The following is a 54,465-nucleotide window of genomic DNA, read 5'->3' on the forward strand; positions in this document are numbered from 1 at the left end:
GACTTCAGGACTGATCATGGTGACGTTGATGGTGGCCCGGCAGGTGTCGGTGGGCCGGGTGGGTGCGGTGGTCGGCCGCAATCTGGGTGCGCTGCGCAGTGGGGCGTCGTACTGGCTGGTGCTGGTGTCGGGGTTCTTCGAGCCGCTGCTGTACCTGTTGTCGATCGGTGTCGGCGTGGGCGCGCTGGTGGGCCGGATTCCGCTGGGTGACGGGCGGGTGGTGTCGTACGCGGTGTTCGTGGCTCCTGCGATGCTGGCGGCCTCGGCGATGAACGGCGCGCTGGCGGAGACGACGTTCAACTTCTTCTTCAAGATGAAGTATGCGAAGACGTTCGAGGCGATCTTGGCGACGCCGGTGCGGCCGATCGAGGTGGCGCTGGGTGAGCTGACGTGGGCGATGGTGCGCAGCTCGTTCTACACGGCGGCGTTCTTGCTGGTGATGGCCGTGATGGGGTTGGCCGAGCCGTGGTGGGCGCTGGCGGCGTTTCCGGCGACGATGCTGGTGGGGGTGGCGTTCGGGGCGGCGGGGATGGCGGTGTCGACGTTTCTGCGGGGGTGGCAGGACTTCGACCTGATGACGGCCGCGCAGTTCTCGTTGTTCCTGTTTTCGGGGACGTTCGCGCCGGTGGGGGGTTATCCGCCGGTGCTGGCGGTGGTGGTGCAGGTGACGCCGCTGTATCACGCGGTCGAGCTGGTGCGTGGTCTGGCGCTCGGCCGCGTGGAGTGGGCGCTGGCGGGGCATGCGCTGTATCTGGCGGCGTTGGCGGCGTTGGGGTTGTGGGTGGCGTCGCGGCGGATTCAGCGGGTGTTGTGCTCGTAGACGGCGGTTACCGAGGTGGTCGGGAGGGGTCCGTAGAGGTGGGGGAAGGCCTCGTGGGCCCCTTCGGGTGTCTCGTAGCGGATGTCGAGGCCGGTGGGGTCGATCTCGAGGAGGACGAGGGGGTCGGTGACGTCGGCGTAGAAGGCCTGTGTGACGGTGTCGGCTTGGCGGCGGTCGGCGCTGCAGTGGATGAAGCCTTCCTGTTCGAGGGTGCGGCCGCGGGTGGAGATGCGGTATTCGCCGCTTTCCTGGGCGGCGTTCCAGTCGGCGGCGTAGGCGATGTGCAGGATGGTCATGTGCGGGCCTCTGTGGTGGAGTGCGGGATGGTGATCTGAGGGCCACGGTAGTGGGGTCACGGATCGTGCGGAGCTCGAGGGGCTGAGTCTGGTGCGCGTGGCACTCCGGGCTGTTCGCGCGGGGAGTACCGGGTCGCGGGCGGGCTCCCAGGATGGTTGCGGGCGAGACCCCCAGCGTGGGCAATCGCGCGGGCTTCCAGGGTGGTCGCGGGCGATGCCCCCGAGCGTGGAGTGCGGGCTTCGGAAGCGGGCGGTTGTGTCAGGTGAGGGCTTCCAGGGCGAGGTCGACGTCGTTCTCGCTGGTGTAGAGGTGGAAGGAGACGCGGAGTTTGCCCGCGCGTACGGCGGCGCGTACGCCCGCGCGTTCGAGCCGCTCCCCCGTCGCGTCGCCGGTTGCGAGGGAGGCGGTGTCCAGGGAGACGATGGCGCTGTCGCCGGGCGGTAGTCCCGCTCCGGCGCGGAAGCGGTTGGCCAGGGCGAGGTTGTGGTCGCGGATGTCGGCGAGGTCGAGCTGGTTGAGCAGGTCGAGGGCGGGCGCGGCGGCGACGTAGGAGAACCAGGCCGGGGACAGGTCGAAGGCGCGGGCGCCGGGCTGGTGGGTGAGCGGCATGCCGTACATGCTGGTGCCGGAGTACCAGTTGGCGGCGGTGGGCCGCATGCGGGCGCGCAGGCGGGGTGACAGGTAGCCGAAGGCGGCGCCGCGCGGGCACATCAGCCATTTGTAGGCGGCGCAGACCAGGCCGTCGAGGCCGTCGGTGGTGACGGGTAGCCAGCCGCAGGCCTGGCTGGCGTCGGCGATGACGAGGGTGTCGTGGGCGCGGGCGGCCTCGACGATGTCGGCGAGGGGGGCGAGGTCGCCGGTGGCGGACTGGACGAGGCTGAAGGCGACGGCGGTGGTGTGCGGGGTGATGGCCTCGGCGAGGCGGTCGGGTGGTGCGGTGTCGACGTGGGCGGCCACGGCCCAGGGATAGACGTTGCTGGTGAATTCGATGTCGGGCACCAGGACGCGGGAGCCTGGCGGCAGGGCGGTGGCGATCTGGGAGACGATCTGGGAGGCGGTGGAGCTGATGGTGATGTCGTCGGCGGGGGCGCCGATGAGGGTGGCGAAGGCGGCGCGGGAGCGGGTGACGGTCTCGTCCCATGGTTGCCAGTCGGTGCTGCCGTGCCGCCATTGGGTGAGTGCGGTGTGGAGGTCGTCGAGGGCGGGGCGGGGCGGCAGGCCGTAGCTGGCGGTGTTGAGCCAGCCTGGTGCCGGTTCCCAGAGTTTCCTGGCGGCGTCGAGGTGCATGGGGGCAGCTTAGGCAGGCGGGTAAAAGGTGTCGCTCGGGTGGGGTGGGGGTTTCTACACTGCGTGCGTGCTGAAGCCTTCTTTTCCGATAGTGACCGACCGGCTGCTCCTTCGTCCCTTCACCGCCGATGACCTCGAGGCGGTGCACGCCTTCGAGCGGCTGCCGGAGGTGGCCAGGTTCCTGTACTGGGAGCCGCGCGATCTGGAGGCCTCCCGCGCCTTTCTCGACAAGCGCATGGCGCGGGTGGCGTTGCAGGAGGAGGGTGACGTGCTCGACATGGCGGTCACGCTGCGGGAGAGCGGGCAGCTGATCGGGCAGGTGTTGCTGATCTGGACCAGCCGTCAGCACCAGCAGGGTGAGATCGGTTACGTGCTGCATCCCTACTTCCATGGCAGGGGGTATGCGCCGGAGGCGGCGGTGGAGATGCTGCGGCTGGGTTTCGAGGAGCTGGGTCTGCATCGGATCGTGGGCCGCTTGGACGGTCGTAACGCCGCTTCGGCTCGGGTGCTGGAGAAGCTCGGGATGCGCAAGGAGGCACATCTGGTGGAGAACGAGCGGGTCAAGGGCGAGTGGTGCGATGAGGTGATCTACGCGATGCTGTCGCGTGAGTGGGTCAGTAGGCGGCGGTGAATCTGGTGCGGCGGTGGCGGGGGTGTTCGGCCTCGTCGAGGAGGGCGACGGCGAGGTCTTCCATGGAGATGGCGGAGATGCCGTCGGCGTCCAGGAGGAGTTCGTCGGCGCCGAGCCGGTAGCCGCCGGTGCGGACGCCCGGCAGCAGCTGCGCGGCGGGGCTGAGGTAGGCCCAGTCGGTGTCGGTGTCGGTGCGGCAGGTCTCCAGCTGGGCGGCGCAGGCCAGGGCGATCGGGCGGTATGCGGCGGGCAGGTGGGCGGGGTCGTCCAGGACGGTGGCGCCGCCTGAGCCGGGCACGGTGAGGGTGGCGGCGCCGCCGACGACGAGCAGGCGGGTGGCGCTGGCGCGGGCGGCGGCCAGCAGGGTCTTGGTGGTGGTGACGAGGTCGTCTTCGCGTCCGAGGGCTGGGCGGGTGGCGGTGATGACGAGGTCCTGGCCGGTGCTGAGCCGGAGGGCGTCGGTGAGGTCGCTCGCGTCGCCGGCGCCGACGGTGAGCGCGGCCCCGGGGTGGGCGGGGACGAGCTGGGGTGCCCGGTAGCGGGCGGGGTCGCGGACGACGGCGGTGACGTGGTGGCCGCGCGAGAGCGCTTCGGTCACGACGCGGCTGCCGACGGCTCCTGCCGCTCCGAAGACGGTGATGCGCATGGGGTTACCTTCCTGCCGGGACGAGGGAGGTGGTCGCGGGGGTTTGGGCGGCCGGGGTGGTGGGGCGGGTGGTGAGGCGTTCGAGTGCCCACAGGGCGACGGTGCCCGCCGCGAGGGTGGCGCCGAGGATGACGACGCCGTTCCAGCCGTGGGCGACCCAGACGAGCGAGGTGAGGGCCGAGCCGATGGCGCCTCCGACGAAGTAGGAGGTCATGTAGGCGGAGTTGATCCGGTTGCGGGCTTCGGGGCGCAGGGCGTAGATGACGTTCTGGTTGCTGTTGAGGACGGCCTGCTGGGCCAGGTCGAGCACGATGACGCCGACGAGGAGCCAGACGAGGGAGCGGGCGCCGGCGGCCAGGGGCAGCCAGGAGGCGAGCATGAGCATGGTGCCCGCCGCGGTGACGGCTTGGACGTGGCCGCGGTCGGCCAGGCGTCCGGCGATGGTGGCGGTGAGCGCGCCGGCGGCGGCGACGAGGCCGAACAGGCCGATGCTGGATTCGCTCCAGCCGTACGGCTGCTGGACCAGCAGGAAGGTCAGCGCGGTCCACAGGACGCTGAAGGAGGCCAGGGCCAGGGCGCCGATGCCGGCGCGCCAGCGCAGCAGGGGCTCCTCGCGCAGGAGGGTGACGATCGAGCCGAGCAGCGCGGGGTAGCTGAGTCCGGACCTGGTGTTCAGGCGGGGCAGGAACAGGCGCAGCAGGACGGCCATGAGGATCATGAGTCCGGCGTTGACCCAGTAGACGGTGCGCCAGCCGCCGAGCTCGGACAGGGCGCCCGAGGCGGTGCGGGCCAGCAGCAGGCCGAGGACCAGTCCTGTCATGACGGTGCCGACGACCTTGCCGCGTTCGGACGGGTCGGCGAGGGTGGCCGCGAAGGGCACGATCACCTGGGCGGCCACGGAGGTCAGCGCGGTCAGCACGGTGCCTGCCAGCAGGATGGGGCCGGTGGCGGCGGTGGCCGAGATGAGCAGGAACAGCGCGGTCAGCGAGTAGAGGATGACGGCGAGGCGGCGTCGTTCGACCAGGTCGCCGAGGGGCACCAGGAGGATCAGTCCGAGGGCGTAGCCGCCTTGCGCGGCGGTGACCAGGAGCGCGGCGGTTGCGGTGGTGAGTCCGAGTTCTCTGCTGATGAGGTCGAGCAGGGGTTGGGCGAAGTAGTTTCCCGCGACGGCCAGGCCGGTGGCGGTCGACATGAGGAGCAGCAATCCTCGAGAAAGTGTCCGGTTCGTCATGGTCCAAGGGTGCTAGATGGGCGATCGATGAGTCCAACACATGTTTGTCATGCGAACGATCGTGTATCACGATTGATGCATGGAGTTGCAGCAGATGCGTTATGTGGTGGCGGTCGCCGAGACGAGTAATTTCACCCGGGCGGCCGAGCGGTGCCTGGTGGTGCAGTCGGCGCTCAGTCACCAGATCGCCCGGCTGGAGCGCGAGCTGGGCGCGAGGTTGTTCGAGCGCACGAGCAGGCGGGTGCGGCTCACTCCCGCGGGTGAGGCGTTCCTGCCCGCGGCGCGGCAGGCGCTGGAGGCGGCCGAGCGGGCGCGGGCCGAGGTGGCGGCGGCCGCGGGCGAGATCCGCGGGCGGCTGGCGCTGGGGGCGATCCCGACGGTGGCCGCGGTCGATCTGCCGCGCGCGTTGAAGGAGTTCCACGCCCGGCATCCGCAGGTGAAGGTGACGCTGCGGGTGGGCGCCAGCGAGGAGCTCATCGAGCGCGTACGGCAGGGCGCGATGGACGCCGCCTTCCTCGGCCTGCCGCTGGGGATGGCGCCGAAGGGGGTGCGCAGCCGCGAGCTGGGCAGGGGCGAGCTGGTCGCGGTGGTGCCGTCCGATCACCGGCTGGCGACGGAGCGGGGGGTGGATCTGCGCAGGCTGGCGCAGGAGGTGTTCGTCGACTTTCCCGAGGGTACGGCGGGGCGGGCGCAGTCAGACGAGGCGTTCGCCGCGGCGGGGGTGACGCGGGAGGTGGCCTTCGAGGTGACGGCCGCGGACTTCATGGCGCGGCTGATCAGGCAGGGGCTGGGCATCGCGATGCTGCCCGCGGCGTTCGTGGGCGAGGCGGCGGATCTGCGGGTCCTGCGGGTGATGGACGCGCCGGCGCGGATGGAGCACCTGATCTGGGGCCCGCACCGCCCCTCCCCCGCCGCCGCGGCCTTCCTGAACGGCCTGACCGGCGGCCAGCCGGGCTGGACGGCCGGCCCGACGGCGTCAGGGTGAGGGGGTTGCGCCGCGCAGGGCGAGGGTGAGCAGGGCGCGGGCGTCGGCGGCGGGGCGCTGTTCGACGACGTGTTCCAGCCACAGCGCCGACACGGCCGTGTAGACCAGCCGGACGGCGGGGTCGTCGGCGGGCCGGCCGAGCGCGTCGGCGACGATGGCGACGCATCCGTCGGTCCAGCGCCTGGCGATCTGCTGGAGGGCGGGGTCGCGTCCGGCGTGGACGTACAGCTCCCACAGGGCCAGCTGCCGCATCCGGTCGGCGCCCGCGACCTCGTCCAGGATGTGCTCCAGGCCGTGGGCGGCCACCCACCCGCGGGTGGCGGCCAGTTCGCTGTCGACGAGCTGGGCGAACGCCTCGGCCAGCAGGTGGTCGCGGGAGGTGAAGTAGTAGGTGGTGGCGGCCAGCGGCAGTTCGGCGCGCTGGGCGACGGCGCGGTGGGTGACGGCCGCGAAGCCGCCCTCGGTGAGCAGCTCGACCGCCGCCGTGAGGAGTGCGGCTCTGCGGCGCAGGCCGCGCGGCTGGGTGGCGGTCAATGTCCGCCCGCCAGGTTGAGCACGACGACGCCGCCGACGATGAGCAGGATGCCCGCGACCTTGACGAGGGTGAGGCTCTCGCCGAGGAACAGGGCGCCGATGAGGGCGATGGCCGCGGTGCCGACGCCGGACCAGACGGCGTAGGCGGTGCCGACGTCCATGTGGAGTTTGAGCACCTGGGCCAGCAGGGCGAAGGAGGCGATGTATCCGGCGGCCACGACGACGCTCCAGCCGAGGTGGGTGAAGCCGTTGCTGAGTTTGAGCGCCGAGGTCGCCAGGACTTCGGTCGCGATCGCGCCGAACAGCAGGAACCAGGCCATCGGTGAACCTTCCGGAAAAGTGGTACGACCGTGCCACTTTATGGGGTGTCTGTAGAAACGTGCCACCGGACCCAAGCCGGGTTGCTCTTCATTCGTGATGCGCGGTGTTGTTGCCGAGCGGTCGTGACACGCGCTGCGCTGCACCTCGACGAGTTCGTCGAGCACTGGACGATCCTGGCTGAAGAGAACGATCTGATCGCTGGGAAACGTGGGGCTGCCCGTCCGGGCTTCGTGATCTTGCTCGCGTTCTACACCCAGCATGGCCGTTTTCCCGCGCGGGCGCGGGAACTGCCTGACCAGGTGGCCGAGCACGCGGCCAGGCAGGTCAAGGTGCCTGCCTCGGAGCTGGGCTTCTTGCGCTGATCAAGTCGGTTCCGGGGAACGTGAGCCTGCGAAGGCTTTAACCCCCCTCCGAACTCGGCCTGCGCCTCCATCTCGATCTCCCTGGCCCTGGGCAGGTATGCCAGTCTGGCGGCCCGCTCCCCGGCGAAGGGCGCGTCGATGACGTCGGCCAGCGCCGGCCCCCGCCACAGTCCCAGGGCCTCGCCCAGGAGCCGGGCGGCGCCACCGTGATCTCCGGCGGCGAGCACGTGCCGGCCTTCGCCGGCGAGCCGCTCGAATCGGTGCACGTCGACGTCGTCGGGATCGACGAGCAGCCGGTATCCGGCGGGACCGGACGGCGACCGTCTCGCCGTCGGCGGACCACACCCCCAAGGCCCCCAGGACACCGAATCGCACGGCAGGCAGGATGGTCAGGAGCCGGTGACGGCGGTGCCGGGGTGCCGGACGCGTGCGCCGAACACGATGAGCTCGACGCCCGTCGCCTCCGTCAGCGCCGCCACAGCGTTGATCCCCGCCGCCCCGTGCTCGTTCTCACAGAGGGTGAGCTCGTGCGGGTGCGGGCCCCCGGAGATGCGGCGCTGCGACGTCTGGGCCCTCGGCCTGCGCTGTGCGATCACCACTCCCCCATCCTCGCTCTCCTTGGCAGCAACCCTATGCGGCATGCTCGGTGAGGAAGCGAATGCCCGTCATGAGGAAGATGACGATCAGGTCGTCATCAACGGTGTGCATGTCGTTGACGTTGTTCATGTCATGAACCGCGCACACGGCGAACCCGCCAGCGCCGTCGTCACGCAGGTGGGCACCGACCCGCTTGGGGTGCGGGAATTCGGGGTCCCACTGGTCGTCGAGAACGTGGCGACGTTGCCCCGGACGAACGCTCCGCCAGGACCATCCGGACCGATCCCTGACCAGCCAGGGATCTGTCCGACAACATCATTCCCTCGTCCTTCGTTGTCAGCAGTGCGGGCGGGTGCGTCGCCGGGCTCAGCGGCGCAGGGCGGTCTCCCGCTCCATGTGCGACAGCTTCTCGGGATTGCGCACGGCGTAGAGCCCGGTGATGAGGCCGTCGTCGATGCGCACCGCCACGACGGTGTCGATCTCACCGTCGAGCCGGACAATCAGCGCCGGGTAGCCATTGACCTGTGCCGGCTGCAGCGACGCCGCGGCGGCGATCCTACCCAGCACGTGGGCCACGCTGCCGGCCCCCACGATGGGCTCCAGCGCGGCCTGCACGACTCCGCCACCGTCACCCAGGAGGACGACGTCCGGCGCGAGGATGTCGAGCAGGCGTTGCAGATCGCCCGTTTCGACCGCCCGCTGGAACGCCTCGAGCGCGTCTCGGGTCTCGGCCGGGGAAACGACCCCGCGCGGTCGGCGCGCGGCGACGTGCGCCCGCGCCCGGTGGGCGATCTGGCGGACCGCGGCCGGGCTCTTGTCGACGGCTTCGGCGATCTCGTCGTAGGCCAGACCGAACACCTCGCGCAGCACGAACACCGCCCGCTCGGTCGGCGTGAGCGTCTCCAGCACCAGCAGCATCGCCATCGAGACGCTGTCGGCCAACTCGACGTCCTCGGCCACGTCGGGCGCGGTCAGCAGCGGCTCGGGCAACCAGGGGCCGACGTAGGACTCCTTGCGCCGGCCGAGCGTACGCAGCCGGATCAGCGCCTGCCGGGTGGTGATCCGGACCAGGTAGGCCCGCTGCTCCCGCACGGTGTCGAGATCGACGCCCACCCACCGCAGCCAGGTCTCCTGTAGCACGTCTTCGGCATCGGCGGCCGAGCCGAGCATCTCGTAGGCGACGGTGAACAGCAGGTTGCGGTGGGCGAGGAACGCCTCGGTGGCGGGGTCCGGGCGGTCGTCCTGGCTCATGTCCCCGCCGCGATCTTCGGGCGCGGTCTGCGACGTGCCGGCCAATGGGTGGCTCCTGTTCGCTCTCGACTGTGTCACCCACCAGACACCGGGCCCCGCCGTTTTGTGACACCGAGAGGCGGCCACTTGTGCTCCGGATATCACCGAGGGAGCCACCTGTTGTGGCGCACGTCACATAACCGCGCTGTCACAAGGATCAGGTCGTCGGCATCTTGTGTTCGTTCAGTACAGCACGCAACAACACGAGGGATGCATCGTGGAACCTCGCTTGAACCTCTCCGGCAGCCCGCTCGCGGCCAAGTCCATGAAGTACATCGCCTCGGCGAGCAGGGCGATCATCGATGGCTCGACGCTGCCGACCGCGACCCAGGACCTGGTGCTGCTCCGCGCCAGTCAGATCAACGGCTGCGGCTTCTGCACCGACGCCCACAGCAAAGACCTCGCACACGCCGGGGAGACCGCCACGCGCATCAACCTGGTCGCGGCCTGGCGGGAGTCCACGGTGTTCACCGACGCCGAGCGCGCCGCCCTGGAGCTGACGGAGCAGGGCACCCGCATCGCTGATGCGGCCGGTGGTGTCACGGACGAGGTCTGGGCGACTGCCGCCAAGCACTACGACGAGGAGCAGCTGGCAGCCCTGGTGTTGCTCATCGCCCTGATCAACGCCACCAACCGCCTGGGCGTCATCACTCGCCTGCCGGGCGGCGACTACCAGCCCGGCCAGTTCGGATAACGAGGATTCTCCTGCGTGGAAGGAACATCATGAGTTCAACGCTTGAAACCTTTCGCCGTGACTTCGGCGGCGACATCATCGAACCGGGCGGAGCGGAGTACGCATCGGCCAGCCGCTCGGTCCTGGCTTCGGGCAATCCGGCCTATGTCCTGCGGCCCAAGAGCGTCGCGGACGTGCAAGCGGGTGTCGGATTCGCCGCCGGCGCAGGGCTTGTGCTGTCCGTGCGAGGCGGCGGCCATGCCTTTCCCGGCTTCGGCACCAACGACGGCGGCGTCGTGATCGACCTCAGCAAGCTCGCGAACGTGGAGCTCATCGACAAGGAACGTCACCTCGTGCGGATCGGCGGCGGCGCCACCTGGGGTCAGGTCGCGGCCGCCCTGGCCCCGCATGGCCTGGCGATCTCCTCGGGCGACACCAAGAGCGTCGGTGTCGGTGGGCTGACGTTGACCGGTGGCATCGGCTGGAAGGTCAGGAAGTACGGCCTGGCCCTGGACAACGTGGTCGCCGCGGAGGTGGTCACGGCCAACGGACACCTCGTGCATGCGAGCGCGGAGGAGAACCCGGAGCTGTTCTGGGCGATTCGCGGTGGCGGCGGCAATTTCGGGATCGTGACCGCCTTCGAGTTCGCGGCACACCCGACCACAGACGTCTTCCACGGCAAGATCGCCTTCCCGGCAGCGGAGGCGGCCGGCGTGCTCCAGGGCTGGGCGGACTACCTCCGCACCGCCCCCGAAGAGCTCACATCCATCGCGACCTTCGCCAATCCCTTCGCCGGCGGACCCGAAGCGCCGGTCGAGATCCACATCACCTTCGACGGCGACGACCCGGAGCTCGCCGCGAAGGCCATCGACCCGATCCGCCGGCTCGGCACGGCGATCGACGACGATCTCGCGCTGCAACCCTATGCGGACACGCTCGTGGATGGCCTGACGCCACCACCTGGCATCCAGCTCGTCACCCGAAGCGCATTCGTCGACAAGGAATCGGTGCCGAAGGTCCTTCAGATCCTTGTCGAGGTCGGGGCATCGGAGGGATCGCCGTTCATCGCCGTTCGCAGCGTCGGCGGCGCGGTGTCCCGAGTCCCCGACGACGCCACCGCCTACGCGCATCGCCAAGCGGAGTTGATGTTCGTGACCACCACCGCGGGTCCGAAGCCGGTCGTCGAGGCCGCCCGTCCCGCTCTGGAAGCGATCTGGCGCAGACTCGCATCTCACGTCAACGGCGCCTATGCGAACTTCCTCGCTTCTGCCACCGAGGAGGATGTCGCCGCGATCTACCCCACGCAGACCTATCAGCGGCTCGCGGCGGTCAAGCGTCAGTACGACCCCGGCAATCTGTTCGCCCGCAACCACAACGTCCGGCCTCAGTAGGCCTCGCGGACAAGCACAGCCGTCTGAAAACGGAAACCCCTCTGGCAGGGCAACGGCCCCCACCCCCGGAGCGTGTGCACGCCTCGGCAGGGTGGGGGCCGTGGGCGTCCTTGCCCTGGTGGAAGCCGAACAGGCCCCGCCTGCTTCGTTCATCGTGACGAGTTCGATCAGTCCGTCCGCTGATCGAGCACGAACTCCCCCACTGCCCGTTCGGTTGCTGCTCAAGCCCCGGACGGCCGGTACCACGCAGACAAGTGGCGGCATGACCGGACCCAGCACTCCAGGGCTGGGCGGAGTCCACGCTGAGGCGACCAGTACGAGTACGGTGTCCGGGCGTGGTTGACCTGCCGACTGGAGCGCGGTCACGTGCAGGCCCGACACCGAGCTGGTCGCCACCACCGAGGAACTCTGACGCGCGCCTCCTTGGCCGTGATCATGCTCGTTCGGGGCTCATGACACGTTTCTTAGCGGCACCCCTTTATCCGGGCCGGAATCGTGGATCCGCTTGAAACCGGTGTCGAATGCGTGTTCTATGTGGGGTGTGGGTTGGGACGCGCTTTCGCTCGTGGACGTGGCCGACGAGCGCCCGGTGATCGAGCGACGCGCGCTCGTGCGGGGCGCGTTCTACGAGACGCAGGCCCGCACGATGATCGAGAAGGTCCCGGCGAGCGCGGGCATCACCGAGCGGTGGGCGGTCAGCCCCTACCGCGGGTGCGCGCACGCCTGCCGCGGGTGCGGCGCCAGGCGCGCCCACCGCGGGCTCGGTCTCGACGCCGGGCGCGACTTCGACACCCGCATCGTGGTCAAGGCCAACGCCGCGCCACGCCTGCGGGCCGAGCTGCGGCGCTGGCCGGGCGAGCCGGTCGCGATCGGCGTCGGCGGCGACTGCTACCAGGAGGCCGAGGACACCTACCACCTGATGCCGCCGCTGATCGCCGCGCTGGCCGAGGCGGGCGTGCCGTTCACCGTCTACACCAAGAGCCCGCTGGCGCTGCGCGACGCGGAGCTGCTGGCGGCCGCGGGGGCGCGGGTGGCGGTGTCGATCGCGTTCGTCGACGAGCAGATCAGGCGCGCCGTCGAGCCCGGCGCGCCGACGGCGCAGCGCCGCCTGGAGCTGGTGGCGGCCCTGGCCGAGGCGGGCGTGGAGTGCCGGGTGCTGATGGCGCCGGTGCTGCCGCTGCTGAGCGACGCCGCCGACCAGCTGGCCGCGACCGTACGGCGCATCGCCGCCGCGGGCGCCTCGGGGGTGGAGCCGGTCGTGCTGCGCCTGCCGAACGGCCCGCGGCAGTGGTATCTGGCCTGGCTGGAGCGGGCGCATCCGGCGCTGGTGGAGCGCTACGCCGAGCTGTACGACAAGGCGGGGATGCCGGCGCCCGGCTACGAGGCGCGCATCACCGGCCAGATCGCGCAGCTGGCCCAGGCGTACGGCATGCGGTGCGGGCCGGCCCCCTCCCCCGCTCGCCGCCCTCCGCAGGTTGACCAGCTCGCCCTGGTCTGAGCCCGCATCCGAGGCGTGTCGGCCCTTGAGCAGCAACCAACAGGGCACGGCCGCCTATCTGCTCTTCGAAGGGGGCGGCTATGTTGGCCATATGGCGTCTGACTTCGAGGCGCAGTTGCGAGCGGTTTCGTTGCGCGTGACCCGGCCGCGGTTGGCAGTGCTCGCCGCGCTGTACGATCACGCGCACGTCGACACCGACACGGTGATCGCCCTGGTACGGGCCAAACGATCCGGCAGTTCGGAGGAAGCAGATGAGCGACACCCAGGACAACGCCCCCTCCAGCGCACAGGGCGTGGACCAGAAGGCGGCGGCCGGCTTCCCGGTCGCGCATGACTCCGTGACCGCGCATGGCAGCGAGAGCGAGAACCCGGCAATCGACTCGCCGACTCCGAAGACCGGCGGTCGTCCGCGCACGAACCGGGACTGGTGGCCCAACCAGCTCGACCTCTCGGTGTTGCGTGCGCACTCGTCCAAGGGCAACCCACTGGCAGAGGGCTTCAGCTATGCCAAGGAGTTCGAGAAGCTCAACGTCGAGGCCCTCAAGCAGGACATCTTCGAGGTGCTCACCACCTCGCAGGACTGGTGGCCGGCCGACTTCGGCCACTACGGCGGTCTCATGATCCGGATGAGCTGGCACGCCGCGGGCACCTACCGCATCCACGACGGTCGCGGCGGGGCCGGCGATGGCGCTCAGCGTTTCGCCCCGCTCAACAGCTGGCCCGACAACGCCAACCTCGACAAGGCCCGCCGGCTGCTGTGGCCGGTCAAGCAGAAGTACGGCCAGAAGATCTCGTGGGCCGACCTGCTCGTGCTCGCCGGCAACGTCGCCCTGGAGTCGATGGGTTTCAAGACCTTCGGCTTCGGCTTCGGCCGCGAGGACGTCTGGGAGCCAGAAGAGATCTTCTGGGGTCCGGAGGACGCCTGGCTCGGTGACGAGCGCTACGCCACCGACACCGAGATGGTGCCGAACTTCGGCGCGACCGAGATGGGTCTCATCTACGTCAACCCGGAGGGTCCCCGCGGCAACGCGGACCCGGCTGCGGCGGCGCATTTCATCCGCGAGACCTTCCGACGGATGGCGATGAACGACGAGGAGACTGTCGCTCTCATCGCCGGCGGCCACACGTTCGGCAAGACCCACGGCGCCGGCATCGCGGACGGCCACGTGGGGCCGGAGCCCGAAGGCGCGCCGCTGGAGGCGCAGGGCCTGGGCTGGCTGAGCAGCTACGGCGCCGGCAAGGGCGGTGACACGATCACCAGCGGTCTCGAGGTGACGTGGAGCGACCGGCCGACGCAGTGGAGCAACCGTTTCTTGGAGATCCTCTTCGGCTACGAGTGGGAGCTCACCACGAGCCCCGGCGGCGCGAAGCAGTGGGTCGCGAAGGACGCCGAGGCGATCATCCCGGACGCCTACGACCCGTCGAAGAAGCACAAGCCGACGATGCTCACGACCGACCTGGCGCTGCGCATCGACCCGACGTACCAGAAGATCTCCCTCCACTTCCTGGAGAACCCCGACGAGTTCGCGTTGGCCTTCGCCAAGGCCTGGTACAAGCTGCTGCACCGCGACATGGGTCCGGTCAGCCGCTTCCTCGGACCGTGGGTCGCCGAGCCCCAGCTGTGGCAGGACCCAGTGCCGGCCGTCGACCACGAACTCGTGGGTGACGCCGACGTCGCTTCCCTCAAGGCGAAGGTTCTGGAGTCCGGCCTCACGACCGCTCAACTGGTCTCCACCGCCTGGGCCTCCGCCGCGAGCTTCCGGTCCACCGACAAGCGCGGCGGCGCCAACGGCGCCCGGCTCCGTCTCGAGCCGCAGCGCAGCTGGGAGGTCAACCAGCCCGAGCAACTGGCGACGGTCCTGGACACCCTCCAGAGCATCCAGCGCGAGTTCAACGAGGGCGGCGGCGCGAAGATCTCGCTCGCCGACCTGATCGTACTGGCCGGCTCGGCCGCCGTCGAGAAGGCAGCATGCGAGGCCGGCGTGGCAGTGACGGTGCCGTTCCGCCCGGGCCGCGCCGACGCCACTCAGGAGCAGACCGACGTCGAGTCCTTCCGGGTCCTCGAGCCGCGGGCCGACGGCTTCCGCAACTACGTGCGTTCCGGCGAGAAGACCCAACCGGAGGTGCTGCTCGTCGACCGTGCCTACATGCTCAACCTGACCCCGCCCGAAATGACCGTCCTTATCGGCGGCCTGCGTTCCCTCGGAGCCAACTTCGGCGGTACCCAGCACGGCGTCCTCACCGACCGGCCCGGCGTGCTCACCAACGACTTCTTCACCAACCTGCTCTCCCCGGGCGTCCGGTGGAAGGCATCGGACTCCGAGGAGCATGTGTACGAGATCCGCGACGTGGCCACCGATGAGGTGAAGTGGACCGCCACCGCGGTCGACCTCATCTTCGGCTCCAACTCCCAGCTACGAGCCCTCGCGGAGGTCTACGCCAGCCAGGACGCCCGCGACAAGTTCGTGACCGACTTCGTTGCAGCCTGGACCAAGGTCATGGAACTCGACCGGTTCGACCTCGCCTGATGCGGTGGGTGTCTGTCTCACCTGAAATGGCCTTTTCCGGGGAGCGGCGTACCGCCGGGGCGGTGCAGGCGGTCCCCCGGAGGCCGCCGACGCCGGCGATCAGCCCCAGTCGTAGGTCCGTAGCAGCGGGAAGGCCCGCCGCGACCATCGCGCGGCGGGCCTTCGTCATGTCGGGGGTCAGCCGCAGTGCACGTTGTTGAGCTCGCGGGTCACCCAGTCCGGTACCGTTCCGGCAACGTCAATACACTGGCCGGGCGCCGAGACGTACACCGGGCCGGCGTAGTACTTGAACTGCCCGGCATTGGTGTCTTCCCCGCTGCCGTCGCCTCTTGAGATCGTGACTCGCTTCCAGCTCGTGGTGTTGGCGTAAGGGCCGTAGCCGTAGGTCAGGGCGCAGTTCTTTCGGGCGCTGGAGCTGTAGTACACCTCCAGCGTGCCCGTGCGGGTCCCGTCCCCTCTGGAGATGGGGTAGACGCCGACCCGGGAGTAGCTGCTGCCGCAGGGGCCGGCGGCGCTGGCCGGAGCGGCGCCCACCACCAGCGTGGTAGAGGCAGCCAGGGCCGTGCCAGCCAGGAGGGTCGCCAGCTTACGTGTGCGCACGAATATCCTTTCGATTGCCATTGGTGTGATCATGGTTACCACTGGCTCACGGCCGCCACCCACGAGTCGTGCTCAATGTGACGGTTCGCACATTTGGGACTGGCCATCCGTTTGGCCACATCACCCGAGAATTGGCCAGATCAACGGAGATCCGACACGAGGCGGGTCAGCTCGGACGACGCTCAGGAGTCCTCGGGATGGACGCCCAGGTAGTCCTGGGCCGCGCCGCGAAGTTCGTCGGGTCGAACGATGACAGCGCGTCGTCCTGGAGGTCGACGGACGCCAGCACTACTCAACCGATGGACGGCCCGATAGCACCACGTACGCAGCCGGCATGAAGGGTGATCGAGGCCTCAAGCTCAGCGGATACGAGGTCTTCCGCTTCGGCACCGCCGAACTCGACGACCTCGCCCGGGCCCGTCCCCTGCTCCAGCAATTCTTCGCCGACCTGTCCGACAGGTTCGACGTCACCCTCTCCGCCGGCTGAGCTTGCCGTCTGGGTTGGCGCTGGGGCTGGGTCCAGGCAGTCGCCGAAAGTCCAACGGATATAGGTCTGACCGGCGCTGATGCGCCACGGACCTATGGTGGATGGAGAGCGTCATCAAGCCGCATCGGCGTTTCAGAGGAGGTCACGATGAGGGAGCACTTCGTCTGGGTGACGACGCGCCGCATCAAGCCGGGCACGTTGGAGGAGTTCGAAAGGGTATGGCGCCCGGACCCGTACCCGCAGGGTCTGCGCCACGCCTACGCGTACTGGTCCGAGGACCAACGGGAGATCACCGGGGTGTCGTTCTGGGATACGAAGGAGGCGTGCGACTCCTGGCGGACTTCCGAGGCCGAGACACATCGACGTGAAGCCATGGCCCCTTACGTCGTCGAGGAGCGGGAAGGCTTCTACCGCGGCCGCGAGCTCGCCGTCCCCGTACGGTAGTCACGGGCCGGCCGATCCCGCCCGAACGCCGCTGCCCGAGGGAGTCGGCGGCACGAGGCCCTAACCCGAGTCAAGCTGGGTGGCTCGCTACACCAGCTTCGAGGAGATGCTGGACCCGAAGGCACCGCCAACATCAAAAACGAAGATCACGAGCTTTGGAACGACAAGTCGCGTGCAACGACAACCCCGCGCAAGCCGCCTAACGCGACTTCTCGTTCGTATGCTCGTTGACCCTCGAGGAGCGCATCTGCTCGGGCGGGGTGCCGTGCCGGTAGACGGTCTCGGCGATGCCGAGGCCGGCGAAGATCTCCGTGGTGCGCTGGTTGAGCAGGTGTGCCTTGGGCAGCGCCGAGGTGGTCGGCAGCGCGCTGACGAGCAGGTGGTCGACGCCGAGCCGGGACAGCAGCATGGAGGCGGTCAGGCCGGCGCCGCCGCCGCCCACGATGAGCACGTCATGCATCGAATCTCTCCTTGAACAGCTCGCGGGCGTTGCGGTGGTTGATCGCCGCGTCGTCGGCCCAGGTGGTGAAGTACGCCACGGCGGGTTCGGGGGCGAAGGGCCAGTCGCTGCCGTAGAGGATGTGGCCCGGCCTGGCGAAGCCCTGCAGAACGGGGCTGGCCGACAGGGCGGTGTCGAAGTAGAAGCCGCGCAGGTCCCCCAGCACCTGGTTCAGGTCGCGGCCGGTCTCACCGAAGACCGTGAGCGCCAGGCGGTGGGCGGCGTAGGGAACGAATCCGCCGGCGTGGGCCAGGATGAAGCGGATGTTCGGGAGGCGCCGCGGCACGTCGTGCTTGACCAGGGTGAAGGCGGCGCGGGTGGTGTCGAGCAGGAAGTCGGCGGCGAACGGCGGGATGCCCTCCGCCACCGGTCCGGGCAGCTGGGCCGGATGGACGAACACGACCGCCGAAAGCTCGTCGAGCAGCGCCATGAGCGGGTCGAAGGCCGGATCGCCCAGGTAGCGTCCGTCGCTGTTGGCCAGCAGCATCACGCCGTCGGCCGCCAGCTCGCCGAGCGCGTACGACGCCTCGGTGACGGCGGCTTTCACGTCGGGCAGGGTCAGCGTGGCGAAGAACCCGAACCGGCCGGGGTGGTCGGTGACGAGCCGGGCGGCGTACTCGTTGGACTGCCGGGCCACGCGGGCGGCGTCGCTCCCGTCGCCCAGGTACGCGCCGGGCGTGGTCAGCGACAGGATGGCGGCGGCGATGCCCTGGCGGTCCATCAGCTCCAGCGCCTCGGCCGGGCTCCACGCCGGAAGCGGCCGCCCCCCGGGGCGTCGACGCCGTTCGCGCGCAGCCAGCGGGCGTACGGCTCGGGGACCATGTGCTGGTGCACGTCGATGCGGCCGGTGCAGTGCTCATGGATGACGTCGACAGGCTCAGTCATGTGCTTCTCCCTGGTCGAGGTAGCTGGCGCCGTAGACGCGCCCGATGGTGATCTCCAGGACGACGCGGTCCATGGCGCGCGTCCTGGCCGGTCAGGCAGGAGACGAACTTGGTGAACACCGGCGGCCCGGCCCCGGGCTCGATCTTCGACTCCTCGGCGTGATCGCGGTAGTTCACCCCGATCGTTGGAGGGTGTCCCGCCGGGAAAGGTCGCACACTTTGCGGGGAAGGCGCGGGTGACCGATGTCGCCGACCTGCGCAAGGTGACCGATGAGGACAAGCGGCTGACGCTGATCGTCAGTCTGCTGCACACGGTACGGAGCGGCGTCCGCGACGACGTGGTGACGATGTTCTGCAAGCGGATGGCTGCGATTCACAAGAAGGGCCGCGACCAGCTGGAGGCGCTACGGGAGATGCACCGCGCCGAGTCCGAACGCCTCTTGGGCGTGTTCGGTGACGTCTTGGACGGCTTTCGCGAGGCTCTCTCCCCGTCTGAACACCAGCTGTCTGGCGACGACAGCGCCACCGTGGCGACCACGCAGAGCAGTCCAGATGATGATGGCCAGGACGCGGTCGCCGAACGAGCGGGCCGTCTGGTGCTCAAAGCTCTCCAACTGGGTGGCGGAGTGGACGCGCTGGCCGCTGCGCACGAGGCGGTGTCGGCCCATCACGGCAACAACTACCTGCCGCTGCTGGACCAGTACTACCGCTCGCACCGCTCGGCCTTGTTCACCTTGGTGGACTCGATCGAGCTGGAGCCCGTCCCCGAGCAGATCACGGTGGAGCGAGACGTCCCGGACGGCGTCCCGGTGAACGTGACGTTATCGGTTGACGTGGACGCGTTCGCCTCGATGATGTGGCGGAAGATCCTCAAGGATCCCGACCGGCCGGGAATGCTGGTGCGCCGCCATCTGGAGGTGTGCGTGTTCTCCTACCTCGCGGCCGAGCTGCGATCGGGTGACATCGCCGTGGCGGGCTCGGATTCCTACGCCAACCTGCACGATCAGCTCATGTCCTGGCAGGAGTGCCAGCCACTGGTTGAGGAGTTCTGCGCCGAGGCCGGGCTGCCGACCGACCCGGCGGAGCTGACCGGCCACTACAAGAAGCTGCTGGCCGACACCGCCGCGGGGTGGACGCCGGCTACCCCGGCAACACCGACCTCGTACTGGAGGGCGGCCGACCGGTCCTTCGCCGACGCAAGGGCGCCGAGCGCAACAGCGATGCGCTCAATGGAGGAGGCCGTACATGACCGACTCCCGCAGCGCGACCTGCTGGACATCCTCACCCGCACCGCCTACCAGCTCGGCTGGCACCACCATTTTCGGGCCAGCCTCCGGCTCCGACACGAAGATCAAGGAGTCACTCGGCCGATACGTGTTGACCGTGTTCACCTACGGCACGCTGCTCGGCCCCGCCCAGGTTGCCGCGCATATGCGCGGTCAGGTCAGTGCCGCCGAACTCGCCCGGGCGGCGAACAAGCACGCCACCAGCGAGAAGATCGCCAAAGCCTCCACGATGGTGATCAACGCCTTCAACCAGCTCGACATCGCCTCAATGTGGGGCGACGGCAAGACCGTGGCCGCCGATGGCTCCCAGGTCGAAATGAGTCGCAGGCGCCGACGAGCTCGAAGCGCGTGATGCGGGGCGCCGGTCTGGCGTTCGTCTGCCCCTGCTCAGCCTTGAGTCAAGAATTTGGCAGGGTCGTCTTGTGTCGCAAGCGGCTCTCTAGCCGGGTGTGCCGCCGCGTTTGCTTCTTTCGGCGAGGCGCTGGACTTCCCCGATGTGTATGTCGCTTACCCACTCCCAGCCGGGCTTAGCCGATGGGCCGACCCGCGGGTCACTGGGAACACGGCCCTCACGCAAGGCGAGCACGTACGCCCGATCCAGCTCGATCCGCGCGTGTACCTGATCGGCTCCGCCGACTGACCCGTGGCCAGGTACGACGACATCGACGTCGCCTGCCACGCCCTCGAGCAGCCGCAGCCCGACGAAGTACTCCTCGATCGGGTCATTGGTGTCGTTCAAGTCGTCGAGCCCCGGGACCAAGACATCAGAGAGCATGTCGCCGGCGACGAGAACCCCGCGTTCCTCGATCAACAGCGCCGCATGGCCCGGGGCATGCGCCGGATGGTCAATAATCCGGACTCCAGGGCCATCCCATGGAATCTGCGCAGTTCCGGCGGGCAGGCCGGTGATGAGGCCGAACAGGTCCAGCGGTGTCTCGTCCGCGATTTCCGGCGGCAACCCCTCGGCGACGCGGGCCTTCCAGTCCGCGTTCGACCGCAGATCTCGCATATAAGCCGCGCAGCGGGCTGTACCGTAACGGGGCGCTTCGCCGAGCTCGGGGTGCCAGAGCACGTGATCCCAATCAGGATGCGTCGCGAAGCCCGCCACGACGGTCTGGCCCAACTCGCGAAGGTCGTTCGCGAGGCAGACCATTTCGTCGCCCGTTATTCCCGGGTCGATGAGCAACACGCCGGCCCGGCCCTGCACGACAACGGTGTTGTTCTGGAGTAGCTCGCTCTGGTGGACCAGCACACCCTCCGCGACCTGCGTCAGCATGGGGTTCCTTCCGCTTGTGGTTTGTAACCGCTCGTCGAGACCGTACTGCCTGCTCGTCCCCGCGACATCGTCTTCGGAGACCGCCGCCCGGCGCTCCGGCCGGTTCGCCCTACCGAACGGGGAGTGGGCGGTAGCGAACGTTGAGGGTGGTCACCTGGTCGTGGTCGTTGAGCAGTTCTAGATGGACGGGTTCGCCTCCTGGGTTGTTGAACAGCCGGACCCCGTCGCCGAGCAGTACCGGCACGATGTGGCCGGCGACGTCCTCGTCGTTCAGGGTGTTGACGTAGGCGCCGTTGGCGCACGGCGCGAGCGCGGCGGCGCATCGTCTGATCGCGGCGATCCGGGCCTCGTCCTCGTCACGACGTTTCGCATCAGATCGTTCCTTTCCCTGTCGTAAGGCCCGCAGCCCTGCTGCCGTTCACGTCGCGAGCCGACGTTGACGTGACGGAGGGCCGTTCGGATGGTTCTTGCTCTGTCGGTGTTCTCCAGCGCTCTCGGCGGATCAGGAGCAGCGCGGGCAGCATCGAGACCGCGACGAGGAGGAACGCGGTCGGGTACCCGATGAGGCCGACGACGAAGCCGACGCCGAGCGCGCCGACGGCCATCCCCACGTCGTACGCCGCGTTCCAGATCGCGCTCACCGGACCGTAGCCGGCGGTCGTCACCCGCGAGTACATGAGCGTCAGGGTCGCGTTCTGCAGCAGCCCGAAACCGAGCCCGAACGTCGTGGCGCCCACCAGCACGGTGACCGGTGAGCCGGTCAGGGCCAGCAGTGCCATGCCCGCCACCGACGCGATCACGCCGGGCGCGAGGAGGCGCACGTGGCCGTGGGTGTCGCCCAGCCGTCCGGCGATCCACTTGCTGCCGGTCGCCGCCGCCGAGTGCGCGAGCAATGCCGCCGGCGCCACCCAGGTCGCCGCTCCGCTCATGGCCAGGGGCAGGAACGTCGTCAGCGCCCCTACGGCGACGGTCGAGGCGGCGAACACGAGCGCCGGCCGGTTGAGGTCGGCGGAGCGCAGCCAGGTCAGCATCCCGCGAGGGCGGTCGGCGGCCGTCTCCTTCGCGGGCAGAAACGGGACGGTCACCAGTGCGAGTACGGGCGCGGCGGCGGTGGCGCCGAAGACCACACCGAAGCCGTACTGACCGGCGAGCCAGACGCCCGCGGGGAGCGCGATCAGGGTCGTGACGCCGGTGACCAGTCCGACGACGGCGAGGCCTTCGCCTCGGCGTTCGGCGGGGATGAGGAGCGCGGTCAGTGCCCCGCCGGCGACCACCACGATGGCGAAGCCGGCTCCCCTCAGGACGCAGGTCACGAGGAGCACCGACGGTGCCGGCGAGACCAGGAGCAGGAGCGTCGGTGGGCCGAGCAGCAGCAAGCCGACGGCGAGGGCCCACCGGTGTCCGAGGACGCGGATGATCCGCGGGCTGAGCAGTTCGACCCCCACAGTGGTGAGCAGCAGGGCGCCGGTGGCGAGCCCGCCTGTCGCCGCCGTCCCGGACTGCGCGGCGTACAGCGGCACCACGCCCAGGGGCAGGAAGAAGCCGATCGACGATGCCACCACGGAGACGAACCGCAAGGCGAGTGGCCGGGTGAGGATCCGCGGGCGGGTGGGCTCGGGCCGTCCTGTCGACCTGGTCGGCGCCGGGCACGTCACGATCGGTCCTCGTCATCCACCACGGCGTACAGGTGCTCGACCGACCCGTCCGGGAAGGTCCGGCTCGTGGTGAGCTGCAATTGCTGTCGCTCACTCTTCTCGGGCGTGAGCCGGAGCCCGTCGCCTAGGAGGATCGGCATCACGACGACGCCGAGCTCGTCGAGGGCGCCGATGTCGCGGAACGCCTGAATGGTGCGCTGCCCGCCGACCAGATGAACGTCGCCGTCGATGTCGGCTTCGCGCATCAGCCGCAGCAGCGTCGCCGGGTCGTCGGCCGCCACGACGTCGTCGGGTGTTCCGTCCGGGAGGGGCTGGCTGGTGAGGACGAACACCCGCAGGTTCGGCCACGGCCAGTGCGACGAACCGACCGCCGGCTCGAACGTGGTGCGTCCCATCATCACCGCGCCGCAGTCCGCGACGAGGTCGGGCAGGCCGTGGGAGACACCCGACTCGAAGTCGGGCGCGGTCAGGATGACGGGCAGGCCGTCCGGAGAGGCGATGAAGCCGTCGACACTCACGGCGATGTGGGTGCGGATGCGCATGAGGTCTCCGATGTCGGGTTCGGTCGATCGGCTGTCGCGCTCAGCTTGTCCGTCTCGCGGCCCGCCGACATCGGGCAGATGCCTTAGGTCTGATGAGATCACCTCTTCAGATCCGCCGCGCATGGGATCATCTGAGGGTGTCCGGTCGGCTGACGAGTCCCGTGCTGGTGGGGCGGGAACGCGAACGTGCGGCGCTGGCGGCTGCCCTCACCGCTGCCAGGTCCGGCGCGGCCGTGGTGCTGGTCGGCGGCGAGGCCGGGATGGGCAAGACCCGGCTCGTCCGCGAGTTCACCGGCGGCCTGGGCGCCTCCGCGCGCGTTCTCACCGGAGGTTGCACCGACCTCGGCGTCGACGGCTTGCCGTTCGGGCCGTTCGTCACGGCACTGCGCCGGCTGGTGCGCGAGCTCGACGCGCCACCGGTGACCGCGCTGCTGCCCTCCGGTGGCCGGCGCGGTCTGGCGCGTCTGCTGCCGGAGCTGGGCGTGGCGGATGACGAACCGGAGCCCGACCTCGGCCGCGCCCGGCTGTTCGAGGAGGTCCTGCTCCTGCTCGAGGGCGCGGCGCGACAACGGTCGCTGGTCCTCGTCCTGGAGGATCTGCACTGGGCGGACCGGTCGACCGGTGAGCTGCTGACGTTCCTCGCCACCAACCTGGGAGAGCCCGGTGTCCTCATCCTCGGCACGTACCGGCCGGACGAGATCGGCGGCACGCACCCGTTGCGACCGCTGGTCTCCCGCGTCGACAGCGTGCGCGGCATCAGCCTCGGCGGGCTGGACCGGGACGGCGTGGCCGAGCAGCTCGGCGAGCTCCTCGCGGCCCCGGCGGACGAGGCGTTCACCGAGCGGGTGTTCCTCCGCAGTGGCGGCAACCCGCTGTTCGTCGAGGCCCTCGTGACAGTCGGCGACGCGCCCGCCGCGTCGCTGTCCGACCTGCTGCTGGCCGATGTCGACCGGTTGCCCGACCTCAGCCGCCAGGTGCTGCACGCCGCCGCCGTCGCCGCTAGCCCGGTCGGTCACGCACTACTGGCGATCCTCGTCGAGATGGACGACCTCGCCTTCGAGGACGCGCTCCGGCCGCTGGTACGCCGACGGTTCCTGGACGTCGTCGAGGACGGGTACGCGTTCCGGCGCGACCTGATCCGCGAGGCGGTCTACGGCAGCCTGCTGCCGGGCGAGCGGGTGCGGCTGCACCGCGCCTGCGCCGAGGCCATCACCACCGACCCAGCCCTCGTCTCCGGCGATCGCGCGTACGCCGAGGTCGCCCTGCACTGGCACGCGTCGGGCGCACCCATCCGCGCCGCCGAGGCCGCCTGGCACGCGGCCGAGTCCGCGCGGCGGACCTACGCGTACGCCGAACAGCACCGCCTGCTCGACCGGGTGCTACGGACCTGGCAGCGCGTGCCGGACCTGGCGGACCGCCTCGGCGTGGACCGCGGCACCGTCGCCAGCCTGGCCGCCGAAGCTGCACTGAACGCCGGCGAGCTGGACACCGGCGTCGCCTCGGTGACCACCGCCCTAGCCGAACACCCCGATCCCGAGGTGGCCGCACACCTGCTCCGGACCCGCGCGGCGATGTACGACCGCAACGGGCAGGACCCGATGCCCGACCTGCACGAGGCGGTCCGGCTGCTCCCGACCGGCGCGGACACCCCGCTGCGCGGCGAGGTCCTGGCCGACCTCGCCATCGCGCAGCGGCATCACCAGCACGACGCGGAGGCGCGAACGACGGCCGAAGACGCGTTGCGGATCGGCCAGCGCACCGGCGACCGCGGCGTACAGGCTCGGGCACTCATCACGCTCGCCGCGGCCGACGCGGACCTGCCCACCGCGGTCGAGCTGTTCGAGCGGGCACGCACGGCCGCCCGGGACGCTGGCGCCGCCGACACCCAACTCGCCGTGGCCGTGACCGAATCGAACCGCCTGGAGGCCGCCGGCGAACATGGCAGAGCGGAGCAGGTCGCGCGGAGCGGAATCACCCTCGCCCGCGAGCTGGGACTGACCCGCACCCGCGGCACCCTCCTCGCCCCGAACTTGTCCGAGTCGCTGCTCTCCCTCGGCCGCTGGGACGAAGCCGAAGCGGTGTACCGAGAGGCGCTCGCCCAGTCGCCACCGCCGCTGTACCGCGCCTACCTCCAGATCATCCAGGCGACCGTCGACCTCAGACGCGGCGCACTCGACGCCGCGACCACGGCCGCGACGCAGGCGAGAGCAGTGATGCGTGAACCCAACCGGGGCGAGGAGACATGCCTCGAACCGGACCTACTGGACTGCCGACTCGCGCAGATCAGACAGGACGCCGGCGCGGTGACAGCGATCCTCGACCACGTCCTCACCGACCACGACCTCGCACGAAGCCCGCGCTACAGCTGGCCGCTGCTGACCACGGGCGCGCTCACCCTCGTCGGGCACCACGGCACCGGCGCCCTCCTCACCCGGATGAGCACGTACGCCGACACGCTCGCCGTCACCGGCCGACTCCAGCAGGCCCACCGACTCACCTTCCTCGCCGCGACCCGCCACGACGACACCGACGCATGGGCAGCGGCCATAGAGGCATGGCGCGACCTCGGACAGCCGTACCCGCTCGCCGAAGCACTGCTGCACTCCACCCGCGCCGCACTGGCGACACAGCACCGATCCACTGCGGCCGAGCTGATCACCGAAGCAGCGTCGATCGCCGAAGGCCTCGGCGCCGCCCCACTTCAACGCGAGATCCAACAACTCGCCACCCGAGCACGGATCACGACCAACCCGACCCGACCCGGCAACCCCGCAGGGCTGACCACCCGCGAGATGGAAGTGCTCGAGCTGGTGGTAGCCGGCCTGAGCAACCGAAAGATCGGCGAGCACCTGTTCATCTCCGCCAAAACCGCCGGCGTACACGTCTCCAACATCCTCGCCAAACTCACAGTCACAACTCGCCTCGAAGCCGCCGCCTGGGCCCACCGCAACCAACTCTTCAAAACCGAATAAACGCCACAGACACAGCCCTCGGATGCGCGTGACGGCGACCCAGTGCCAGCCTCAGACAGGACGGTCGTCTGGAGTTGGCCAGAGATCACTACGACCTCCTGCAGACCCTTGCCCTTCCTCGCCCGGATCGGGTCGTCAGGAAACAGGTCGAACACAGGGAACTGTGACGCGCTGCCGGTCTGCGGCTCGGAGGCCTTCGGCTGGGTCACGTTCTCGTGGGGATCCTGATGGTGTTCGGTGCGCTCGGCAAGAGGGTCCACGGTGCTCATTCCTCTCGGTAGCGCTTGAGCCGGGGCCGCCCCTGCTCGGGCAGTTCGGGTTCGATGGGCGGGCCGAGGTCGGGATCCGATGGCCGGTGAACCTCGATCAGCCGATCCACGACGCTGGCCCGTGGCCGCAGCTGGGTCCGCAGCTCGCGACGACGGGCGTTGCGGGCCGCGGTGATGTCCTTCAGGCTGATCGTGCGATGGGCCAGCTCCGGGCAGATCGCCCGGCACAGGAAGCGGCCGTCGTGGAAGATGCGGATCTCGGCCATGTCACGAGGGTCGTAGCGAATGACGACGTCTTCGCCGACATAGGCGGCCAGCACCGGGTCCAGGTAGCGCAGCGTCTGGAAGTGGATGCCGTCGGGGGTCCGATCCGTGATCGACGTGGAAGATCTCGGGGATGCCGCACACGTGCCAGTCCGGTTCGCTCTTGCGCCAGATGGCCTGGCGGAAGGCCAGCGCGGTGGTCAGCGCCGAGGGGGCGCCCAGGTTGACCGCGTACCCCGCGATCGCGCGGGAGTGATCGTCCTCGATGACGGTCAGCCAGGGCCTGGCCGGTTTGCCGGACGGGGCGATCACCCACAGGTCCAGCTGCGTGTGGTCGGCCAGCCAGATCTGGTTGGGCCGGCTCGCTTCCCGGCGATGCACCAGCTCACACCTCTCCCGATAGCCGCGTGTGCCGTCCTGGGCCAGCGTGGCCAGGGCGGGGTCCAAGGCGGAGACCACCGCGTAGGTGGTGGCGTAGCTGGGAGCCGGCCAGCCCTGCTCGACGGCCACGACGGCGGCCTGACGGTGGATGGTGGCGATGCTCGGCGGCGGGCGTTGCAGCGCCAGGCCCTCGATCAGCAGTTGCAGGTCCTGCGGCATGCGCCGTTATTCGGGCCAGTGGCCAGGCCTGGTCGGCTTCTACACCCGATACCAGGACGAGCAGACCCGGATCAGGCGACTCCGGAAGGACTGGGAGAAAGCAGCGCTCTACCTCGCTGGGCGCGAGCTTGGGTGTGAGATCCACACAAGGGAGAGAACCCACACGGGGGCAACGGAGGCCCTCCTAGAGGGTCTGCCCCTGCGGATCAAACATCCCACCTCCCCCATGGAGCCTCTTGCAGCACTGAGGGAAACCCGGCGATGGCACTCCGCGTTCCAGGCCGGAAGCCGGCAGCGGTGGAACGGGGCGCACGGGATCACGCTCCGCAGGGTACTGGCCGGGGTCCTGGCGATCGGCCGGCAGCGCCGGTCGGCGACCAGGTGAATCTTCGTGCTCCACCCGCCCCGTGAGCGGCCCAGCGCCTCCCGGCCCGTGCCCGGTTTGTGATCTACGCCGTCCCCTTTGACGGGATGTCGGCGGGCGGCTCACGACGAGCTCCGGCGGCATGCTGATGAGCGCGCGCCACAGTGGAATCCACACTCACCGTCCAGTCCTCCCCCTCGGCCTCATCGCATCCAGCGCGCAGCCCGTCCAGGATCTTCTCCCAGGTGCCATCCATCGACCAGCGGCGATGCCGGTTGTAGACGGTCTTCCAGTTCCCGTACCAGGGCGGCAGGTCACGCCAGGTGATGTTGGTCCGGACCCGGAAGAAGACCCCGTTGATGACCGTTCGGTGATCGGCCCATCGGCCGCCCTGCCGCGGGTTGACCGGCAGCAGCGGCGCCAGCCGTTCCCACTCGGCATCGGTCAGATCATGACGCTTCAGGCGATCTTCCACTGGACTGATCTACACCAAACCACCATCAAAGATCCACGGGACACGCCCTAGGCCCCGTCGCGCCAGGATGCCCCTCACAATCAGGACGCGCAACTACACAGAGTTACTTTGGGGCTGGGGACAGCTTCGGGAGTAGGACGCCAATGCAGACGAACGCGGCGTGCCCTACCCCGAGCCGGAGAGCGTCAAGACGCAGCCCGCCGACTTCGCCGACGCGTAGGAGGACGTGGCGATCCTGCCGCCACCACGCGACAGCGATCCAGCCTCCTGGCTCCCGATCATCTGAATCTACTTCGGGGCTAGGGGTCAGTTTCGGGATCAGGACGCCCATCCATCTACTTCGCCCCTGGTGCGGCGATCATTAACGGCGCCCCAAGTGCGGGCGCTGTGGCAAGTCGAGATCGACACCGCCCGCAGCTACCTGCGGGTGCTGGCCCTCGTGCATGCCGACCTGCCGCTCTGGTCAGCCTTCACGCACAAGGGGCGGCTCATCGCCGAGTTCAGGCGGAGCGATGACGGCAGCGAGCCGCTCGACATCGGCTGACCGGATCTGAGCGTCCAGGGGAAGCGGGCGGCGAGGTCTCGCACCGGAGGACGGCGAGCCAGAGCGTCCCTTCCTGCTGCTCAGCCTGCGTCTCGACCCCCCTGTCCGCAACCGGGTTCTCGCCCACCTGTCTCCAGGGCTCGCGAGGGGGCGACTTGTGCCGGATTTCAAGATGTTTCGCGCAGCGGAAGATCTTGAAATCCGGCACAACCACCCGGTTGCGGCCAGGTGCGCCGCTCCGCGGACGGCAGCCGCCGGAAGGGACGCTCCACCGCCTCGCCTCCTCAGGAGCGCGGCCTCGAGCTCTTCTTCCCGGCGACCACCGCCCATTCCAGGAGGAGCCTTCGATGATCGCCTTCGCCACCCCGAAGCTGGCCGCCGCTCTGGCCGCTCTCACCCTCGCCGCCACACCCAGTGCCTGCGCCGGCGTTCCCGCCCCCGAGTCCCAGAACTGGTGCCATCTGTCCGCCGAGCGTCCCTTCGTCCGCCTCTCGCCCCCGTCGATCACCGGAACCGCGTCCATCTCGTGCGACAAGCCGGTGGACTCCGTTCAACTGACCGTCTACCTTCAGCGACAGACCAAGCACGGCGACTACAGCATGCCTCCGGGCATGAAGCGAAGCGTCCAGACCAAGGACACCCCGACGCGCAAGATGACGGCCACCGCCACGTACCTGCAGTGCTACCCGGTCGACGACGAAGTCGTCTGGCAGACCTTCGCCACGGCGAAGGTGACGTGGCGCGGTCAGACCAAGTGGCAGAACGACCAGGCCCTCACGGCGGGCGCCATCGTCTGCCCCGGCTGAGTCGCATCGGGCGGGTCGCTCCTCGCCAGATCGTGGCAGGAGCGGCCCGCTCCCCGCTCCTGCCTGACCTCACCAGAAGAGGGGAGACATGACCGCAGACGAGCGCTTCGCCTTCACCCCCGGAGTGGTCGCGGTCGAGGCCGTCCTGGCCGCTACTCCCGCAGTGACCATCCTGCTGCCGCACCTGCACGTATATCCCGGCGGCATGCTCCTCACTCTGCAGGCGCTGGGTCGCCGCATCGCTATGACGGCCCCAGACCAGTGGAGGCTGATCACCAGCACCTTCCTAGGCCTGCCTCACGACCTGCAAGGCCAGGTCCAGGAGGAAGACCTTCTGCAGATCGGCATCCGCAGCGCCTCCTGCACCTGGTGGGAGAACGACCCGGGGCTCCTCGCTCCGCGCAGGGTCTCCGTCGACCAGACCGAGTTCGACGACCGGCTCACCGGCGCCATCACCGCGTGGATCGGGAGCCTTCCCCCGCCCCCGAACTTCGAGGTGCTCCTGCGGTGGCCGTCTGCAGGAATCGCTGACGCCGTGATCCGGATCGAATCGGCCGCGGTCGCCGAGGCAGCCCGGCGCTCACGGCTGCTATGGGATGCGACCTGAAGGAACGGGGGCAGCAGAAGAAGCCGGGCAGCACGAGCCATACCGTGATCACCTCTACCGGTTCAGCCAGGTCGGGGTCTGGCACGGGGTGGCTGGGGGCTCCGCCGCCCCCAGGCCCCGCGCGGCGGGGCGTGCCGGCCGCCTACCGAGCGCGACAACGTCCGCAGGTGCCAGGCGGCCGCCACGCCCGCACCGGTGGTGCCGCCGGTCTCCCTGGTTTCGCTGGAGCGGGCGCGAGATCGCCAGGCCGGTCAGATCGGCTCAAGATGCGGTCGAGGTGGATTCATGTGCGGGCAGCGGGTGTCCGCGGTGTGCACGTCATCGCGGTAGGAATCGCCCGTGGTGCGAGCCATGCGCCGCCAGAAGCGCTCAGCAGTGTCGTACTGCGGGGTGGTCGTCCACTCGTGGGCAGGAGCAGCGGCACGCGCGGCCAGGACAAGACGGCGGCCCAGACCGAGATTCTGGTAGCGCTCATCAACGGAGACCTTGCACACCAGCGCCTGACGGCAGACGTCACAGGCCATGTAGCCGATCTTGCCAAGTTGCTGACCCCGCCACGTCGCGGTGATCACCGCGATGTCAGCGGGCCCATCAGCGGGCCGATGAGTCAAGGTGACAGTCTGCAGCCGCCACCGCAGGAACCACCAACGAAGGTTCAGCCGCCGGGCGATCCGGCGCGGCAACCGGTGCCGGTCAAGCAGGCCCGGCCGGAAAGGCTCAGGGGCGGGGTACCAGGCGGCCTCGATCTCGTCCACCAGACGGCGCTGGACTTGCTGGTCCTGCTCGGCTCCCGCCGCCTGGACCCGGGACAAGGCGCGCTCGGCCAGCTCGGCGGTAACGAGGTAGTAGAGCACCCGCCCGGGATCTGCGCTGCCGAGCTCGTTGACACTCTGGCGGGCGGCCTCGCCGATCGCCCGCAGGCGGTCTGGGTCGGCGCGCACGTGGGTGAGGAGAAGATCAACATGTGCTTGAAGGAGCTCATCCTTGGCCTGCAACGCCTCATGTACGGCCCCCGGCTCGGCTGGGATGGCCTCCTCCAGAGGGATGTTGATCGCTGAGGACCAGGCAAACAGCAGGTCCTGCTGAGTCTGGTCGGCGGAGTCGGGGTCCGGGGCGTGCGGGATGCTGTCACGCGGATCCATGGACTGACATGTAATCCGCTCGAGCCCTGACATCAAGTCCGCTGTTGAAAACAGAGAAGAGGTCAGGGCCTTCGGGCGGACTAAAAACGTCAGCGCTTCCTGAGGCTGACGCGCCCGTTGAAACGGCTTGCCGCGTTGAGGCGGACCGGGGCCGCCCTGTCGCGATTGCTCACGATGGGTTCCCTCGGGCCCGCCGCGCCCGGCGTGTCTCCACGCGCGCCGCGACTGACCGAGTGCGTGGTCTCGGTGTCCGGGCGTCCTAACCCCAGTCGGTCTTCGCCCGGCTCCAGCACCTCCTCCAACGAGTCGGCCTCGGCCAGGACGTCGATGGCGGTCTCGCGGGCGCGAGCGGCCCACGCAGCGCCGACACCGATCCCGGTGCGGGCGCGGAAGTTCGGGGCTACGACCGCTTGTGACAGCAGGCGGAGGGTGGTCTCGCTCGGGTTGCCGAACACGGTAAGGACCATCTCAGCCAGGGTGCGGGGGGCGCCGTCGGGCCACATCTTGGCGGTGTCGCGGACCCATCCGCGGATCGACACGACGGTGGGGAGGTCTCCGCAGTCGTCGGCCGCGCTATTCCACAGCGACGCGCGGGGGTCGGATGGGAGCAGCAGCATCAGCCGGACAAGCCGTTCCACGGCGGGGGACATCTTCTGCACGCGCGTTCCTCCAGAGAGGTGAGAGGCGTAAGCATCCAGGAGAACACGAGATCGGCCAGCCCCGCGTGAGCACTGACACTCCATCCGCGCCTCACTGACATTCCGCCCGTGCTCAACAACAACTGACCAACTGATGTCGTTTCCACTGACATCTCAGGGCTCTGATTCACTCTTGGTGAAGTTACGTGGTCACCGATGTGACGGATTGGCCGAGGCGCGGGCCAGCCAGGTCAGGCCCATGGCCTGTGCCCACGCGGCCGCCATCAGAAGAAAACGCGTAGCCGACTGCCACCAGGGCAGCCCCGCTTCGTAGCCGGGCGCGTCGAAGATGCCGGCCCGCACGGGGTTGAACAAGGCCAGCGCGAGGATGGGCAGATAGGGCACGGCGATGACCCAGGCCGCTGTCAGGAGGCCGGTCCGGCCGCGGCCGCGCAGCCGGAGGAGAAGAGCGCCGATGACGATCAGCGCGACGCCCACCAGGCCCGCTCCGAGGGTGATCCACCAGGTCATCATCCACGCGTTCGCGGCCACAAAACTCATCTCATCGCTCGGCGGGACACCCCCCTCCCACTCCGGCCCCCGACGCAGCGCTTCTTCACCCATCTGGATGGCCACGTAGTTGAGTGCCGCGTACACCGGCACCAGCGCCAACCCCAGCGCCAGCATGACAAGGCCTTTCCTGACACTGATCACCACCAAAGCATCCTGTTCTCCCTTCCCGCCTGACAACCGGCGACGGCCCTGGGCCTGCCCACGGCGTCACCGAGAGTGGGCCAGAGCTGTTGAGCGACAGAAGAGTGTCAGCAGGCCGCGACATCCAGTGTCAGTAACAGAGCGTGGTCAGACCGGGTTTCTACGTCTCTGGTTGGTCCTCACTGGGGTGGGCTCCAGGGAAGGGAGGAAGCGGTCCTGCGAGGTGTTGGCGTTCCGCGCTGAGGTCGATGACGGCAACCCATTTGTGCCTGCCCCACTTCTCTAGATCGTCCGCGGAATGTGAGCTGATCGACCGGCGCACCTTCCGGACCAGGTCAGAGGCTGAGCGGGCGGTGTTCGCCTACATCGAGGGGTTCTACAATCCGCGCCGCCGTCACTCGGCCAACGGCCAACTCAGCCCCGCCGAGCACGAACGCCGACACGCGCTCAAGAACACCAAAGAAGGCGACTATGCTGCCGCGTAGCCGCAAGCCCTGATGTGTCCATCAAACCGGGGCAACTCCAGGAGGTCGTCGTACCGGGTGCCTAGCGGCTCGCCGCGCAAGACCTTCGCCCACCTGCGCAACAGTTCGGCGTGCATGCCGCCCGCCCGCCAGTCTTCGTGCCAACGTCTACGCTCGGCTAACCGGCACGCATTCGGGCCGCACTCGTGGCCGTCGGGCTCGTGCAACCTCACATCCGGGATCTGAGCACGTCGACCTCGCAGCCTGGCGAGGACGGGTCGAAGCCGTGCTCGATCAGCCAGCGAACCCCCAGCAGGCTTCGCAACGACCACCACGCGCGGATCACGTCAAGGTCGACGTCGGTGCCATAGCCGGCGATGACGTCGCCGAGGTGCTCCTCGTGTCCGAGCGTCAAGGTGGCGAGGTCGTACAGGGCGTCGCCCTGGCCCGCCTCGGACCAGTCGAGCACGCCGGTGATCTCGTCACCGTCGACGAACACGTGGGCGATCTGCAGGTCGCCGTGCGTGAACACCGGTGTCCACGGTCGGAGCGCGGCCTCGGCGACCTGGCGGTTGCGGGTGACCAGGTCGGCGGGCAGGACGCCGTTCGTCACGAGCCACTCGCACTCGCCGTCGAGATCCGCCGCCAACTCGTCGAGGCCCCGGCCGGCCCGGCCGGGCCGGGGCGGCAGCGGCGCGTCGTGCAGCTTCCGTACGGCGGCGCCCGCCGCGGCCCACGCCGCCGACGACGCGGTCGACGGCTCGCCGAGGCGGCCGAGGGCCGTGCCTGGGAGGGCGGCGAGCGCGAGCACGGGCGGCTTGCGCCATAGGATCTCCGGAGTCGGGATCGGCGCCATGGTCATCGCCCCGACCTCGACGTCGGTACGCGCCTGGTCAGCGTCGATCTTCAGGAACACATCACCGACGCGCAGGGTCGCGCACTCGTGATGGGCAACGACGACCTCGACCTCCTCCACGTCGGCATTATCGCGGGGATGGCCACCGATGTCGCCGGGTTTATCGCGGGCGACTGCGCGGTTGACTGCATCCCGCTGCCCGGCCGCCTCCGTGCACGCCGCCAACCGCTCATGGGTCGAGCGCTGCCTCGGTCCGCCGGGGCCCCGGCACGTGGATCGTGAGGTCCAAGCGGCATGTAGCGGCCCGAAGGGAAGTGGGCGGCCACACACCAAGGTGGTCACGCGCGCCGACGTGCTCGCGGCCGTCATCGACGCCTGCCCCGACGGGATCGAAGACCTGGCCGAGGCCGAGGCGCTCACCGACGAGGTCCTGCAGTACGGCCCCGCCGTGCGACTGCCCGCCTCAGGGGCCAGCCACCTGTCCAACAGCGATCGTTACACCTCCGAGGACATCCTGCAGGCCGAGCGCACCCTGCTGCAGATCACGCGCGAGCGCTACGACCAGCAGGTCGCCGTCGTCGATGCCGACGTCGCCCGGCTGGCGATCGACACCTACGAGGTCAGCCACGCCCTGACCTTCAGCGAGGAACAGCGGCGAGTGCTGGAGCGGCTGCTGAGCGCCGGGCACGGCGTCGACCGGTCATCGGCGTGGCCGGATCGGGCAAGACCACGATGATGGCGGCCGCCCGCACCGCCTGGGAAGGTCGTGGCCTGGTCGTCGCGGGCGCGGCCACCGCCGCGGTGGCCGCCACCAACCTGCACGCCGAGGCCGGCATTCCGTCAACGACCATCGCCACCTGGCTGCTGCGCATCAAGGGCGGCCGCGGTCTTTCCGGGGTCGACGTCCTGGTGGTGGATGAGGCCTCTATGGTCGACGACCGGCAGATGGCCGCGCTGCTGGCCGAGTCCGCGCGGACCGGTACCAAGATCGTGCCGATCGGTGACCCGCTGCAGCTGCGCGCCGCCGGGGTCGGCGGCGGTTTCGCCGCCATCCACCGGCAGGTCGCTGGCCTGACCCTGAAGGAGAACCGCCGCCAGCGTGATCCTCTGGAACGCAAAGCGCTGGAGCGCTGGCGCGCTGGCGGGGAAAGCGAACGGCCGCAGGACCGCCAAGAGCTGCAGCGGCAGGCGCTACGCCTGTGGGGTCAGGGCGAGCGCGTCCGGGCCGGGCAGGGCGCCGAGGACACTATGGCTCAGCTGCTGGCCGACTGGCTGACCGCGCGCGAGCCGTACCGCGCCGCGGGGACGCCCGAGGCCGTGCACGACGAGCTTGCTCAGGTCCTGGTGCTGGCCGGCACGAACGCGGCTGTCGACCGGCTCAACGCCGTGGCGCGCGAGCTGCGCCGCGAGCGCGGCGAATTGGAGGGTCCTGACCACCGCTACCGACTCCCGGGCGGCCGCACGATCGCGCTGGCGATCGGTGACCACGTCCGGGTCCGGAAGAACGACTACCGCGCCCGCCGCGGCGTCGGCGCCGTCAACGTGCTCAACGGCTACCGCGGCCACATCACCGCGATCGGCGCGGACCGGCGGGTAGAGGTCGAGTGGCGGCAAGCTGGACCCGACGGACCCACCGTGGTGCGGGAGTGGCTCACCCCCGACTACATCGCCAGCGGCGGGCTGTCCCACGGCACCGCGATGACCGTGGCGGCCGCTGAGGGACTGACCGCCGACCACGCGCTCATCTACGGCATGGGCTTGGACCCGCACACCCTGTACGCGGCGATGACCCGCGATCGAGAGCGGGCCCGCCTGTACCTGCCGCGCGAGCTGCTGGAAAGCGACTTCGACCGCGTCCGCCACGGCAAGGTCCGCAGCGAGGCCGACGCGCTGCAGCGTGCCCTGGCCGCCTACGCCGCCACCTTGGATGACGATCGCGTCGACCGGCTCCTCACCCCGGAACCGGAACCGATCGCGCAGGAGGAGCAGGACGCCCGCCAGCCGGCCCCCGCCACCGTCGAACGAGAAGACCGTGGTCGTGGCCGCGGTGATCGGCAGCGCACCGGTCGCGAGCAAGAGAAGCGGGAGGCCGCTGCGGCCTCGCTGAATGAGGCCCGCGCGGCTATCCAGCTGGCCGGCGCCCGCCTGGCCCTGTCCCGCAGCGCCTACGGCGTCGGCCTGCTCTCCGACGACGAACTCACCGAGCGCCTCAGCAGCCTCGCCGAGCAGGTCGAGGCCGCCAGCACCGCGCTTGAGGCAGCCGAGCAGGAACGGCATCGTCACGCCCGCAACGGCGGCGGCCCCACCGAACTCGCCCTGCTGGCCGAACGCGACAAGCTCGCCGCCAACCTGCGCAGAGTCGAGGCCGCTGAACGCGCGGAGCGTCGGCTGCAGCAGGCTCGCCAGCAGATTCTCGAAGGCCACGCCGAGGCCAGCCGGCTACGTCAGCGCGAGAGCGAGCTCGCCGCCGAGGTCGAGAACCTGGGCAGTCTGCTGCCCTCCCACCGCGCGCGCCGCCGCGAGCTGACGGAGGTCGAACTTCCCCAGGTGCGCGAGCGTCTCGAACAGCTCGGTGAGCGCCTGGCCCCCATCCGCGCCCAGGGACCAGCTCTGGAGCAAGCTGCCCGGGAAAGCGTCGAGCAAGCCCCGCCGCGCGTCGTGTGGTCGATGATCCGCCGTCGTCATGACGACCTGGTCGGCGATTTCGCCGCCGCCCAGCGCGGGGCCCGAAGCGTCGACGTCACCAACGCCGACAGCCGGGCTGCCACCGCACGGCTGACCCGCGACCAAGCTCAGGAAGAGCTGGCCGCAGGCCTCAGCGAGAGCGAGCGCCGCGCCGACCTGCCTCCCGACCAGCGCGACATCGAGCAGCGTGTCCGCAGTGAGGAAGCCTCACGGCGGCGTACCGAGCGTGAGCGGGACGACATCGACCGCGAGCGCCGTTCCGCCCATGAGCGGAGCCAGCGCCGGCAGACGGAGCGCGACCGGGAACCCTCCCGGCAGTCTCCCGCGTCCGAGCGCGACGTCCCCAGCCGCTGACGGCTAACCGGCGGGACCATCCCGCCCCCCATGGGTGAAGGAAATGGCTGAAACACACCGGTCCGCCCGACGAACGCAGCCTGCTCGCTAGTCTGCTGCGACACGACAAAGGAGTGGTGCTTGTGGGTGACTTAGAGAGCCTCGTTGCACAGGTGTGGAGTCCGGAGGTTCGGCCGCTCGCCGAGGAGGCCTGGCGGTGCTACAACGCCGGCGCGATCCGCGCCAGTATCGCCGCGACCTGGACAGCTGTCACCGCCGACATCATCACCAAACTGGTCAATCTCGCCGACAACGGCGACAGCAAGGCGGGCCCTCTTCCGTGCCGCCGTCACCGCGGCGCAGGCCAAAGGCATCAGCGTGGACGGCGTTCGCGAGATGCAGAACATCGAGTCCACATTGCTGGATAAGGCGGCGGAGTTCGAGTTGATCGACTCGATCGGCGTACGCGAACTGGGGCGTATCCGTGAAGATCGCCACCTCTGTGTGCATCCATCGCTACGCAGCTTCGGCGAGGTGTACGAGCCCCGCCCAGAGGTGGCCCGCGGGCACTTCGCCGTTGCGCTGACCACGCTGCTGGTTCATCCACCGACTCAAGGTGGAAAGCTGTTGAGCGAGTTCATCGAGTACACCTGCGATCCCCTCTTCGTACCGACATTGCCTCACATCCAGGCAGCGTTCTTCGACCGGGTGCGAACCGCGACCCGTCGCACGATCGCCGCGGTCGCTGCCAAGCACAGTCTGCTCGAGCTCGATCCCGACAGCCGACTCCGGCGGCCGAGTACGCCGACCGCATGGCCATCGTGTTGTCCGCGTTCGCCCAGCGCGATAGGGAACTGGTTCGGGTTGCAGTAGCCGCCCAGCGTGAACGATTCCAAGTGCTCGACGGGAGCACGCAACTTCGTGCCCTCGTGCGGCTCGGCGATCAGGACTACTTCTGGGACATCGTGAACGAAGCGCTCGCTTCTCGACTTCAAGGCCTGCTCAACGCTCCGAGGGGGCCAAGACGTGGGAGCCGCTAGCGACCGACATGGTCGCCAGTCTCGCCCTGGTGCGCAGTCCCTACGCTCGTGAACGGCTGCCAGAGCTGGAAACGCGGTTCAACGACCTATCTGAGCTTCATCGGATTGCTGTTGCCGCCGCGCACCCCCATCCCTTCTTCGTACCGGCGGTGCTCCAGTTCATCAGAGATGCCGGAAGTTGGCGCATGGGTGAGCAGGCTGGCCAGCTTCTCGTGCAGCACGCGCCGTTTTTGACCAGGCGCGGCGCACTTCAGGCACTGCCTGCAGCACAGGCGGCCCGCAGAGCTCGGCTTGAAGCACAGGCGAGGGCGGCAGGCTTCGCCTCTGTCCGCGATGCGGTCCAGGCGACGGCTCACTTGCCCTCGCAGGCCGCTGCCGAGCGGACCGGGATGAGCGCTTCCACAATCAAGCGGTGGAGGAGGTCGGCCGCATCTCTGCCGCCAAGTACCCGAGATTGACGCATCGTCCTTCGATACCAGGCAACTAGGGGATCTGGTCGATCTCGATGTCAGACCACAGCGCGGTGAGCGGGAACGGGTTGGCGGTTACCACTGGAAGTGAACGCCTCTTCGCGGCATGCACCACGGAGGCCGCCGTGACTTGCTCAGTCGCGTAGGGGCCGGCGATGCGGAGGACCTCGGCCACGCCCGGCGCACTGGCAGGAATGAGGCTGTCGACAAGGGTGGTGCCGTCCATGCCCAGCAGAACCTCCAGGACTGGTACTGCCGAATCCGGGAGCTGGGCTAAGGCTGCTGTGAGGGCTGGGGCGGTCGTGACGATGGGCACGATGTAGCCGCGGTGTTCGGCACGCATCCAGATCGTGGCGTCCACGTACGGAGACGATCGGCGGCCCCAGGCAATGAGCGCGCTGGTGTCCAGCACGCGTCCTTGCATTTTCTAGGCCCCGGTCAGGCGGCGTGGGAGCGGCGAGCGGCGATTTCCGCCTCGCGCCGGTGGGCGAGCTCGAGCATGTCGGCTGGTGGTTCGCCGCCCATGACCTCGCGGAGCTTGTCGAGGTTGGCCTGGCGCTTGTCCTCGGGATAAGGCACGCGCTCCTGCTCGCCGATCTCCTGCTGCTCGTCCATATCGTCAGGGTACTCGCGGCGTGGGCTGCGTTGCCAGGGAACTCAGGGCGCCTGAACGGACGAGGCCGCAGCCGGACTCTCGCTTGTCGCCGGTCGGACTTCGCCCACGCTGGCTCGGCAGGAGTGGCGAGCGACCTCACCGGAGGAGAACAAGGCCTCGGTCTTCACTCCCAACGCGGCGGCGATTAGGAAGACGTTGTCGAGTCCAATGTTGCGTTTGCCAGCCTCCACCGCGCCATAGAACGAGCGGTCCAAACCTGCGGCCTGGGCCACCTCAACCTGAGTGCGACCGGCTAGCTTCCGCAGCTCGCGCACGCGTCGGCCAAACCCGCGACCACGCCATGGTCCAACTCGGCGCGGACGTCTGCCTCGCGTTCATCGACCGAGGCAGCCCCGGCGCGACCCGAACCGCCGCCCCGCCGGACGCACTGAACCTCGATCATTAAGGAATGCGTAGGTGTGTGCGTGGAGGGCGTGCGCCGCTCGAAGGGGGTCTAGATCTAGAGGGCGGGGTCTCTAGGTCTAGAGGGCGCTCTAGAGGGCGATACGGGGCTCTGCCTGGCCTCTATGGCTTTGAACGACTCTCTTGGCCCCTGAGGAACGAGTCGTCTGGCCCCAGCTAGCGGTCATAGAGGTCTGTTGTGAACAAGTTGATTGGCCCCACCCGAACATGGTGTTCGCGGCTGCGCAGAATCAGCAGGCCGGTGCCCAGGGTCAGCAAAGAATGCCGGCGTCCGTGTCAGTAGCGCAGGTCCGCCAGAACGCCGTAGTGGTCAGACGCCACCACCCCACCGACAGGCTCGTGGCCGATCACCTCACAGCGCACCGGATGGCCCGCGCCGCCCCGGCGCGGCCAGGCGGACAGCACGTGGTCGATCCTGCGGTCTGGCCACAGCGCCGGCGCCGCCCACGGGTTGGCCCCGGCCCAGGTGTGCCCGCCGCCCTGGCCGTTACCAGCGGCCGTCCAGGCGTCATAGAACACCAGGCCGGGCACGGCCGGGACGGACTTACCGGTCAGCATGCGCAGCTCGTCGCTGTCGGGGTCGGCGTTGAAATCGCCGCACAGCACCGTCGGGTGCCGGCGCCGCTGCGTCTCGGCGATGAAGGCGGCCACCTCGCGCACCTGCTGCTGGCGCTCGCCGCTGTGCTCCAGCCGCCAGGTCAGCGCCACCACGTAGACCTGGATGACGCCGCGCGGGCCGTCGATCCTGGCATACAGCACCCGGCCGCCGGTGTCTTGCTCGCCCGTGAGCTTGCGCGACTCGTGCGCGCCAATCGGCCAGCGCGACAGGACAGCCAGGCCCGAGCGCGCACCGTTGACCTCGGAGTCGCCGTCGAACACGTGGTACGGCAGGCCGAGCCGTGCGCCCTGTTCATCCCACGCCTCCACCAGCCCCACCACGTCAGGGTCGTGCCGCTCCAGAGTGGCGCGGATGGCGGCCTCGCGATGCTCCCACGGACCGTACCTGCCCCACACGTTCCAGGTGATGAGCCGGAACGTCGTTGTGACGAGCGGCCCATAGGGTTCGGCGATGTCATAGGTCATCCGTCTTCTCCTGCCCAGTTCCAGCCTGCGGCGAAGATCCATCCTCTGGGAGTTGCCTCCCGGCGTACAGCACTGTCCGCGAGAGCTGCAATTGGGGCCACTTCTGACGAACACCCGCCCACCCGATTCCTCAGGTAGGCCCGCCCGTAGCTTCCAGCAAAAAACCAACGATTAGCTTTTGATCTTGGTGTGGCGGGTCATCACCGCGGCGAAGCGGAGGTTGGCGCGGATGACGGTAAAGCTGTTGTTGCGGCTGTGGCGCACACGCTTGAATCAGCAGGCCACCACGGCCAACTGCGGATGAGTCGGAAGGAGGAGGCGCTTCATGAGTGAAGCGTTCTACTCGCACGCGAGGCTGTACGACCTCATGTTCCCGGGCGGCGGGCCCGCAGTCGACTTCTACCGCGCCGACGCCAATCGGCAAGGCGGGCGCGTATTGGAACTCGGGTGCGGCACCGGGCACAAGCTGATCCCCATCGCGTCCGACGGGCATCCGTGCGTCGGCGTGGACTTCTCGTCAGACATGCTGGCTGAGGCTCAGCGTAAGGCGAACGAGCGCGGTGTGGCGGTGGAATGGGTGCAGGGCGACATGCGGGCCTTCGATCTGGGCCGCACATTCGACTTCGTGTTCATCACAGCCAATTCCCTACTGCATCTGCATGATGCTGAGGATCTGGTCAGCTGCTTCCGGTCGGTTCGACGACACCTGGCGCCAGGAGCACGGTTCGTCTTCGATGTGTTCAACCCGAGCGTGCGCCTCCTTGCCGAAGCCGATGGCGTGCGGCGCACCCGGGAGTCGTTGTCGTTCATGGATCCTGACCGTGGCAACGTTAGCGTCGATGTCGCTGAGATCTACGATGCGCCCGCGCAAGTCACACGCGGGACGTGGCACCTCTCGACTGACTCCGAGCCCGACTTCGTCGTCGCACCACTCGAAATCAGGAGCATCTTCCCGCAGGAGCTGCCGCTGCTCGTCTCGCTCGGCGGCCTTCGGCTCGTCGAGCGCTTCGGCGACTGGTCCGGTCGGCCATTTGCCGTGGATACGCCGCTTCAACTCTGCATCTGCGAGTCCGCGTGACTGAAGGCGAGAGCACAGTCTCGGTCAAGCAAAACTCGCCCGCAGCGAGCTGATTTTTCGGCAGTGCCAGTCTTCTGCCGGGCTTTCGCAGGGGGCTCGGGTCGCAGTGGCGCTATCCGAGCCGCGACCGCTCAAACGGCTTCTGCGCGGCCCGTGGTCGGGGCGGGTTGCGCCTCGGGCCTTCCCACAGCGGAGATGTCCGTAGAGGCATTCTGAGGGGCTCCTACCCGCGACTTGCCGCGTGTTTCGCCAACTCGTTCTCGCTCCTACGCCGTTCACGGCCCGCTCGGCCTTCGCCGCAGTCCGTGGGAAAGAATCACACAATGCCGATGCTGCTCAAGGCGGTTCTAGCGGGCGCCGCGATCGGTGCCTCCCAGGTCCTCATCCTGGTCTTCTGGCCTCATGATCCGGACAACGAATTCACCGGGGTGGCGGTGATGATGTTCGCGCCCTTCCCACTCGCGTTCCTGTTGAGCTGGGCCGCAAGGATGCCGCGTTGGCCGATCGTGGGACTGTCCACGCCGTTCGTCATGTTCGTGTTCGCCATGGTCATGGTCGCGGGCATGCAGTGGCTGCCCGACTCGCCTGTCAGCCTCGCCATCCCCGCCGTGATCGGATTCCCGTTCACGGCGTGGCTGTGCGCTCCGGGCAACAGGATGGCCCGCATTGCCGCGGCGGGGACGGTCCTTCTGGCCTTCTGCGCGGCTCCGCTGGTGTCCAAAGCCATCCAGGCGGCGGAAGTCATCGGGGATATGAAGAGCTCGGGGATTCCGCTGGTCGCGCCAGCCATTCCGAACTATCGGCTCGACTCCGTGGACCCGACCTGGCTGCCGGAGATGATCGGCTTCACCTACCACCCCACGGACGACCACGGGAGCGGCCGGTGGGTCGAGGTGTACGTCAGGCCAGGCGGCGCGGCCTCCCCTGAGGCGGCGTGCGCCGACCCCATGCCGGACTGGAGCTGGAAGACGGTCACGCCGTGCCGGCAGATCGCCCCCGGCGTCTGGACGACACGCCTGGAGAACGGCTACACCCCCGTGTACGCCAGGCATGGTGACGCCCTGGTACAGGTGGGCGGCTACGACGCCATAACCGAGGACTTCCTTCTCTCCGTGCTGCCGACCTTCCGGCCCATCACCGCGGTGGAGATCGCGGCGGCCAGCTAGATTAGCGATCTCGTTCCGGTGTCAGTGGCCGGTTGGAACCTTCCATGGGCGGCCAGTTACTGGGGGCCGGCTGGCCGCAAGTGATGTGGGTTGTAGGTGCAGGAGTGGGAGCTGGCGTGGCGTCGTTGAACCAGTAGGTTGTCATCGTGGCTTGGCCCGGAACGCCCGGCGGTAGGCGCCCGGTGTTGTGCCCAGGGTGTTGAGGAAGCGCCTGCGGAGGTTGGTGGCCGAGGAGAGACCGACGCGGCGGGCGATGGCCTCCAATGGGAGGTCGGAGGACTCCAGTAGATCCCGGGCCGTGGCGATCCGCTGGGCGAGCAGCCACTGGCCGGGGCTGGTGCCGAGTTGCTCGGCGAACCGTCGGGTGAGGGTACGCGTTGAGACGCCGGCGTGCGCGGCCATGCTCTCGATGGTCACCGGTTCGCTGAGTCTCGCGGTGATCCACTCCAGCAGCGGCGCGAGCGTGCCGTCGATCTGGGCGGGGTGTGGCGGCGCCGAGTACTGCAACTGCCCGCCCTCGCGGTGGGGCGGCATGACCATGGTCCGCGCGATATGTGCGGCGTACCGAGCGCCCTGGTCGCTGCGGACCAGGTGCATGCACAGGTCGAAGCCGGCGCCGGCGCCGGCGCTGGTGGCTACGTCACCGTGGTCCACGTACAGCACATTCGGGTCGACCCGGATGTGCGGGAAGCGCGCGGCGAGCGCGTCTGCCAGCGCCCAGTGGGTGGTTGCCCGTCGTCCGTCCAGCAGACCGGCGTGCGCCAGCGCGAAGGCGCCGGAGCAGATGCTGACCACCCGCGCTCCGTGGGAGTGCGCGCGGCGCAGCACCCTGACGACCGCAGGCGAGGGTGGCTCCGTGGTGGGCAGCCAGCCCGGGATGACCACGGTGTCCGCCTGGTCGAGTGCGTCCAGCCCATCGGTCACGAGCATGTCGTACCCGGCGTACGTCGCGACCGGGCCAGGGCGCTCCGTGCACATGCTGAAGGCGTACCGCATCGGAAGTCCTGGCCGCTCGATCCCGAACACCTGGGCCGCGCAGGCGAGTTCGAAGGTCGATTGCGGTGGGCGGACGAGCGCCACTACGCGATGCATGGCAGGAAAGTACCGCATGATGTCTTTCCTGACACTCGGCGCGGCGCCGGTCGGCCGTCAGGCTGGCCCCATGACGACACAACACAACACGCCTGCCTATGTGTGGTCCGCCGTCCAGGACGCCCCGGTCCACGAGCTCTTCCCAGGCATCCGGGCGCGGCCGCTGTGGAACGGGGACAACGGCGCGAAGGCTTATGTGCTGGAGATGGACGCGAACACGTGCTGGCAGGGAGTCGACGTCCACGAACCGGGTCCCGAGGAGGTCTTCGTGGTCTCTGGCATCTTCAACGACGGCGACCGGGACTACCCGGCCGGCTCCTTCATCCACGCCCCCGCGGGCTCCTCGCACGTCCCGCAGACGACCACGGGCTGCACGCTGTTCCTCTTCTACCCGGAAGGTTAGATCACTCCCGGTTACGCGGCGTTACTTCATAACTGGCCGTCCGCGGGAAATTGCATTGGCCGCCGTCAGCTCGGTCACCGGTTGGAGATGAGACGGCCACCGCTGTGATCACGAGGATGTGCGGCAACACCCTGATCGGCCGTGGCTGTGACCGTGAGGGTGGTGGAGGTCGACCCGGCTGCGTGGCTGGAGCGGCTGGATGAGCTGTTCATCGAGGTGGTGGCCCCGTTCTTTTACCGGCGTGAGCCCCGGCTTCGCGCCCGGTCGTATCTGTTGGGGCTGTTGAGCGGGCTGGAGCGTAAGAACGGGTAGTTCGCCGGCGAGGTCACCCCTGATGGGATAGCGGCTGCTCAACCGGGCGGTTCGGGATGCCGATCGGGTCCGCAACGCGCTGCGCCGGCATGTCGCCAGGCGGATCGGCTTACCGAGATCACTGAGCTCATTCCACCGTGACGCCGCAGGTCACGGCTTCGTTGAGGATCATCGTTCTTGATCCAGAAGCAGGAAGACCCCTGGTAGAAGGGTTGTCGACCAAGAGCAACCATCTCCACCAGGGGCCTGTGTGCTGTTCTACCGTGCCGCGCTGCCGTTGTCATCCCAGACCTTGAGCTACCTGGCCGGTGTGCTGCGGCGGCACCGCGCGGCGATCAGATCCACCCGACGGCGCCTCAACCCCGGCCAGCAGGCCATGCTCGTGCTGGTCTACCTGCGCAAAGGCGAGACGTTCGCCGAGATCGCCGCCGGGTTCGGCGTGGGGACGGCCACCGCCTGGCGCTACGTGCGGGAGTCCGTCGACCTGCTCGCCCGTCGCTCGCCCCGCCTGGAGCAGGCCTTATGCGCCGCCAAGCGCACCGGCTACGCCTTCGTGGTGCTGGACGGCACGCTCATCCCCATCGACCGCCTGGCTGCAGACCGGCCCTTCTACTCCGGCAAGCACAAGAAGCATGGCATGAACATCCAGGTCATCGCTGCTCCGGACGGCACCCCGCTGTGGACCTCGGGATCGCTGCCCGGCTCAGTCCATGACCTCAAGGCAGCTCGCATCTGGGGCATCATCCGCCGACTCAAGAGCGCCGACTTGGTCACCCTCGCAGACAAGGGCTACATCGGCGCAGGTGAGCACGTACGCGTGCCCTACAAGGGCAAGAACAAGCCGGCCTCGCAGAAGAGCGCGAACTCCGCCCACGCCAAGCTCCGCGGCCCCGGCGAGCGCGCCAACGCGCAACTGAAGGCCTGGCGCATCCTGCGCAAACTCCGCTGCTGTCCCCTTCGCGCAGGTCAACTCGTCAAGGCGATCCTCGTCCTACAACTCCGTGAAGCCCGCTGAAATGGGTTCACTAACTGCTGCTGCAGTACTAGATCGCGGAAGCCGGCGGACGGCGCTCGAACTCTTACACATTCATTCCGGTGAACCGGGCCCCGGCGGCCGCGCAGCGGGCGCCCTTGATAGTCGTAGAGAAAATATGCATTCGATCATGACGTCCGGTCCCTCGACTGCGTCAGCCCGTGGTCTCGGTGGGCCGGTGCCGACGAAGGAGGTACCGGCCCGTCGATCGCCCCCAGCCCGCACAAACGCCAGCCAGCAGCTGGCGATCGTAAGGCCTGAAGAGTCGCCGACCCTTATCCACGATCGCGGTCAGCTCGAGTCCGGTGTGACGAGCTGCATGCGTTATGAGGTCTTGTTCCTGCGCTGTCGCCATGCGTCGGGCTCGGTCAGGGACTGTACGGTTTTCGGTGTAACTCCTGATCAAGGAGAACGCACCTGATGAGTACTGTGATCCAGGCATCGACGGAGATCGACCTGGAGGACGCCGCGGTGGCGCGCAAGAAGCCGGACAACTCGACGGATCGGGAGCTGGTGGCCAAGCTGGTCGACCAGGCGCGGGCCGAAGGAGTCGAACTGGTCGGGGAGAACGGGCTGCTGGGCCGGCTGACCAAGCTGGTACTGGAGTCCGCTCTCGAAGGCGAGATCACCGACCATCTCGGCTACGACAAGCACGAACGCTCCGGCGGCGAGACGGGCAACACCCGCAATGGCAGCCGGGCCAAGACCGTCATCACCGACGTCGGGCCGGTGGAGATCACCGTCCCCCGCGATCGGGACGGCAGCTTCGAGCCGAAGATCGTGCGCAAGCGGCAACGACGGCTGTCCGGGGTGGATGAGATGGTCATCTCGCTGGCCGCCAAGGGCCTGACCACCGGCGAGATCTCCGCGCACCTGGCCGAGGTTTACGGCGCTGAGGTCTCCAAGCAGACCATCTCCACCATCACCGACAAGGTGCTGGAGGGGATGGCCGAGTGGCAGAACCGGCCGCTCGATGTCGTCTATCCGGTGATCTTCATTGACGCTATCCACGTCAAGCTGCGTGAGGGCCAGGTCGCCAACCGGCCGATCTACGTGGCGATGGCGGTCACCGTCGACGGCGAGCGTGACATCCTCGGGCTATGGGCCGGCGACGGCGGAGAGGGCGCCAAGTTCTGGCTGCACGTGCTGACCGAGATCAAGAACCGCGGCGTCGCTGACGCGCTGATGGTGGTCTGCGACGGCCTGAAGGGGCTGCCTCAGGCCATCGAGACCGTCTGGCCGCAGGCGGTGGTGCAAACGTGTGTCGTTCACCTGTTGCGCGCCAGCTTCCGCTACGCCGCCCGCCAGCACTGGGACGCCATCGCCAAGGCCCTCAAGCCCGTCTACACCGCCCCGACCGAGGCCGCCGCGCTCGAGCGCTTCTACGAGTTCGCCGAGACCTGGGGCGGCAAGTACCCGGCGATCGTGAAGCTATGGGAGGACGCCTGGGCCGAATTCGTGCCCTTCCTCAACTTCGACACCGAGATCCGCCGGGTGATTTGCTCCACCAACGCCATCGAGTCGGTCAACGCCCGCATCCGGCGGGCAGTCAAGGCCCGCGGCCACTTCCCGAACGAGCAAGCCGCGCTCAAGTGCGTCTACATGGCCATCATGAGCCTGGACCCGACCGGCAAGGGCCGCAAACGCTGGATCACCCGCTGGAAAGCCGCTTTGAACGCCTTCGCCATCACCTTCGAAGGCCGCCTGAACCCGACCACCCGATAACTAATCAAGATCGAGATACACCGTTAACTGGACACACCCCTCGGTCAGCACAACGGCGAGCGGCAGTGGCTCGTCAGCGACCGGAATGGATAACTGGCCCTGGGCAGTGCCATTCATGCTGGTCGAGGTGGCCCACCATCGGGCGGTGATGACGGCTGGCACAGGGGCCTCGACCACCAACACGATCGGGTCCAAGCGGACCCGATGATGGGGGCGCAAGTGCACGGCCGGGAAGGTGATGGTGGTCGAGCCGCCGTTGTCGATATGCGGCCTCGGAGGGCTTGGCGCATTGCCCGGCATCGTGGTGAATGGGGACATACGTGGGGTCGAGTGAAGGCCCGGGTAAATGTCGATCAGTGAAGCTTGTCGGGGGCCGTAGGGCTGAGGTGGATGCGGGAGATCGACGAAACTGTCGTTGGCCACCCTCGACGTCAGGGGACGGGGCCGGACCGCGTGGACGTTGCCGGGCACATACAACCGCACCTCGACCTCGGCCAAGTTGGCCGCAAGAAGATTGTTCAGCTCAAATTCAATGGGGGCCACATGCGCGGCCGCACCGGGAAGCAGAGCCTGCCGCCAGCTGTCGGCGAGGCGTTGTAGATAGGCCCCGACTTGCTCGCGGTACTTCTGCGGTGTACGCCCTTCGGCAATGTGCCTGATTAGCCCTTGTCCCCGCCCCTTGCCGAGGGCCTCGCTCAGAGCGTGAATCCCCGTCAGCGTGCCGGACTGGTAGAACCGGCGAGCCAGGTCATCGTGCTCGACCTCACGGCTGCGCTCCCAGCTCAGCAGCGACTCCACGGCCAGGCGTTCCTTGATTTGCAGCCATTGCCGCACAGCCTGATCACTGGTATCGACGGGCTGGACCGGCGCGCCAGCCCGCACAAGCACCTCAACCTCAACCTGCTGAGCTCCCTGGCGTATCCGTTCCCCCAAAGCGTCGATCTCCCGAGCCTTCGGCGGTCGAGTGTCTCCGTTCCCGCGAATGTAGATAGCGCCTTCGAGGGTCGGCAGTAGGGCTTTGCGCATGCAGAAGATGGGATCGCCCCACCGCGGAGCCTCTACTTCAATGATCAGAACCTGAGCCGAACCCGACGGCAGGGTGACGTTCACATACGTTGGACGCCACCGTGGACCGGGATTCCCCAGGTAGGGATCAACCCCCTTGCCCAGGTCGACGACATCGATGGGCTTGATGCCCTGCAGATTCTTCGGCTCGACGCCCACAACCAGATAGGCGCGTCCCTCGGTGAAGCGGGCAGCCTCATCCGGCATGCGGTTGGCGAAGCCGATGATGGCACGAGCGATGTGGTGGCAGCCGTGCTTGCTGGCTAGGTCCAGCGTGGACTTCCACTCCAACCAGGTGCCTTCGTCGGCATCGCTGGCCCCGAAGATGGCCTCGACCAGGGCCACGAAATCGGCTGGGCGTCGAGGTGCAGAACTGATGTCGAAGTCCAACGCCATGCTGCCTCACTTCGCCGCGGTTGGTGCGATCCAGCATGCCGCACGACGACGACAGACGAACCCCGTCGCCGATCTAGGTTAGAGACAATCAGTGGGTCGCATCCGCGCTGAGGAACTGTGTGGCTGTCCTTGAATCCGCGCCGTTCTCGCAGAAACGCATTGTTTGCCTGCCTGACCAGGGCTGCCAAACAATTCCGCCGCCACGATCCTGGTGGCTCAGGCCCCGGCAAGCGCGGTCACAGGACTGCTCTGCTGGCAGGCCAAGCCCAGCTCGATCGGGCCAATCAATCGTCTGCGGAACTCGGAGGACAGATGCAGGACAGATACAGGACGATCCTAGGCATCGCAGCAGTCTGCGGAGCCGGCCTTCTCACCGCCCTCCCAGCACAGGCGCAGCCAGCGAAGTCGCACCACGCCGCGCCTATCCAGGCGGTGACGGCGGTCCAGGCGCGGTCGGTGGTGGTCGCCCATCCCGGCGATGCGGCCGCCGCGCCCGGTCTGCCGACGCCGGTCCAGGCTCAGGGCCGCTGGATCAACCTCGGTCACGACTCTCACACCCCGACCAAGGCTTGGTGGGTCAAGCGGCAGTACAAGTCCCGCTCCAAGACTCTGCAGGTCGTCTTCCGCTGCTGGGACGGCGGCGACAAAACCAAGATCATAGCCGAGCTGCGACGGGTCATCACCAGGGACGTGGACTGGCCAGTGAAGGACTCGGGATACCGCTCCTGCGGCAACGGCGTGAAGCACTACCTGAAGATCAAAGCCAAGAAGGGCACGAACTACACCGTCAGTTTCTTCCTCAAGGGGCACAAGCACACCATCGAGTACTGGATGCAGAACGAGCTCTGAGGAGCTGGGGACTGAGGAGTGAGGAACTGGTCAGCGGCCGAACCCGCCACGGGTGGGGCCGCCGCGGCCCTGCGTCGGGGGCGGCCGCTCGTGCCCGAGGTCGAGCTGGCGGTGACGAGACCGCTCGCGTTCGGCCTCGCGTGACCTGCGCTCACGCTCAGCCTTCTCGCGTTCGGCGCGTAGCCGGGTGCCTTCCTTTCTGCGGACCCGGTGCTCGATGTCGCGCTGGTCGGGCGGCAGGTCGGCGCGGCGCTCGCTCTCATCGAGGGCGGCGGCCAGCTCCTGCCGGGCATGTTCGCGGGTCAGCCGCGCGGCGGCGGCGCGGCTGTCGGCGCCGCTGACGTCGGCGCTGCGGGCGCCGCGCTGGGCGGCCGCGAAGTCGCTGACCAGGTCGTCGTGGCGGCGGCGGATCATCGGCCACACCACGCGGCGCGGGGCCTGCGCAATGCTCTCCCGAGCGGCCTCCTCCATCGCCGGGCCCTGCACGCGGACCGGGGCCAGGCGCTCGCGCAGCTGCTGCAGACGCTCACACACCTCGGGCAGCTCGACCTCGACCAGGTCGCGGCGGCGGGCGCGGTGGGAAGGCCGCCAGCTGCCCAGCTTCTCCAGTTCGGCGGCGAGCTCGCGCTCACGCCGGCGCAGCCGTTCGGCCTCGGCGCGGCCTTCGAGGATCTGCTGGCGGGCCTGCTGCAGCCGCCGCTCGGCGCGCTCGGCTGTCTCGATCCTGCGCAGGTCGTCGGCGAGCTTGTCGCGTTCGGCCTGTAGGGCGAGCTCGGCGGGGCCGCCGCCGTCGCGGGCGAAGCGGTGCCGGTCGTGCTCGGCGGCCGCCAGCTCGGCGCCGGCGGCCTCGGCCTGCGCGGTGAGGCTGGCCAGGCGCTCGGCGAGCGCCTGATCGGTCAGCAGGCCGACGCCGTAGGGGCTGCGGGACAGGGCCAGGCGGGCGCTGGCGAGCTGGATGTCGGCCTGAGCCTTGTCGAGCATGGCCCGGACAGCCTCGTGATCGTCCTGCTGGCGTGCGGCGTCGACGGCGGCCGGTGGGCGTGCGGCCGGGTCCTGGTGCGCGATGGGGTCCGGCTCGGGGGTGAGAAGCCGGTCGGCGCGATCGCCTTCCAGGGTGGCGGCGTAGGCGGCCAGTGCGCGCTGCAGCGCGTCGGCCTCGCCGCGGACCTGGCCGCGGGCGGCGCGGTCGGCGTCGCTTTCCAGCAGCTCGCGCGGCAGATACAGGCGGGCGGTCTGCCGGTCGCGGGTCATCGCCGCATACAAGGTGTGCGGGTCCAGGCCGGCGCCGTAGATCAGCGTGTGGTCGGCGGTCAGCCCTTGCGCGGCCGCCACCGTCATCGCGGTGCCGTAGCTCAGGGCGCCCTTGGCGATCTCGCCCGGGGTGAGCCATGCCTGCTGCAGGGCCGGGCCTTCGGGGCCTGCGGTGCGCCATTCGACCTTCACGCGGCCGCGCTCGTCGATCGCCTTCACGCGGCCGCGGTAGCCGTTGAGCACGTCGATCGGGCCGTCGCCGCGGCGGGCGCGGTAGTCGTTCTTCCGCACCCGGACGTGGTCACCGACCGCGAGCACCAGGTGGCGGCCGCCGGCGATGGCGTAGCGGCGCTCGGGGCCGACGATCTCGCCCAGCTCGCGCCGCACCGCGCGGGCGGCGAGGTTGAGCCGGTCGACGGCCTCGTTGGTGCCGGCCAGCACCAGCACCCCGGCCAGCTCGTCATGCACCTCCTGCGGACCCGCGCCCCGGTACGGCTGGCGCGCGGTCGCCCAGTCGGCGATCAGGCGTGCCATGGTGTCGTCGGCGCCTGCCCCGGCGTGCACGCGGCCGTGCTCGCCCCAGGTGCGCAGCGCCTCGCGCCGCTGGTCGGTGCGCCACAGCTCCAACGCTTTGCGTTCCATCGGGTCGCGCTGGCGGCGGTTCTCGGTCAGGGTGAGCCCGTCGACCTGGCGGTGGACGGCGCGGAAGGCGCCGCCGACGCCGACCGCGCGCAGCTGCAGCGGGTCGCCGATCAGCACCACCTTGGTGCCCGTCCGCTCAGCCTCCCCCAGCAGGACGGCCAGCTGCAGCCAGGTGGCGATGGTGGTCGACCGGATGCCGGACTCGGCGGCCAGATTCGCGGCCGCCACCGCGGCGGTCGCGGCGCCGCGCACCACCAAGCCGCGCGCCTCGAACCCGGAGCGGGCGGCGGCCATGATGGTCGTCTTGCCCGCCCCGGCCACCCCGATGACCGCGTCCACGCCGTGCCCGGCCGACATCAGCCGGGCCAGCACCTCGCGTTGCCCGACCGAGAAGGCCAGGGCGTTGCCGACCTCGAAGGCGTCGACGGCCAGCGCGGCCGCCTCCTGGTCGACCACCGCCACGCCCTGGCCATAGCGGGCCCGCGTGGTTTCGAGGACAGTCTGTTCGGCCTGCAGGATGTCGCTGCTGCTGTAGCGCTGGCTGTTGGTCAGATGCCAGGCGCCAGCATCCGCCAGCCGCACCACCGGCCCGCAGGCCAGCACCTGGTCGGTGAGCGCTTCGGCGTCCGCCAGGTCCTCGACCCCGTCAGGGCAGGCGTCGATAACGGCGGCCAGCACATCGGCACGGCTGACGACCTTGGTGTGCGCGGTCAGCCCGTACTCCGGCCGCCAGATCCAGGCCGCGATCTCGGCCGCGCTGGGCCGTCGCGGCAGCACCGCGCGGCCGTGCCGGCATGCCTCGGCGAGGGCCTGGCCGTACCCGGCGACAGCGCCTTCGCCGCCATCGTCGTCATCGGCGCGACTGGCTGACGCGTCGGCCTGGCGATGCCAGACTGCGCGCAGGTCACCGTCAGCCGCTTCCTTGCCCCTGGCCTGGCGGCTCTCAGCGGCCGCCACATGCCGCGCCTTGCTCGAGGCCGGGTCGATTCCCAGCCGTTCCAGCACCGCCTTCATCTGCCTGTTGCGTTTGGAGAACAGCACCCGCGTCCGCTCCGGGATGGCGGCGATTTCCCACGCGCCCGTGGTCTCCTCGCGCTTCCACGCGATGCCGTAGCTCTGGATCAGCACCCGCCGGATACGCGCCTTCAACAGCGCGCCGGCGGCTTGAGCGTGCCGGTGGATGTCACGGCCGCCCGCGCCGACCGCCGACCACTTGCCGTCCAGGCCGCGCGCCATGTTGGCGATCGCCACGTGCGCGTGCAGATGCGGGTCGGGCGCCTGTCCGTCGACCGGGCGGGCCGTGCGATGCCACATCACCCAGCCCAGCAGGCCGGTGGAGTCCATCCGCTCGGCTCGCTGCCCGTCGCCCTGGTGGCCGCGCTGACCGTAGGCAGCCCACCCTTCGACGGCCGCCACGGTCTCCACCACGGCGTCGGCGAACACGCCCTCGATCGCGGCCGCGAACTCGGCGTCGGCTAAGCCGTATAAGACGCTGACGCTCTTGGTGACGTCCAAGGTGAGGTCGTAGCCGCGGTTGCCCACCCGCACCGTGGCATCGCGCCACTTGTGCGCATAGGCCAGCTCACTGGCCTCATACACCTGCGCCAGATCGAGGCCGGCCGCCCTGGCGAGCTTCTCCACGTCGTGGATGCGGATCAGGTGCGCCTGGCCCTCACGATCGACGCCGCGCGCCAGCTGGGCGGCGCGCTTGACCATCGCCGGACGCGCCGCCAGCATCCGCCCGACCGTGACGCCGCGCTCGGCGGCCGCCGCCTCCAACGCTGCCACCAGCGGCTCGCCTGCCAGCTTGGCGCGCGGGTCAGCCAAGTGCTTGGCCTCGACCAGGACCTCACCGGTGCGCGGGTCGACGCCGCTCATCAGCGCCTTGGCCGCCTCGTGCTGATCGGTTGTCAGCGGCGTCTGCGGCGTGATTCCGACCTCGCGCAGGCCCTCGCCGATCCACATCAGCGCGCGTTCGTCGGCCAGCCGGTAGGCGATCTGCTGGTCGGCGACCTCGTGGGCGTGCTCGCCGGGCTGGGCCAGGCCGCAACCAGCGCCCTCCTGGAGCCGGTACTCCATCTGCTCCATGGAGGGTCCGATCACGCTGACCCACGCCATCGCGCGCCTTCCCGCTCCCAAGATCTTTTGCCGCCGTATCGAAGATACCTGCGTGCAGATCTGAAGTTGATCTTGTTGCTGGCGATCCTGATCCTGGGACGGCCATGCCGATTGAGTCCTGCGGGCGAGTAGGTCATCGTGGGGCCGTGCTGGAAGACCTCGAACCTGACTGCTGGCTGCACCCGGACATTGAGGTGCGGTCCTCACCGATCGCCGGTGACGGCCTGTTCGCCCGCGCCCCCATCCCAGCGGGCACGCTCGTGTCGCGGCTTGGTGGGCGTCTGGTATCCGGGGCCGAACTGCGGGCGCTGTTCGCCCAGGCCTCGCGACATCCCGACCAGCCGTACATCGACACCATCACGGTGGCCGACGAGATGCACCTGGTCCTGCCCCCTAGACGCCCCAACGGCAAGGGCAACCACAGCTGTGATCCGAACCTCTGGTGGGTCGACGCCTACACCCTCGCCGCGCGGCGCGACATCGCCGAGGGCGAGGAGGTGACCAATGACTACGCCACCAGCACAAACGCGGCGGACTTCGGCATGGACTGCCAGTGTGGCGCAGTGCGGTGCCGCACCAAGGTCACCGGCAATGACTGGCGGCTTCTCGATCTTCAACAGCGTTACGGCGAGCACTGGGTACCGGCCCTGCTGACGCTCATCCGGCAGTCGACCCGATCCTGATCCCGGCCGGCGGCGAGGCAGCAGCAGGTCGGGCCATAGACGGGTTTCCATCTCCTCTCCATGAACGGGATGGCACCGGGCTACATCAGACAGCAACCACAGACGAAGACCGGAGAAAGGCCCGCCCGCGCCGCGGTCGACCTGGCTCGGCCGGAAGGGCGATCGAGGGCCAGGTGGACGCGCTCGTTGGCGGTTCGCCCTGGTCAGACCATCTACGGGTTTCCATTTCCGGGATTCCATCGACGCCAAGTTCTCGGCCGAAGGTCGCCCGGTGGGGGGTGCCTGCGGCTCAGCCGTACATCCCCGCCGACCTTGATCATCGAAGGGATGCGTGGGTGTGTATGCGTGGGGGGCGTGCGCCACTCGAAGGGGTCTAGATCTAGAGGACGGGGTCTCTAGGTCTAGAGGGGCTCTAGAGGCCGATACCGGGGTTGAGGAACCTGCGGACAGCCGTTGGCGGTACCCGCGAGTAACTTAGCTGGAC

Annotated in this window: 60 protein-coding genes and 1 pseudogene (1 of these 61 cut by a window edge); 29 read left to right on the forward strand and 32 right to left on the reverse strand. The window is 69.0% G+C overall.

Annotated features, from left to right (window positions below):
* On the forward strand, positions 1–14 hold the 3' end of the coding sequence (locus tag H4W81_RS12415; RefSeq protein WP_318781696.1) for an ABC transporter permease. It extends 730 nt beyond the left edge of the window; 14 of the gene's 744 nt are visible here — the last part of the coding sequence; its start codon lies off the left edge, out of view; the stop codon is at positions 12–14.
* A gap of 2 nt (positions 15–16) precedes the next feature.
* Positions 17–820, forward strand: coding sequence for an ABC transporter permease (locus H4W81_RS12420; protein WP_192774956.1), 804 nt, complete (start codon positions 17–19; stop codon positions 818–820).
* On the opposite strand, the gene H4W81_RS12425 is transcribed toward H4W81_RS12420, so the two are convergent.
* Entirely contained in the window at positions 799–1,116 is a 318-nt protein-coding gene (locus H4W81_RS12425) for a DUF952 domain-containing protein (protein ID WP_192774957.1), read from the reverse strand. The genes H4W81_RS12420 and H4W81_RS12425 overlap by 22 nt on opposite strands.
* 259 nt (positions 1,117–1,375) lie before the next feature.
* Positions 1,376–2,404, reverse strand: coding sequence for an aminotransferase class V-fold PLP-dependent enzyme (locus H4W81_RS12430; protein ID WP_192774958.1), 1,029 nt, complete (start codon positions 2,402–2,404; stop codon positions 1,376–1,378).
* Between the two features lie 67 nt (positions 2,405–2,471).
* Between H4W81_RS12430 and H4W81_RS12435 the strand changes: the two genes are divergently transcribed.
* Positions 2,472–3,035: a GNAT family N-acetyltransferase gene (locus tag H4W81_RS12435; RefSeq protein WP_192774959.1), complete on the forward strand. Its 564-nt coding sequence runs from the start codon at positions 2,472–2,474 to the stop codon at positions 3,033–3,035.
* Here the strand turns inward: H4W81_RS12435 and H4W81_RS12440 are convergent.
* Positions 3,019–3,681, reverse strand: coding sequence for an NAD(P)-dependent oxidoreductase (locus H4W81_RS12440; RefSeq protein WP_192774960.1), 663 nt, complete (start codon positions 3,679–3,681; stop codon positions 3,019–3,021). The two genes, H4W81_RS12435 and H4W81_RS12440, sit on opposite strands and share 17 nt — an antisense overlap.
* Before the next feature lie 4 nt (positions 3,682–3,685).
* Complete coding sequence (locus H4W81_RS12445) at positions 3,686–4,873, reverse strand: MFS transporter (protein ID WP_225958578.1); 1,188 nt, start codon at positions 4,871–4,873, stop codon at positions 3,686–3,688.
* A 118-nt stretch (positions 4,874–4,991) separates the two neighbouring features.
* On the opposite strand from H4W81_RS12445, the gene H4W81_RS12450 reads away from it, so the two are divergent.
* Entirely contained in the window at positions 4,992–5,897 is a 906-nt protein-coding gene (locus tag H4W81_RS12450; RefSeq protein WP_192774962.1) for a LysR family transcriptional regulator, read from the forward strand.
* Here the strand turns inward: H4W81_RS12450 and H4W81_RS12455 are convergent.
* Together H4W81_RS12455 and H4W81_RS12460 are read right to left on the reverse strand one after the other, a co-directional pair.
* Positions 5,889–6,431, reverse strand: a complete 543-nt coding sequence (locus H4W81_RS12455; RefSeq protein ID WP_192774963.1) for a TetR/AcrR family transcriptional regulator — start codon at positions 6,429–6,431, stop codon at positions 5,889–5,891. The two genes, H4W81_RS12450 and H4W81_RS12455, sit on opposite strands and share 9 nt — an antisense overlap.
* A complete protein-coding gene (locus tag H4W81_RS12460) occupies positions 6,428–6,751 on the reverse strand; it encodes a DMT family transporter (protein WP_192774964.1) in 324 nt (107 codons plus the stop codon). Before H4W81_RS12460 ends, H4W81_RS12455 begins: the two co-directional genes overlap by 4 nt.
* Positions 6,752–6,874: 123 nt before the next feature.
* Between H4W81_RS12460 and H4W81_RS12465 the strand changes: the two genes are divergently transcribed.
* Positions 6,875–7,114, forward strand: a complete 240-nt coding sequence (locus H4W81_RS12465) for a DUF4158 domain-containing protein (protein ID WP_192774965.1) — start codon at positions 6,875–6,877, stop codon at positions 7,112–7,114.
* On the opposite strand, the gene H4W81_RS12470 is transcribed toward H4W81_RS12465, so the two are convergent.
* The 3 genes from H4W81_RS12470 to H4W81_RS12480 form a co-directional block, all read right to left on the reverse strand.
* Positions 7,000–7,479 carry an AfsR/SARP family transcriptional regulator gene (locus H4W81_RS12470; protein ID WP_318781697.1) on the reverse strand — a complete coding sequence of 160 codons (480 nt, stop codon included), beginning with the start codon at positions 7,477–7,479 and terminating at the stop codon, positions 7,000–7,002. The genes H4W81_RS12465 and H4W81_RS12470 overlap by 115 nt on opposite strands.
* A gap of 24 nt (positions 7,480–7,503) precedes the next feature.
* A complete protein-coding gene (locus H4W81_RS12475) occupies positions 7,504–7,713 on the reverse strand; it encodes a hypothetical protein (RefSeq protein WP_192774966.1) in 210 nt (69 codons plus the stop codon).
* Positions 7,714–8,077: 364 nt separating this feature from the next.
* Positions 8,078–8,962 (reverse strand): RNA polymerase sigma-70 factor, encoded by an 885-nt coding sequence (locus H4W81_RS12480; RefSeq protein WP_225959606.1) that lies wholly within the window; start codon positions 8,960–8,962, stop codon positions 8,078–8,080.
* A 256-nt stretch (positions 8,963–9,218) separates the two neighbouring features.
* Between H4W81_RS12480 and H4W81_RS12485 the strand changes: the two genes are divergently transcribed.
* The 4 genes from H4W81_RS12485 to katG all read left to right on the forward strand — a co-directional run bounded on the left by H4W81_RS12485 (position 9,219) and on the right by katG (position 15,091).
* A complete protein-coding gene (locus tag H4W81_RS12485) occupies positions 9,219–9,695 on the forward strand; it encodes a carboxymuconolactone decarboxylase family protein (RefSeq protein ID WP_192774968.1) in 477 nt (158 codons plus the stop codon).
* A 29-nt stretch (positions 9,696–9,724) separates the two neighbouring features.
* A complete protein-coding gene (locus H4W81_RS12490; RefSeq protein WP_192774969.1) occupies positions 9,725–11,065 on the forward strand; it encodes an FAD-binding oxidoreductase in 1,341 nt (446 codons plus the stop codon).
* A 571-nt stretch (positions 11,066–11,636) separates the two neighbouring features.
* Positions 11,637–12,563 (forward strand): radical SAM protein, encoded by a 927-nt coding sequence (locus tag H4W81_RS12495; protein ID WP_318781698.1) that lies wholly within the window; start codon positions 11,637–11,639, stop codon positions 12,561–12,563.
* A gap of 251 nt (positions 12,564–12,814) precedes the next feature.
* The gene (gene katG / locus H4W81_RS12505; protein ID WP_192774971.1) at positions 12,815–15,091 is read left to right on the forward strand and encodes a catalase/peroxidase HPI; all 2,277 of its coding nucleotides are present in this window, start codon (positions 12,815–12,817) and stop codon (positions 15,089–15,091) included.
* A 177-nt stretch (positions 15,092–15,268) separates the two neighbouring features.
* On the opposite strand, the gene H4W81_RS12510 is transcribed toward katG, so the two are convergent.
* The gene (locus H4W81_RS12510; protein ID WP_192774972.1) at positions 15,269–15,712 is read right to left on the reverse strand and encodes a hypothetical protein; all 444 of its coding nucleotides are present in this window, start codon (positions 15,710–15,712) and stop codon (positions 15,269–15,271) included.
* Between the two features lie 313 nt (positions 15,713–16,025).
* On the opposite strand from H4W81_RS12510, the gene H4W81_RS12515 reads away from it, so the two are divergent.
* Positions 16,026–16,178, forward strand: a complete 153-nt coding sequence (locus H4W81_RS12515) for a hypothetical protein (protein WP_192774973.1) — start codon at positions 16,026–16,028, stop codon at positions 16,176–16,178.
* 147 nt (positions 16,179–16,325) lie between these two features.
* Positions 16,326–16,622: a hypothetical protein gene (locus H4W81_RS12520; RefSeq protein WP_192774974.1), complete on the forward strand. Its 297-nt coding sequence runs from the start codon at positions 16,326–16,328 to the stop codon at positions 16,620–16,622.
* 199 nt (positions 16,623–16,821) lie between these two features.
* On the opposite strand, the gene H4W81_RS12525 is transcribed toward H4W81_RS12520, so the two are convergent.
* The 4 genes from H4W81_RS12525 to H4W81_RS49995 all read right to left on the reverse strand — a co-directional run bounded on the left by H4W81_RS12525 (position 16,822) and on the right by H4W81_RS49995 (position 18,721).
* Entirely contained in the window at positions 16,822–17,082 is a 261-nt protein-coding gene (locus H4W81_RS12525) for an FAD-dependent monooxygenase (RefSeq protein ID WP_192774975.1), read from the reverse strand.
* A complete protein-coding gene (locus H4W81_RS12530) occupies positions 17,075–17,842 on the reverse strand; it encodes an amidohydrolase family protein (protein ID WP_264083152.1) in 768 nt (255 codons plus the stop codon). Before H4W81_RS12530 ends, H4W81_RS12525 begins: the two co-directional genes overlap by 8 nt.
* Positions 17,842–18,006, reverse strand: coding sequence for a hypothetical protein (locus H4W81_RS12535; protein WP_192774976.1), 165 nt, complete (start codon positions 18,004–18,006; stop codon positions 17,842–17,844). The genes H4W81_RS12530 and H4W81_RS12535 overlap by 1 nt, the downstream gene beginning before the upstream one ends.
* Positions 18,007–18,409: 403 nt before the next feature.
* Positions 18,410–18,721 (reverse strand): hypothetical protein, encoded by a 312-nt coding sequence (locus tag H4W81_RS49995; RefSeq protein WP_225958580.1) that lies wholly within the window; start codon positions 18,719–18,721, stop codon positions 18,410–18,412.
* A gap of 529 nt (positions 18,722–19,250) precedes the next feature.
* On the opposite strand from H4W81_RS49995, the gene H4W81_RS50000 reads away from it, so the two are divergent.
* Positions 19,251–19,643: a Tn3 family transposase gene (locus H4W81_RS50000; protein WP_225958581.1), complete on the forward strand. Its 393-nt coding sequence runs from the start codon at positions 19,251–19,253 to the stop codon at positions 19,641–19,643.
* A gap of 87 nt (positions 19,644–19,730) precedes the next feature.
* Here the strand turns inward: H4W81_RS50000 and H4W81_RS12545 are convergent, their stop codons facing one another.
* The gene (locus tag H4W81_RS12545; RefSeq protein ID WP_192774977.1) at positions 19,731–20,567 is read right to left on the reverse strand and encodes an MBL fold metallo-hydrolase; all 837 of its coding nucleotides are present in this window, start codon (positions 20,565–20,567) and stop codon (positions 19,731–19,733) included.
* Between the two features lie 181 nt (positions 20,568–20,748).
* Between H4W81_RS12545 and H4W81_RS12550 the strand changes: the two genes are divergently transcribed.
* On the forward strand, positions 20,749–20,964 hold the full coding sequence (locus H4W81_RS12550) for a hypothetical protein (RefSeq protein WP_192774978.1): 216 nt from the start codon (positions 20,749–20,751) through the stop codon (positions 20,962–20,964).
* Here H4W81_RS12550 and H4W81_RS12555 read toward each other — a convergent pair.
* Both H4W81_RS12555 and H4W81_RS12560 read right to left on the reverse strand, forming a co-directional pair.
* The gene (locus H4W81_RS12555) at positions 20,939–22,222 is read right to left on the reverse strand and encodes an MFS transporter (protein WP_192774979.1); all 1,284 of its coding nucleotides are present in this window, start codon (positions 22,220–22,222) and stop codon (positions 20,939–20,941) included. The genes H4W81_RS12550 and H4W81_RS12555 overlap by 26 nt on opposite strands.
* Entirely contained in the window at positions 22,219–22,887 is a 669-nt protein-coding gene (locus H4W81_RS12560; RefSeq protein WP_192774980.1) for a dihydrofolate reductase family protein, read from the reverse strand. The genes H4W81_RS12555 and H4W81_RS12560 overlap by 4 nt, the downstream gene beginning before the upstream one ends.
* A gap of 14 nt (positions 22,888–22,901) precedes the next feature.
* On the opposite strand from H4W81_RS12560, the gene H4W81_RS49270 reads away from it, so the two are divergent.
* Positions 22,902–25,736: a helix-turn-helix transcriptional regulator gene (locus H4W81_RS49270; RefSeq protein WP_192774981.1), complete on the forward strand. Its 2,835-nt coding sequence runs from the start codon at positions 22,902–22,904 to the stop codon at positions 25,734–25,736.
* Positions 25,737–26,001: 265 nt separating this feature from the next.
* Here the strand turns inward: H4W81_RS49270 and H4W81_RS12570 are convergent, their stop codons facing one another.
* From H4W81_RS12570 to H4W81_RS12580, 3 genes are all read right to left on the reverse strand, one after another.
* Positions 26,002–26,325: a Mu transposase C-terminal domain-containing protein gene (locus tag H4W81_RS12570; protein WP_420538719.1), complete on the reverse strand. Its 324-nt coding sequence runs from the start codon at positions 26,323–26,325 to the stop codon at positions 26,002–26,004.
* Complete coding sequence (locus tag H4W81_RS12575) at positions 26,273–26,869, reverse strand: DDE-type integrase/transposase/recombinase (protein ID WP_192774982.1); 597 nt, start codon at positions 26,867–26,869, stop codon at positions 26,273–26,275. The genes H4W81_RS12570 and H4W81_RS12575 overlap by 53 nt, the downstream gene beginning before the upstream one ends.
* A gap of 449 nt (positions 26,870–27,318) precedes the next feature.
* On the reverse strand, positions 27,319–27,708 hold the full coding sequence (locus tag H4W81_RS12580) for an IS5 family transposase (RefSeq protein ID WP_192774983.1): 390 nt from the start codon (positions 27,706–27,708) through the stop codon (positions 27,319–27,321).
* A gap of 349 nt (positions 27,709–28,057) precedes the next feature.
* Between H4W81_RS12580 and H4W81_RS12585 the strand changes: the two genes are divergently transcribed.
* The 3 genes from H4W81_RS12585 to H4W81_RS12595 all read left to right on the forward strand — a co-directional run bounded on the left by H4W81_RS12585 (position 28,058) and on the right by H4W81_RS12595 (position 29,665).
* Entirely contained in the window at positions 28,058–28,252 is a 195-nt protein-coding gene (locus H4W81_RS12585; RefSeq protein WP_192774984.1) for a hypothetical protein, read from the forward strand.
* A 347-nt stretch (positions 28,253–28,599) separates the two neighbouring features.
* Entirely contained in the window at positions 28,600–29,058 is a 459-nt protein-coding gene (locus H4W81_RS12590) for a hypothetical protein (RefSeq protein ID WP_192774985.1), read from the forward strand.
* 88 nt (positions 29,059–29,146) lie between these two features.
* Positions 29,147–29,665 carry a hypothetical protein gene (locus tag H4W81_RS12595; protein ID WP_192774986.1) on the forward strand — a complete coding sequence of 173 codons (519 nt, stop codon included), beginning with the start codon at positions 29,147–29,149 and terminating at the stop codon, positions 29,663–29,665.
* A 251-nt stretch (positions 29,666–29,916) separates the two neighbouring features.
* Here the strand turns inward: H4W81_RS12595 and H4W81_RS12600 are convergent, their stop codons facing one another.
* The 3 genes from H4W81_RS12600 to H4W81_RS12610 all read right to left on the reverse strand — a co-directional run bounded on the left by H4W81_RS12600 (position 29,917) and on the right by H4W81_RS12610 (position 32,162).
* Positions 29,917–30,807: a GNAT family N-acetyltransferase gene (locus tag H4W81_RS12600; protein ID WP_192774987.1), complete on the reverse strand. Its 891-nt coding sequence runs from the start codon at positions 30,805–30,807 to the stop codon at positions 29,917–29,919.
* Between the two features lie 89 nt (positions 30,808–30,896).
* Positions 30,897–31,466 (reverse strand): hypothetical protein, encoded by a 570-nt coding sequence (locus H4W81_RS12605; RefSeq protein WP_192774988.1) that lies wholly within the window; start codon positions 31,464–31,466, stop codon positions 30,897–30,899.
* A gap of 189 nt (positions 31,467–31,655) precedes the next feature.
* Positions 31,656–32,162, reverse strand: a complete 507-nt coding sequence (locus H4W81_RS12610) for a hypothetical protein (protein WP_192774989.1) — start codon at positions 32,160–32,162, stop codon at positions 31,656–31,658.
* A 284-nt stretch (positions 32,163–32,446) separates the two neighbouring features.
* Here H4W81_RS12610 and H4W81_RS12615 point away from each other — a divergent pair.
* Positions 32,447–32,644: pseudogene (locus H4W81_RS12615) on the forward strand (IS3 family transposase); the annotation flags it as partial.
* 208 nt (positions 32,645–32,852) lie between these two features.
* Here H4W81_RS12615 and H4W81_RS12620 read toward each other — a convergent pair.
* The gene (locus tag H4W81_RS12620) at positions 32,853–33,599 is read right to left on the reverse strand and encodes a phosphotransferase family protein (RefSeq protein ID WP_192774991.1); all 747 of its coding nucleotides are present in this window, start codon (positions 33,597–33,599) and stop codon (positions 32,853–32,855) included.
* 214 nt (positions 33,600–33,813) lie between these two features.
* Here H4W81_RS12620 and H4W81_RS49275 point away from each other — a divergent pair, with 214 nt between their 5' ends.
* The 3 genes from H4W81_RS49275 to H4W81_RS12630 all read left to right on the forward strand — a co-directional run bounded on the left by H4W81_RS49275 (position 33,814) and on the right by H4W81_RS12630 (position 37,370).
* On the forward strand, positions 33,814–34,215 hold the full coding sequence (locus H4W81_RS49275; RefSeq protein WP_318781700.1) for a hypothetical protein: 402 nt from the start codon (positions 33,814–33,816) through the stop codon (positions 34,213–34,215).
* Entirely contained in the window at positions 34,188–36,518 is a 2,331-nt protein-coding gene (locus H4W81_RS12625; RefSeq protein WP_318781701.1) for an AAA family ATPase, read from the forward strand. The genes H4W81_RS49275 and H4W81_RS12625 overlap by 28 nt, the downstream gene beginning before the upstream one ends.
* A gap of 357 nt (positions 36,519–36,875) precedes the next feature.
* Positions 36,876–37,370, forward strand: coding sequence for a hypothetical protein (locus tag H4W81_RS12630; RefSeq protein ID WP_192774992.1), 495 nt, complete (start codon positions 36,876–36,878; stop codon positions 37,368–37,370).
* A 253-nt stretch (positions 37,371–37,623) separates the two neighbouring features.
* Here H4W81_RS12630 and H4W81_RS48520 read toward each other — a convergent pair whose 3' ends face one another.
* The 5 genes from H4W81_RS48520 to H4W81_RS12650 form a co-directional block, all read right to left on the reverse strand.
* Positions 37,624–37,758, reverse strand: a complete 135-nt coding sequence (locus H4W81_RS48520; RefSeq protein ID WP_264083155.1) for a hypothetical protein — start codon at positions 37,756–37,758, stop codon at positions 37,624–37,626.
* 262 nt (positions 37,759–38,020) lie between these two features.
* A complete protein-coding gene (locus H4W81_RS12635) occupies positions 38,021–38,419 on the reverse strand; it encodes a hypothetical protein (protein ID WP_192774993.1) in 399 nt (132 codons plus the stop codon).
* A 26-nt stretch (positions 38,420–38,445) separates the two neighbouring features.
* Complete coding sequence (locus H4W81_RS12640; RefSeq protein WP_192774994.1) at positions 38,446–38,622, reverse strand: hypothetical protein; 177 nt, start codon at positions 38,620–38,622, stop codon at positions 38,446–38,448.
* Between the two features lie 42 nt (positions 38,623–38,664).
* Complete coding sequence (locus tag H4W81_RS50005) at positions 38,665–38,937, reverse strand: helix-turn-helix transcriptional regulator (protein WP_192774995.1); 273 nt, start codon at positions 38,935–38,937, stop codon at positions 38,665–38,667.
* A gap of 424 nt (positions 38,938–39,361) precedes the next feature.
* A complete protein-coding gene (locus H4W81_RS12650) occupies positions 39,362–40,168 on the reverse strand; it encodes an endonuclease/exonuclease/phosphatase family protein (protein ID WP_192774996.1) in 807 nt (268 codons plus the stop codon).
* A gap of 325 nt (positions 40,169–40,493) precedes the next feature.
* Here H4W81_RS12650 and H4W81_RS12655 point away from each other — a divergent pair, with 325 nt between their 5' ends.
* The gene (locus H4W81_RS12655) at positions 40,494–41,246 is read left to right on the forward strand and encodes a class I SAM-dependent methyltransferase (RefSeq protein ID WP_192774997.1); all 753 of its coding nucleotides are present in this window, start codon (positions 40,494–40,496) and stop codon (positions 41,244–41,246) included.
* 323 nt (positions 41,247–41,569) lie between these two features.
* The gene (locus H4W81_RS12660; RefSeq protein ID WP_192774998.1) at positions 41,570–42,412 is read left to right on the forward strand and encodes a hypothetical protein; all 843 of its coding nucleotides are present in this window, start codon (positions 41,570–41,572) and stop codon (positions 42,410–42,412) included.
* 141 nt (positions 42,413–42,553) lie between these two features.
* Here the strand turns inward: H4W81_RS12660 and H4W81_RS12665 are convergent, their stop codons facing one another.
* On the reverse strand, positions 42,554–43,504 hold the full coding sequence (locus H4W81_RS12665) for a GlxA family transcriptional regulator (protein ID WP_192774999.1): 951 nt from the start codon (positions 43,502–43,504) through the stop codon (positions 42,554–42,556).
* 70 nt (positions 43,505–43,574) lie between these two features.
* Here H4W81_RS12665 and H4W81_RS12670 point away from each other — a divergent pair, with 70 nt between their 5' ends.
* The 4 genes from H4W81_RS12670 to H4W81_RS12685 all read left to right on the forward strand — a co-directional run bounded on the left by H4W81_RS12670 (position 43,575) and on the right by H4W81_RS12685 (position 46,977).
* Positions 43,575–43,907: a cupin domain-containing protein gene (locus H4W81_RS12670; RefSeq protein WP_192775000.1), complete on the forward strand. Its 333-nt coding sequence runs from the start codon at positions 43,575–43,577 to the stop codon at positions 43,905–43,907.
* Positions 43,908–44,048: 141 nt separating this feature from the next.
* Positions 44,049–44,219 carry a hypothetical protein gene (locus tag H4W81_RS12675; RefSeq protein ID WP_192775001.1) on the forward strand — a complete coding sequence of 57 codons (171 nt, stop codon included), beginning with the start codon at positions 44,049–44,051 and terminating at the stop codon, positions 44,217–44,219.
* 250 nt (positions 44,220–44,469) lie between these two features.
* Positions 44,470–45,234 carry a transposase family protein gene (locus H4W81_RS12680; RefSeq protein WP_192775002.1) on the forward strand — a complete coding sequence of 255 codons (765 nt, stop codon included), beginning with the start codon at positions 44,470–44,472 and terminating at the stop codon, positions 45,232–45,234.
* A 438-nt stretch (positions 45,235–45,672) separates the two neighbouring features.
* Positions 45,673–46,977 (forward strand): IS256 family transposase, encoded by a 1,305-nt coding sequence (locus tag H4W81_RS12685; protein WP_192775003.1) that lies wholly within the window; start codon positions 45,673–45,675, stop codon positions 46,975–46,977.
* Here H4W81_RS12685 and H4W81_RS12690 read toward each other — a convergent pair whose 3' ends face one another.
* Positions 46,978–48,438 (reverse strand): AlbA family DNA-binding domain-containing protein, encoded by a 1,461-nt coding sequence (locus tag H4W81_RS12690; protein WP_192775004.1) that lies wholly within the window; start codon positions 48,436–48,438, stop codon positions 46,978–46,980. It abuts the gene before it with no gap.
* Positions 48,439–48,555: 117 nt separating this feature from the next.
* On the opposite strand from H4W81_RS12690, the gene H4W81_RS12695 reads away from it, so the two are divergent.
* Positions 48,556–49,287 (forward strand): hypothetical protein, encoded by a 732-nt coding sequence (locus tag H4W81_RS12695; protein WP_192775005.1) that lies wholly within the window; start codon positions 48,556–48,558, stop codon positions 49,285–49,287.
* Positions 49,288–49,317: 30 nt separating this feature from the next.
* On the opposite strand, the gene mobF is transcribed toward H4W81_RS12695, so the two are convergent.
* On the reverse strand, positions 49,318–53,298 hold the full coding sequence (gene mobF / locus H4W81_RS12700; RefSeq protein WP_192775006.1) for a MobF family relaxase: 3,981 nt from the start codon (positions 53,296–53,298) through the stop codon (positions 49,318–49,320).
* 146 nt (positions 53,299–53,444) lie between these two features.
* Here mobF and H4W81_RS12705 point away from each other — a divergent pair, with 146 nt between their 5' ends.
* Entirely contained in the window at positions 53,445–53,981 is a 537-nt protein-coding gene (locus H4W81_RS12705) for an SET domain-containing protein (protein WP_192775007.1), read from the forward strand.
* Positions 53,982–54,465: the final 484 nt, after the last annotated feature.

The sequence above is a fragment of the Nonomuraea africana genome, assembly GCF_014873535.1.
GTDB classification, from domain to species: Bacteria; Actinomycetota; Actinomycetes; order Streptosporangiales; family Streptosporangiaceae; genus Nonomuraea; species Nonomuraea africana.

What these genes read in the sequence shown, in the direction of transcription:
- H4W81_RS12420 (WP_192774956.1), top strand. Translation starts at nt 17, where the DNA reads ATGGTGACGTTGATGGTGGCCCGGCAGGTGTCGGTGGGCCGGGTGGGT.
- H4W81_RS12425 (WP_192774957.1), bottom strand. Translation starts at nt 1,116, where the DNA reads ATGACCATCCTGCACATCGCCTACGCCGCCGACTGGAACGCCGCCCAG.
- H4W81_RS12430 (WP_192774958.1), bottom strand. Translation starts at nt 2,404, where the DNA reads ATGCACCTCGACGCCGCCAGGAAACTCTGGGAACCGGCACCAGGCTGG.
- H4W81_RS12440 (WP_192774960.1), bottom strand. Translation starts at nt 3,681, where the DNA reads ATGCGCATCACCGTCTTCGGAGCGGCAGGAGCCGTCGGCAGCCGCGTC.
- H4W81_RS12445 (WP_225958578.1), bottom strand. Translation starts at nt 4,873, where the DNA reads ATGTCGACCGCCACCGGCCTGGCCGTCGCGGGAAACTACTTCGCCCAA.
- H4W81_RS12450 (WP_192774962.1), top strand. Translation starts at nt 4,992, where the DNA reads ATGGAGTTGCAGCAGATGCGTTATGTGGTGGCGGTCGCCGAGACGAGT.
- H4W81_RS12460 (WP_192774964.1), bottom strand. Translation starts at nt 6,751, where the DNA reads ATGGCCTGGTTCCTGCTGTTCGGCGCGATCGCGACCGAAGTCCTGGCG.
- H4W81_RS12480 (WP_225959606.1), bottom strand. Translation starts at nt 8,962, where the DNA reads ATGAGCCAGGACGACCGCCCGGACCCCGCCACCGAGGCGTTCCTCGCC.
- H4W81_RS12490 (WP_192774969.1), top strand. Translation starts at nt 9,725, where the DNA reads ATGAGTTCAACGCTTGAAACCTTTCGCCGTGACTTCGGCGGCGACATC.
- katG (WP_192774971.1), top strand. Translation starts at nt 12,815, where the DNA reads ATGAGCGACACCCAGGACAACGCCCCCTCCAGCGCACAGGGCGTGGAC.
- H4W81_RS12510 (WP_192774972.1), bottom strand. Translation starts at nt 15,712, where the DNA reads ATGGCAATCGAAAGGATATTCGTGCGCACACGTAAGCTGGCGACCCTC.
- H4W81_RS12515 (WP_192774973.1), top strand. Translation starts at nt 16,026, where the DNA reads ATGAAGGGTGATCGAGGCCTCAAGCTCAGCGGATACGAGGTCTTCCGC.
- H4W81_RS12520 (WP_192774974.1), top strand. Translation starts at nt 16,326, where the DNA reads ATGAGGGAGCACTTCGTCTGGGTGACGACGCGCCGCATCAAGCCGGGC.
- H4W81_RS12525 (WP_192774975.1), bottom strand. Translation starts at nt 17,082, where the DNA reads ATGCATGACGTGCTCATCGTGGGCGGCGGCGGCGCCGGCCTGACCGCC.
- H4W81_RS12530 (WP_264083152.1), bottom strand. Translation starts at nt 17,842, where the DNA reads ATGGACCGCCAGGGCATCGCCGCCGCCATCCTGTCGCTGACCACGCCC.
- H4W81_RS12535 (WP_192774976.1), bottom strand. Translation starts at nt 18,006, where the DNA reads ATGACTGAGCCTGTCGACGTCATCCATGAGCACTGCACCGGCCGCATC.
- H4W81_RS50000 (WP_225958581.1), top strand. Translation starts at nt 19,251, where the DNA reads ATGACCGACTCCCGCAGCGCGACCTGCTGGACATCCTCACCCGCACCG.
- H4W81_RS12545 (WP_192774977.1), bottom strand. Translation starts at nt 20,567, where the DNA reads ATGCTGACGCAGGTCGCGGAGGGTGTGCTGGTCCACCAGAGCGAGCTA.
- H4W81_RS12550 (WP_192774978.1), top strand. Translation starts at nt 20,749, where the DNA reads ATGGACGGGTTCGCCTCCTGGGTTGTTGAACAGCCGGACCCCGTCGCC.
- H4W81_RS12560 (WP_192774980.1), bottom strand. Translation starts at nt 22,887, where the DNA reads ATGCGCGGCGGATCTGAAGAGGTGATCTCATCAGACCTAAGGCATCTG.
- H4W81_RS12575 (WP_192774982.1), bottom strand. Translation starts at nt 26,869, where the DNA reads ATGCCGCAGGACCTGCAACTGCTGATCGAGGGCCTGGCGCTGCAACGC.
- H4W81_RS12590 (WP_192774985.1), top strand. Translation starts at nt 28,600, where the DNA reads ATGATCGCCTTCGCCACCCCGAAGCTGGCCGCCGCTCTGGCCGCTCTC.
- H4W81_RS12595 (WP_192774986.1), top strand. Translation starts at nt 29,147, where the DNA reads ATGACCGCAGACGAGCGCTTCGCCTTCACCCCCGGAGTGGTCGCGGTC.
- H4W81_RS12600 (WP_192774987.1), bottom strand. Translation starts at nt 30,807, where the DNA reads ATGGATCCGCGTGACAGCATCCCGCACGCCCCGGACCCCGACTCCGCC.
- H4W81_RS12640 (WP_192774994.1), bottom strand. Translation starts at nt 38,622, where the DNA reads ATGGACGAGCAGCAGGAGATCGGCGAGCAGGAGCGCGTGCCTTATCCC.
- H4W81_RS12650 (WP_192774996.1), bottom strand. Translation starts at nt 40,168, where the DNA reads ATGACCTATGACATCGCCGAACCCTATGGGCCGCTCGTCACAACGACG.
- H4W81_RS12655 (WP_192774997.1), top strand. Translation starts at nt 40,494, where the DNA reads ATGAGTGAAGCGTTCTACTCGCACGCGAGGCTGTACGACCTCATGTTC.
- H4W81_RS12660 (WP_192774998.1), top strand. Translation starts at nt 41,570, where the DNA reads ATGCCGATGCTGCTCAAGGCGGTTCTAGCGGGCGCCGCGATCGGTGCC.
- H4W81_RS12665 (WP_192774999.1), bottom strand. Translation starts at nt 43,504, where the DNA reads ATGCATCGCGTAGTGGCGCTCGTCCGCCCACCGCAATCGACCTTCGAA.
- H4W81_RS12670 (WP_192775000.1), top strand. Translation starts at nt 43,575, where the DNA reads ATGACGACACAACACAACACGCCTGCCTATGTGTGGTCCGCCGTCCAG.
- H4W81_RS12685 (WP_192775003.1), top strand. Translation starts at nt 45,673, where the DNA reads ATGAGTACTGTGATCCAGGCATCGACGGAGATCGACCTGGAGGACGCC.
- H4W81_RS12690 (WP_192775004.1), bottom strand. Translation starts at nt 48,438, where the DNA reads ATGGCGTTGGACTTCGACATCAGTTCTGCACCTCGACGCCCAGCCGAT.
- mobF (WP_192775006.1), bottom strand. Translation starts at nt 53,298, where the DNA reads ATGGCGTGGGTCAGCGTGATCGGACCCTCCATGGAGCAGATGGAGTAC.